General features: G+C 43.4%; 39 protein-coding genes (1 of these 39 cut by a window edge). 30 read left to right on the plus strand and 9 right to left on the minus strand.

Annotated elements, in window-relative coordinates; genetic code table 11:
- Window positions 1-1,361 carry the 5' portion of an aminotransferase-like domain-containing protein gene (locus ASD40_RS08515; protein WP_057302889.1) on the minus strand. Its footprint begins 64 nt before the window's first position, so only the first 1,361 of its 1,425 coding nucleotides appear in the window; the start codon lies at window positions 1,359-1,361; its stop codon lies beyond the left edge, outside the window.
- Window positions 1,362-1,477: 116 nt separating this feature from the next.
- Here ASD40_RS08515 and ASD40_RS08520 point away from each other — a divergent pair, with 116 nt between their 5' ends.
- Window positions 1,478-2,416 carry a DMT family transporter gene (locus tag ASD40_RS08520; RefSeq protein WP_057302890.1) on the plus strand — a complete coding sequence of 313 codons (939 nt, stop codon included), beginning with the start codon at window positions 1,478-1,480 and terminating at the stop codon, window positions 2,414-2,416.
- 493 nt (window positions 2,417-2,909) lie between these two features.
- Here the strand turns inward: ASD40_RS08520 and ASD40_RS08525 are convergent, their stop codons facing one another.
- Both ASD40_RS08525 and ASD40_RS08530 read right to left on the minus strand, forming a co-directional pair.
- Window positions 2,910-4,106 (minus strand): MFS transporter, encoded by a 1,197-nt coding sequence (locus ASD40_RS08525; RefSeq protein WP_268795882.1) that lies wholly within the window; start codon window positions 4,104-4,106, stop codon window positions 2,910-2,912.
- Window positions 4,103-4,552: a MarR family winged helix-turn-helix transcriptional regulator gene (locus ASD40_RS08530; protein ID WP_057302892.1), complete on the minus strand. Its 450-nt coding sequence runs from the start codon at window positions 4,550-4,552 to the stop codon at window positions 4,103-4,105. Before ASD40_RS08530 ends, ASD40_RS08525 begins: the two co-directional genes overlap by 4 nt.
- A 451-nt stretch (window positions 4,553-5,003) precedes the next feature.
- Here ASD40_RS08530 and ASD40_RS08535 point away from each other — a divergent pair, with 451 nt between their 5' ends.
- Window positions 5,004-5,510, plus strand: a complete 507-nt coding sequence (locus ASD40_RS08535) for a GrpB family protein (RefSeq protein ID WP_057302893.1) — start codon at window positions 5,004-5,006, stop codon at window positions 5,508-5,510.
- A gap of 109 nt (window positions 5,511-5,619) precedes the next feature.
- On the opposite strand, the gene ASD40_RS08540 is transcribed toward ASD40_RS08535, so the two are convergent.
- On the minus strand, window positions 5,620-6,009 hold the full coding sequence (locus ASD40_RS08540) for a group I truncated hemoglobin (RefSeq protein ID WP_057302894.1): 390 nt from the start codon (window positions 6,007-6,009) through the stop codon (window positions 5,620-5,622).
- 117 nt (window positions 6,010-6,126) lie between these two features.
- Here ASD40_RS08540 and ASD40_RS08545 point away from each other — a divergent pair, with 117 nt between their 5' ends.
- Window positions 6,127-6,807, plus strand: a complete 681-nt coding sequence (locus tag ASD40_RS08545; protein WP_057302895.1) for a response regulator transcription factor — start codon at window positions 6,127-6,129, stop codon at window positions 6,805-6,807.
- 202 nt (window positions 6,808-7,009) lie between these two features.
- Here the strand turns inward: ASD40_RS08545 and ASD40_RS08550 are convergent, their stop codons facing one another.
- Window positions 7,010-7,408 (minus strand): hypothetical protein, encoded by a 399-nt coding sequence (locus ASD40_RS08550; protein WP_057302896.1) that lies wholly within the window; start codon window positions 7,406-7,408, stop codon window positions 7,010-7,012.
- A 202-nt stretch (window positions 7,409-7,610) separates the two neighbouring features.
- Here ASD40_RS08550 and ASD40_RS08555 point away from each other — a divergent pair, with 202 nt between their 5' ends.
- The 4 genes from ASD40_RS08555 to metE all read left to right on the plus strand — a co-directional run bounded on the left by ASD40_RS08555 (window position 7,611) and on the right by metE (window position 13,489).
- Window positions 7,611-8,963: a sensor histidine kinase gene (locus tag ASD40_RS08555; protein ID WP_057302897.1), complete on the plus strand. Its 1,353-nt coding sequence runs from the start codon at window positions 7,611-7,613 to the stop codon at window positions 8,961-8,963.
- 149 nt (window positions 8,964-9,112) lie between these two features.
- Window positions 9,113-10,036, plus strand: coding sequence for a hypothetical protein (locus tag ASD40_RS08560; protein WP_057302898.1), 924 nt, complete (start codon window positions 9,113-9,115; stop codon window positions 10,034-10,036).
- A gap of 137 nt (window positions 10,037-10,173) precedes the next feature.
- Complete coding sequence (locus ASD40_RS08565) at window positions 10,174-11,076, plus strand: LysR family transcriptional regulator (RefSeq protein WP_057302899.1); 903 nt, start codon at window positions 10,174-10,176, stop codon at window positions 11,074-11,076.
- Window positions 11,077-11,185: 109 nt separating this feature from the next.
- Entirely contained in the window at window positions 11,186-13,489 is a 2,304-nt protein-coding gene (gene metE, locus ASD40_RS08570; RefSeq protein WP_057302900.1) for a 5-methyltetrahydropteroyltriglutamate--homocysteine S-methyltransferase, read from the plus strand.
- Window positions 13,490-13,617: 128 nt separating this feature from the next.
- On the opposite strand, the gene ASD40_RS08575 is transcribed toward metE, so the two are convergent.
- Entirely contained in the window at window positions 13,618-15,633 is a 2,016-nt protein-coding gene (locus tag ASD40_RS08575) for a GxGYxYP domain-containing protein (RefSeq protein ID WP_057302929.1), read from the minus strand.
- 477 nt (window positions 15,634-16,110) lie between these two features.
- Here ASD40_RS08575 and ASD40_RS08580 point away from each other — a divergent pair, with 477 nt between their 5' ends.
- The 7 genes from ASD40_RS08580 (at window position 16,111) to ASD40_RS36300 (ending at window position 23,368) form a co-directional block, all read left to right on the plus strand.
- Entirely contained in the window at window positions 16,111-17,232 is a 1,122-nt protein-coding gene (locus ASD40_RS08580) for an amidohydrolase family protein (protein WP_057302901.1), read from the plus strand.
- Between the two features lie 55 nt (window positions 17,233-17,287).
- Window positions 17,288-17,986 carry an aspartate/glutamate racemase family protein gene (locus ASD40_RS08585; protein WP_057302902.1) on the plus strand — a complete coding sequence of 233 codons (699 nt, stop codon included), beginning with the start codon at window positions 17,288-17,290 and terminating at the stop codon, window positions 17,984-17,986.
- Between the two features lie 28 nt (window positions 17,987-18,014).
- Window positions 18,015-18,977, plus strand: coding sequence for an NAD(P)H-dependent glycerol-3-phosphate dehydrogenase (locus ASD40_RS08590; RefSeq protein ID WP_057302903.1), 963 nt, complete (start codon window positions 18,015-18,017; stop codon window positions 18,975-18,977).
- Window positions 18,978-19,097: 120 nt separating this feature from the next.
- Entirely contained in the window at window positions 19,098-20,927 is a 1,830-nt protein-coding gene (locus tag ASD40_RS08595) for a sensor histidine kinase (RefSeq protein WP_057302904.1), read from the plus strand.
- The gene (locus tag ASD40_RS08600) at window positions 20,902-22,050 is read left to right on the plus strand and encodes a response regulator (protein WP_057302905.1); all 1,149 of its coding nucleotides are present in this window, start codon (window positions 20,902-20,904) and stop codon (window positions 22,048-22,050) included. The genes ASD40_RS08595 and ASD40_RS08600 overlap by 26 nt, the downstream gene beginning before the upstream one ends.
- A 74-nt stretch (window positions 22,051-22,124) precedes the next feature.
- Entirely contained in the window at window positions 22,125-22,967 is an 843-nt protein-coding gene (locus ASD40_RS08605; protein WP_057302906.1) for an RMD1 family protein, read from the plus strand.
- A 293-nt stretch (window positions 22,968-23,260) separates the two neighbouring features.
- Window positions 23,261-23,368 (plus strand): YjcZ family sporulation protein, encoded by a 108-nt coding sequence (locus ASD40_RS36300; protein WP_082562131.1) that lies wholly within the window; start codon window positions 23,261-23,263, stop codon window positions 23,366-23,368.
- A gap of 178 nt (window positions 23,369-23,546) precedes the next feature.
- Here ASD40_RS36300 and hflX read toward each other — a convergent pair whose 3' ends face one another.
- Together hflX and ASD40_RS08615 are read right to left on the minus strand one after the other, a co-directional pair.
- Complete coding sequence (gene hflX / locus ASD40_RS08610) at window positions 23,547-24,812, minus strand: GTPase HflX (RefSeq protein WP_057302907.1); 1,266 nt, start codon at window positions 24,810-24,812, stop codon at window positions 23,547-23,549.
- A gap of 411 nt (window positions 24,813-25,223) precedes the next feature.
- Window positions 25,224-26,123, minus strand: a complete 900-nt coding sequence (locus ASD40_RS08615) for a LysR family transcriptional regulator (protein ID WP_057302908.1) — start codon at window positions 26,121-26,123, stop codon at window positions 25,224-25,226.
- 195 nt (window positions 26,124-26,318) lie between these two features.
- On the opposite strand from ASD40_RS08615, the gene ASD40_RS08620 reads away from it, so the two are divergent.
- The 5 genes from ASD40_RS08620 (at window position 26,319) to ASD40_RS08645 (ending at window position 30,365) form a co-directional block, all read left to right on the plus strand.
- Window positions 26,319-26,792, plus strand: a complete 474-nt coding sequence (locus ASD40_RS08620; RefSeq protein ID WP_057302909.1) for a DinB family protein — start codon at window positions 26,319-26,321, stop codon at window positions 26,790-26,792.
- A 784-nt stretch (window positions 26,793-27,576) separates the two neighbouring features.
- Window positions 27,577-27,921, plus strand: a complete 345-nt coding sequence (locus tag ASD40_RS08630; RefSeq protein WP_057302911.1) for a YojF family protein — start codon at window positions 27,577-27,579, stop codon at window positions 27,919-27,921.
- Between the two features lie 23 nt (window positions 27,922-27,944).
- Entirely contained in the window at window positions 27,945-28,601 is a 657-nt protein-coding gene (gene bshB2, locus ASD40_RS08635; RefSeq protein ID WP_057302912.1) for a bacillithiol biosynthesis deacetylase BshB2, read from the plus strand.
- Between the two features lie 172 nt (window positions 28,602-28,773).
- Window positions 28,774-29,124, plus strand: a complete 351-nt coding sequence (locus ASD40_RS08640) for a YciI family protein (protein WP_057302913.1) — start codon at window positions 28,774-28,776, stop codon at window positions 29,122-29,124.
- Between the two features lie 5 nt (window positions 29,125-29,129).
- Entirely contained in the window at window positions 29,130-30,365 is a 1,236-nt protein-coding gene (locus tag ASD40_RS08645) for an RNA polymerase sigma factor (protein WP_057302914.1), read from the plus strand.
- 215 nt (window positions 30,366-30,580) lie between these two features.
- Here the strand turns inward: ASD40_RS08645 and ASD40_RS36305 are convergent, their stop codons facing one another.
- A complete protein-coding gene (locus tag ASD40_RS36305) occupies window positions 30,581-30,736 on the minus strand; it encodes a PLDc N-terminal domain-containing protein (RefSeq protein ID WP_321166582.1) in 156 nt (51 codons plus the stop codon).
- A 247-nt stretch (window positions 30,737-30,983) separates the two neighbouring features.
- Here ASD40_RS36305 and ASD40_RS08650 point away from each other — a divergent pair, with 247 nt between their 5' ends.
- The 11 genes from ASD40_RS08650 to ASD40_RS08700 all read left to right on the plus strand — a co-directional run bounded on the left by ASD40_RS08650 (window position 30,984) and on the right by ASD40_RS08700 (window position 40,241).
- Complete coding sequence (locus ASD40_RS08650) at window positions 30,984-31,406, plus strand: MarR family winged helix-turn-helix transcriptional regulator (protein WP_057302930.1); 423 nt, start codon at window positions 30,984-30,986, stop codon at window positions 31,404-31,406.
- 54 nt (window positions 31,407-31,460) lie between these two features.
- The gene (locus ASD40_RS08655) at window positions 31,461-32,369 is read left to right on the plus strand and encodes an alpha/beta hydrolase (RefSeq protein ID WP_057302915.1); all 909 of its coding nucleotides are present in this window, start codon (window positions 31,461-31,463) and stop codon (window positions 32,367-32,369) included.
- Window positions 32,370-32,424: 55 nt separating this feature from the next.
- On the plus strand, window positions 32,425-32,721 hold the full coding sequence (locus ASD40_RS08660; protein ID WP_057302916.1) for a hypothetical protein: 297 nt from the start codon (window positions 32,425-32,427) through the stop codon (window positions 32,719-32,721).
- A 19-nt stretch (window positions 32,722-32,740) separates the two neighbouring features.
- Window positions 32,741-33,199: a hypothetical protein gene (locus ASD40_RS08665; protein WP_057302917.1), complete on the plus strand. Its 459-nt coding sequence runs from the start codon at window positions 32,741-32,743 to the stop codon at window positions 33,197-33,199.
- 176 nt (window positions 33,200-33,375) lie between these two features.
- Window positions 33,376-33,909, plus strand: coding sequence for a DinB family protein (locus tag ASD40_RS08670; protein WP_057302918.1), 534 nt, complete (start codon window positions 33,376-33,378; stop codon window positions 33,907-33,909).
- A gap of 80 nt (window positions 33,910-33,989) precedes the next feature.
- Entirely contained in the window at window positions 33,990-34,565 is a 576-nt protein-coding gene (locus ASD40_RS08675) for an AAA family ATPase (RefSeq protein ID WP_057302919.1), read from the plus strand.
- 384 nt (window positions 34,566-34,949) lie between these two features.
- Window positions 34,950-35,822: an alpha/beta fold hydrolase gene (locus ASD40_RS08680; RefSeq protein ID WP_057302920.1), complete on the plus strand. Its 873-nt coding sequence runs from the start codon at window positions 34,950-34,952 to the stop codon at window positions 35,820-35,822.
- A gap of 23 nt (window positions 35,823-35,845) precedes the next feature.
- A complete protein-coding gene (locus tag ASD40_RS08685; protein WP_057302921.1) occupies window positions 35,846-36,328 on the plus strand; it encodes an anthrone oxygenase family protein in 483 nt (160 codons plus the stop codon).
- A gap of 202 nt (window positions 36,329-36,530) precedes the next feature.
- Complete coding sequence (locus ASD40_RS08690) at window positions 36,531-37,286, plus strand: Nif3-like dinuclear metal center hexameric protein (RefSeq protein ID WP_057302922.1); 756 nt, start codon at window positions 36,531-36,533, stop codon at window positions 37,284-37,286.
- 65 nt (window positions 37,287-37,351) lie between these two features.
- Window positions 37,352-37,687, plus strand: a complete 336-nt coding sequence (locus ASD40_RS08695) for an NUDIX domain-containing protein (RefSeq protein ID WP_327205281.1) — start codon at window positions 37,352-37,354, stop codon at window positions 37,685-37,687.
- Between the two features lie 211 nt (window positions 37,688-37,898).
- Window positions 37,899-40,241 (plus strand): glycoside hydrolase family 95 protein, encoded by a 2,343-nt coding sequence (locus tag ASD40_RS08700; RefSeq protein ID WP_057302924.1) that lies wholly within the window; start codon window positions 37,899-37,901, stop codon window positions 40,239-40,241.
- Window positions 40,242-40,404: the final 163 nt, after the last annotated feature.

Genomic DNA, 40,404 nt, shown 5'->3' on the forward strand with positions numbered 1-40,404 from the left:
AATGAATAGCTTAAACGGATCCAAGATTTCATCTCTCTAAGAGGATCAAAGATGATACCCGGAACAAAAGAGACCGATTGCCGGACGCTTTCTTTCAAAAGCTCTTCTACAGGAAGTGCTTCGGGAAGCTTAAGCCACAAATTGAAGCCTCCTTTTGGACTGACCCAACTCCATCCGGTAGTGGATAATTCCTCCTCCACAATTTCTTTTCTGATTTGAAGGGCGATGCGCAGCTTCTCCAAATGTTGCCTAATCCGTTCTGACTCGAAGTAGTGTAGAAAAATTTTCTGGTTAACCAAAGGAGTTCCGTTATCAGCCAACGATTTTGCGGTAATGAGTGGTTTTATAACGGACGGACGACCGATGACGACGCAAATGCGTAGTCCTGGTGCCACATATTTACTGAAGCTGCGGAGATATACAACCCAACCATCTGTATCGTAAGAAAAAATAGGCTGAGGAGGCGGCTGGTCAAAATACATCTCGTGAATGGCATCATCTTCTATTAGTAAACAGCGATATCGTTCAGCTAGCTCGACAAGCTGCTTACGTTGGTCTGAAGGAACCGTATACCCTGTGGGATTATGAAAAGTAGGATTCATATAAAAAATACGGGGTCTATGCTGTTTCATTAGCATTTCGACTTTCTCCAAATCGTAGCCTTTGGGGGAAATGTCGACAGGAATAAACCGTGCACCCTGTTGGCGGAAAATATCAAGCGCGGCACTATATGTTGGCCTTTCTACCAAGATAAAATCCATCGGTCTGATGTATACCCGAGAAATTAAATCAATTGCCTGCTGCCCTCCGGTCGTTATCAATAGATCGCTTACTGTCAGTTGAATACTGTGATGGCGTTTCATGTACTGGCAAAGGAATTCACGCAGTTCTTCATCCCCTTGTACACTGGAGTAGGTTCCCATTAATTTCGGATAGATGTCGAAAACTTTCTTAACATATTCAGATAGATAAAGATTCGGCAGTAAATTGGGATCGATCAATGATTGGGAAAATTGATAAACAACGGGTACCTGTTGAATTTCGGATAAGGAGTTTTTCAAATGGCCGGAAGAGGTGATAGGGCTTCTATCCGTATACTCGGAAATAACATGTTCCGTGAAGTCAGGACTTACATAATATCCCGATTTCTCCTTTACATAGACCTTATCGTTTTGTTTCAGCAACTGATACGCTCGAAACACTGTTAGCCGGTGTACCCGGAGCTCTTGGGCGAGCAGCCTAATCGAAGGCAGCTTGTCATGTGCCTTTAACTCTCCACGCTCGATCCTGGTGATGATATAATCGTACGTTTGTCTAAAAAGTAGTTTGGTATCATTCGTCAATGAGTGTATATTCTTCATACCTAGTTCACTCCTTTATTCACTTATTATATATCAAGCTTTCGCAATCTGTTCTGCTATCTTGCATCTGTTCTGTTACCTTCCTTGTATAATACATATCAAGAGGGGGAACATCCATGATTATTTTCAATTATTTGCTCGTATGTCTCATTTTTGGAACAACTTTTTTAGCGATTAAGGTAGGTGTCGATGCTTCAACGCCGCCTTTCTTCTCCGCGGGAATTAGGTTCTTCCTTGCAGGTTTGATATTGTTCTTTTGGATGGTATGGAAGAAAAAGGCCAACTTATCGTTGTTAATTCACAAAGAAATGCTGCTAACAGGAATAGGTTTGACTTTCGGCACATTCTCTACATTGTACTGGGCTGAGCAATATGTCTCATCCGGCTTCGCTGCCGTTTTATCGGCTACGGCTCCAATGATGATGCTTGTGCTGCAAACACTTGTCCTGCGGCAGAAGACATCGGCACGATCTGTATTCGGCTGCATACTAGGATTCGTAGGAATTGTATTGTTATTGCTTCCACACCTTACAATAACCGCTAATATAAGGTGGATAATCGGTTGCGTCGCGATTTTGGTGGGGCAGATCTTCTATTCCTCGGGTGCCTTATATTCCAAAAGGGTCATTCAACGATTCCCACAAGCATCGCCCATTGCGCTTAACGCGGCTCAGATGATTTATGGAGGCCTGCTGCTTGTTATTCTGTCTTTATTCACGGAACACGTGGACATGAAGAGTATGCTGACAACAAAGGCGATCGGATCACTTCTATACTTAATCGTTATCGGCTCGATGGTAGGACATAGTCTTTTCTATTGGCTCGTCGCCAAAACGAATCCTGTCTTTCCGACTACATGGCTCTATATTTCGCCGACGATTGCTCTCACTTTCGGAGTGCTATTTTATGGCGAAACGATCACTTGGGTATCGGGAATAGGGGTGATAACCATTATTACTGGAACAGTTTTTGCCAATCTGGACAGCTTGAAACAATTGATCAATAAGAGAAGAATAGACTCAATACCCGTTAGACAGGCTAAAGTATTAGACTGAAGAGACCGTCGATTCATTCATCCAGTCTTACTCTGCATTGAGGTGCTAAAATCGGTATCAATCGTCATTTATGCTCATTGCTGGATGATTGAATCCATATTCACATTTGAATGATGTTGTATAAAGTGTAACAATTACTGCTTAAATCTTGCTTCTCAACCTTAGTTGTTGCACAATGTACAACAATTTTGGAGCTATACAGGCCATTTCGCAACAGATGGGCTCGAAATGTTGTACAATCTGCAGCTTTGAGTTGAAAAATAACCACTGGGCATGTGAATTGTTGTAATAAATACAACATTGATAACCGCTATAGCCCAACTACCAAATGTTGAATCTGGTTAATGCAATGAAAAGAGCAGGTGCAAAATGCATTCTGTTCTTTTTTATTATAGGAAAGGGCTAAGTTCTTGTCCTCTGACACAAGAAAAAAACCACCCTATTTGGTGGTTAACGAATAAAAAAAGTGACTAGATAAATTTACTTAGATTATCTATTTAATTGTGGTAGGGCTTGGCTTAAGGGGAGAAGCTATTTTTCGATGATAAAGCCCGTAATACAGAATGGCAGAGCACGCGACAACCATGCCAGCTATGAAGTACATCGTATGGTAATTCGTTCTCGAAGCGACAGCGCCAAGTACATAGGAGCCAATCCCATATCCAGAGTCGAAAAGTAAGAAATACGTGCCTGTCGCAAGCCCTCTGCGGTGAGTCGGCGCGGCTTGAATAGCGATGGTCTGAAAGCTGGGAAGCATCGCCCCGAATCCAAGGCCCAGCATACCACCTGCAATTAAAAATAGGACAGGGGATGACGCTATGCTTAGGGTTATCATCCCTGATGTGAAAAGGATGACTCCAGGATATACTAATAAATGAGGACCTGAACGATCAAACCATTTACCTGTAAAGGGTCTGGATAAAACAATCATCAATGCGAAGACCATGAAGAAGTAACTCGCATACGTATCCAACCCGATGGATTTAGCGTATACCGAAAGAAACGTGGTAATAGCTCCATAAGAAAAGGCCAACACACTGCCTGCCAAAGAAATTGGCAAAGCCCGCGGCTCAATGAACTTTCTCCAACGAGACTCGGATTGTATGCCCACTTTAGTAATAGCTTTAGGAATACGAATGGTCACTCCCAACAAGAAAGCAAGAAGCGCGAACACAATGCACACTCCAAATAGAAGACTATTATTGTGAGTCTGCATAATGGTTAGCCCCAGAAATGGACCCACAACCATAGCTAAGCTCATGAAAAGGCTGAAATACCCAATTCCTTCACCTTTGCGGCGATCAGGAACAAGCTCGATGGCAACTGCACCTGCAGCCGTTGTCGCCATCCCGAAACCTATGCCATGAAGAAACCTTAAGCCTAGCAAAAAAGTATATTGATGAACGAGTGGATAAAGAGCCGTACAAATCATAAAAAGCGCCAATGAAAAAAGCACAATCTTTTTCCGGTTCCATTCATCCATCCACTTACCGGTTAAAGGCCGTAAAATGACAGTTGAAATAATAAAGACGGTCATGACCAGACCAATCTGCTGTTGTCCACCATGCAATGTATCAGTAACGAAGATTGGCAGCGTGACGGCAAGGATGTAAAAAGTCATAAATAAAAAAAAGCTGCTGAAACAGACAGCAACAAAATTACGATTCCACAATTTCTGATTCGTATTCACTGTAAATCCTCCACTTCCTTCATGCATGCATTGGCTTGGTGGGTCAATTGGATGAGCATTCCCCGCAATATTGATGTTTGTTCCTCCGTAAAACCGTTAAGAACCAAGGAGATTACCTTCTGCTCGATCGGTGTCAGAACATCATTCAAAGCCTTGCCTTGTTCCGTGATAAAGGTAAGAAACGATCTTCGATCCGTCTCATTGGCCCGTCGTTCCACAAAGCCTTTGCGCTCCAATTGATCGAGGATTCGAGTAATGTTGGTTTGATCCTTTTCAGCTCGGACCGCTAGTAACTTCTGTGTTATGCCGTCTTCATCAGCTAAACGATTGAGTACAGTCCATTGCTCTGTTGTCATATCATAGGCCTGAAAATGGCTGTTCAATAACTGTGTCAAACGTCTGCCGGCATGGTTCAAAATAAATCCAAATGAGTTATCCAATCCCAAAATCATTCACCTCACAAAATTAGTTGCTATGGCAATTATATTCCTAGCAAATAAATTCGTCAACCATATGAGTCTCTAGGGGTATAACATCTTCGAAATCGGACATAATATTTGCGACGGTGATTCAGCGAGGTGTTGTGTCGCATATTATGCAGCTAACTACCAGGGAAGTTGTTATTGAATCTATATAGAAGCGAGGAGATGTGCCGCAGATTCATTAATGTAGTCATGTACTGCAGGAATGTGATGAGGTAGAGACCCAGCTAAGTAAGGTTCAAGGCAAAAGTACCATCAATCTATCACCGTCGAAAAAGACCCTGAAAGGGGTCTTTTTTATTTTGAAATAATTAAATTGGTTACTGGGATTAGTTTTCAAAATTTGGTGTTAACGGCAGGAATACGCAAAAAATACTGCGAATTATTCTGTAAGTAAGCTGTGAGGAGGATTTCTATGGGCGCCAGTGTAGTAGTTGTAGAATACGATCCTAGTTGGGTTCAGTTGTTTGAAGAGTTACGAGACTTCGTACTTCCGGTTTTAAGCGACCTCGAAGTCAGGATAGAACATGTCGGAAGTACTTCCGTCCCAGGGTTAGCAGCAAAACCAATTGTTGATATTGACGTGGCAATTACTACGCAAGATGATATCCATAAAGCAATACAAAGGCTCGCCACTCTTGGGTACGTACATGAAGGTGATTTAGGAGCTACTGGGCGAGAGGCTTTTATTCCTCCCGATGGCATAACTTGGCATCACCTTTACGTATGTACTGTTGAAAACGACGAATTTAAGCGTCATATCCTTTTTCGAGATTATTTAAGAAGTCATCCAGATGATGCTAAAATGTACGGCGACTTGAAGATGGAACTTGCACTTCGATTCCACAATGATCGTTTGGCATACTCAAATGCCAAGAGTGATTTCGTGAAAGGGATTTTGAAACATGCTGGATGGAAATAACAAGATCTTACGACTTAGAGGGAGAACTGAGATGGGTTCAAAAGTCCCTATCCCCATTGGAAAATATTTGCTAAAATTGAACAAGAGAAAATCTCACGATGACATGTCTTTAGCGGTCTTTAGGATCCTTGATCATTTGAGCTCTCAGAGGGAGCAGCAAGGTAAGTACTTGAACTATATCCCTTCCACTTACACTTAATTCGATCAGAGAATCTGTCAAATGGCCCAATACATCATCGAAATGCGCAGATGTAATGTTCAGGTGTTCATGTGATTGCGTCAAGCTTTTGCCTGTGTAGTAATTCGGGCCACCGGATGCAAAAGAGAGGAATATCGTTTGATGCTCCATCAGTTTTGTTAAGTCAACATTTTGGAAGTAATGTGACACTCTCGAATCATCTTTAATTTTGTCATAGAAAAGTTCTACTGCCGACTGAATACCATTTTTCCCTCCAAGACGGTCATACAATGATAGGTTCAGTTCGTTTCTGTTCTCCATAGCCTGCCCCCTCATTATAATTTCCTTATTTATCCATTGTAAGAAAATCTCCTACCTATAGGCAAGTGAAATTTCATCTCGATTCCAAGGAGTGTATGTTCAGAAAAGGGGAATACCATGCAGCCGATTCAAGTTTTCGTGTGCGACGATGATCCGTTATTTCGTGAACTAATCGTCGATTATTTATCACGTGAGCCCGACCTGTTTATATCCGGATCTGCCGCTTATAAGTACCAACTGTTAAAAGCTATTGAAGAGATACCTATCGATATATTGCTGCTAGATATCAATTTAACGGGAAATAATTATGATGGACTCGAAGCGGCCATTGAATTACAATCGACAGAACCTAACCTGAAGATAATCGTGCTCTCCTCACTGGATGAGGAGGAAGTCATGACTCATGCCATCGCATACGGACGCGTTAGCAATTATATTACTAAGGCACATTACCGAGATATCCCCGATGCCATTCGTGGCGTTGTAGCAGGCAAGGGAAACCTGCATCACTCTTCTGCCGGTAAATTAATGAGACGGGTGGCTTCTTCCTATGAAGAGGAGCTTAAAAGAAAATTAACTACGCTCCAAAAAGAGATTTTACGCTATCTTCAACAAGGCAAAAGCAGCAGTGAAATTGCGGAGCTCTTGTTCTACAACGAACAGTCCATCAATAACGAGCTATGCAAGATTACCAAAATAATCAAAGGTAAGTTCCCCTATTTGGAGTGGCTTCGAATCAAAAAGCACAACCGCCAACAACTCTTGGAGATGTCGATTCAGCTGCGGTTGTTGGAATAAAGAAATAAACCGGACGCTGGAAACGTCCGATTTATTTCTTTAAATAAAGCCTGGTGGATCTGGTTGCGGATTGAAGGCAAGTAAGGCAGACGGGTGGGATGTGATTCCCGGGGGATCGGGCTGTGGATTAAATGATGGCGAAAGCATGACCCCTGCAGCAGCAACTAGTAAAGTACACAGAAAAGTTATTTTTTTCATCGGGTTAACCTACAGGCTGAACGATGACTGTATAATAGCCCCATGAGCCGGTACTATTCGTAATTGTCACAGTTACCGTTGTTTTGGCTCCGTCAGAGCTGAACAAGATTTTGGATCCGAAATTTGTAATTTGTGCATGGACGAATTGGCTCAACGGGCCCGTGATTTCAATGGATTGCACATCATATTTAAAGCTTGCTGGCAAATACTGTTCAACTGGACCTGAAGCGCCTGGGTGCAAATACACCGTTCCCAAGTTATGCAACTGACGGATCACCGTAGTTTGCGGAGTTGTGGACAAGAACTCATTTGACGAAGAAGTTTGGGCACTCGCCGCCACTGGTAAAGCCAAGATCGCAGAAGCTACAGCACCTAGTAAACCTAATTTGATTGTCTTTCTCATTATAAAAACGCCTCCTGTTTTTTCCCTCATGGGGGTTATTTGCTACAAAATCATCATAAGCCATTTTCAAAGAGGGAAATATACTCGGAAATCAGAGTATAAAGGGAGTCTGGAATTCACGATCCCTTAGCGAACAAGTTGGTCTTGTGGAAAGCTGTTTGTGCCGGAATCGTCAATTAGGTAGTTGACAGGTGGGAATACAATGATCTTTTCAGCCATTATTGATCTTTTACTTGCCGTTTTACTTTATTTTTATGGACGAAAACAGGAAGCGACGAAGTGGTTGGTATTATTTTTGATTTTCGCAGGTTTGGGCAGCCTTTCCGAAGTCGTTGTTGAACCTGCATGGCGCAGCCTTTTTTTCTTTATACTCCAAGTTTGTACTCCATACGGTTTCCTCATGTTCTCGATCGTATATTCCGTAACAACGACTCGTCGAGTCAAAAATACGCTCGCTTGCGCGCTTGTTCTTCCAATTATCATTACACTCCTAATTACTCCGATGAAGGAAAGTATTCAGTTAGATTTTGTCATTTTGTTCTACTGGACAGTTCCTTATTACCTGGTAGGATGTTTATTGGTTATTTATTCATATAGCAAGGAAACAAATTTGGTTAGAAAAAGAAATCGTCTAATTACAGTCTTTTTTGTTGTTCCTCCTATTATCGTTATTGTTGTGTTAAATCATATGGAAAGAGCGAATCAAACATTTGACGGGTATCGGTTCATCAGTATGTTTGTATGGTTGGCTTTTGTTGTTTTTATTGTATCTGCGATCCGATTCGGGGTACTTGGTGTAAGAATTAAATTTGAAAAGCAATTACATGATCAAACGATCATCGGGATAGTTTCAGGTGCGGCCATGCTTAATCATGCGATGAAAAACCACATTACCAACATTGATATGCTGGCGGGCCGAATGAAAGAAAACTTACAATACCGACCGGATGAACAAACGGAGCAAGACATTGCGAATATTCAGGCAGAGACGAGACAAATGATGTACATGGTAAATCGGATTAAGAAGCAAATCGAAGATATAGATATTGTAGAAGGTACTATCAACTTGTCCGATATTGTGGATCGGGCGATTCAATCAAATCGCTATTTGCTCGACGATAAAGGGATTAAGCTTATTACAAATTATCCACCTACTTACAACTTGATGTGCGATAAGCTGCATATGCAGGAAGTATTCGCTAACTTGATTCGCAATGCGATCGATGCTGTGGATTCGGAAAACGGAATGATTGAAATAAGAATTCATGAGAGCAGAAAAGATATTTTGATAGAGTTCTCCAACAATGGAAAGGGAATGGATAAGGAGACTGCTGCCCAACTGTTTGAGCCGTTCTTTACTACTAAACTTCAGGAGAATAATTTCGGGCTGGGTCTGACTTATTGTTATCTGATCCTGCAGAAGCATGGAGGAAGTATTGAAGTAGTGAGCGAACAGACCGGCGTGACTTTCACCATTCAATTGCCGAAAAGTCGCAAAATATTACGAAGCAACAGTTTAGATCAAGGTCAAAGAGATCAAAAACATTCTTTATAAAAGTCCGAAGTGGAGTAACCACTAGGACTTTTTTTGTTTAATCCGTCTCTTATATGAGCTGTCAATCATCACTATTTCAAGTATATTTCCACAAGTGGTATTCGATTACGATAAGGATCGAACCAACCAATTGAGGGAGGAATACATGAATGAATGTGAATGGAAAGTTACACGAAATTACGAATATACCACTATTTATCTCCAGCTACTCAGCGAATCCCGCACATCCGAATCCAGCATCGTTCAAACCTATGGCAGAGGCCCAGGTATTTCTGGGAACCGACTTTCCCGCGGGCTTTACAAACAGTTTTATACCGGGATTTTCCTTTCAATCAAAAACCGATGCAACCGGCGCATTCACCATATTCGTACCGGATGGATTTCCTACTACGATCAAGGCATTCTTGCTGGCAACACATACGATCATGAAAGTGCTCCCGCCATTGAATGTCCCTATTTTCGCGCCAGTGTACCGATCAGAAACTTTCCAATTCAGCCAAATCAATTCCAAAGTACAGGATATTTATGTTATTCGAACGGATGGAACGACGCAACAAAGCTTCTCGCAGGCACAGATTAACGAAATGACTACCCACATACAGCAACAAATGCATCTGGATAGCCTTTCCGCCTTTATAAATGACGGGTCAATCGGCATCGTAGGTCATGATCAAGGAGCAACACTCAAAGCAGACTTATTTCTAAGTCCGTTTACAGGTCCAGATCTGAATAGCTTTATTAGCGAAAAAGTCGAAAATATCGATATCGATTTGCCTGGGCCTGATTTTATCGTCGGACTCTTTGTAAGCAAGGATGAAATAGCGAAGCAATTCCGGCAAGGTATTCATAATATGATGCCTTCGTTGAACAAACAAATTATAGACAGAGTTCAAAAGGATTTCGGCATGTTGATCACTCAACTTGAAAAGAATACAAACAGCAAAGTGACTCTGACGTTCGAAAAATTGCGGTTTCCTGTAGTAGAAACAAGAATCATTGGTCCTTTCACCATAAAAACACGTGCTATTGTACCGGATCTATTCGTAGGCCTATCTCGAAAACTGTTCAGTTAGAATTTTATTAGGGCTGACGTTCAAAACCCAGCAAAAAAGCGTACACTTGTTGGGTGTTCGCTTTTTTGCTGGGTTTATTGTTAAATATATTGATATACTTAAGACTAGTAAAGAACAACTTAAAGGGGAGTATTTCGTTGACTCTACAACAATTAAAGTACGTTATTGAGGTTGCAAATCGGGGTTCCATTAACGAAGCCGCCAAGCGGTTGTTTATTTCTCAGCCTAGTCTTTCAAATGCGATTAAGGATCTGGAAGAAGAAATGCAGCTTGCAATTTTCGAAAGATCTAATAAGGGGATCTCACTTTCTAAGGAGGGAATTGAATTCTTAAGCTACGCGCGACAAGTAGTCGAGCAGGCGGAATTATTGGAAAGCCGCTACCTCAATGCGAAGCCTTCCCCGCAGCATTTTTCGGTTTCCACTCAGCATTACGCTTTCGCGGTGAATGCATTTGTTAGTCTGGTCCAGGAGTATGGCCAAGATGAATATGAGTTAGTTTTGAGAGAGACCAAAACCTATGAAATTATCGAAGATGTCAAAAATTTACGCAGCGAGATCGGTATTTTATATCTGAATGAATTTAATGGGAATGTCATCAACAAGTTGCTCAAAACCGCAAATTTGCAATTCAACAGTTTATTAACGGCTAAGCCGCATATTTTCATCAGTATTAAAAACCCGTTGGCTAAGCAATCCATCGTAACCATTGACCAGCTTCAGAATTATCCGTATCTGTCCTTTGATCAAGGGGAGTATAATTCCTTTCATTTTTCAGAAGAGATTCTCAGCACGATGTCACATAAGAAAAGCATACGAGTTAATGACAGGGCGACGCTATTCAATTTATTGATCGGATTGAACGGATATACCATATCGACAGGGGTGTTAAGCGCTGATTTGAATGGAAATGAAATTATTCCCGTACCATTGGATTGTGAGGAAACGATCAATGTCGGTTGGATTTCCCATAGAAATGCTTCGCTATCCAAGCTAGGAGCGGCATATATACAAGCACTTATGCAGGCAATATCCCAATAATAAATTTGATATAGTCATTAGCTATGACTAGATATAGTTTATTCCAGTTACACTATAACTACTAATCCGTGATATCTTTCTTGTAACAAATTGTAGAGGGGTTTTACAGATGGTGAAAAGCAGTGTGTTGGGATATCCGCGTATTGGTGCGGATCGAGAATGGAAGAAAGCGCTCGAGGCTTTCTGGTCAGGCAAGCTCGAAGAATCGGAGTTTCACCGTCAGCTGCAAGAGATCCGTTTGAATCATTTGCGTAAGCAGCAGGAGAAGGGCATCGACTTCATCGCAGTCAACGATTTCAGCTATTACGATCATATTCTTGATACATCCACGATGCTCGGTATTATTCCGAAACGTTTTCCGTATGAGGGCGGCACGGTACCCTTATCTGTTTATTACGGAATTGCCCGTGGGACGAAGGATGCAACCGCTAGCGAAATGACCAAGTGGTTTAATACCAACTATCATTATATTGTACCAGAACTGGGTGAAACAACGCCGGTGCTTACCGAAAATAGACCTCTTAAGGCTTATCGGGAGGCTAAGGAAAAGCTCGGTATCGAGGGCAAGCCGGTAATCGTTGGACCACTGACATTCTTGAAGCTGTCCAAAGGATACCGTATTTCGGAGACCGACGACTGGCTGGGACGGTTGCTTCCACGCTATGTGCAGATACTTCAAGAGCTTGCGAGTGAAGGGGTTCAATGGGTACAGATCGACGAACCGATTCTCGTAACGAAGTTAAGCGCAGATGATTTGCAGCGATTAAAGACAATTTATGAGACGTTTGCCGCTTCAGTGCCGAACCTGAACATCATGCTGCAAACCTACTTTGAATCGGTAGAGCACTACAGTGATATCGTTGCGCTGCCCGTCAAAGGAATAGGGTTGGATTTCGTGCACGGATACTCAGGCAATATATCGTCGATTAAAACGCTAGGTTTCCCGGCGGACAAGGTTTTAGGAGCAGGGGTTATTGATGGACGTGGCATCTGGAAGGCGCCACTGCGTGAGAAACTGGCACTCGTAGAAGAACTCTCTGAAATCGTAACGGCTGAGCGGCTCATCGTGCAGACGTCGTGCAGTTTGCTTCATGTCCCTGTATCGGTAAATAATGAGACGAAGCTCGGAGCTGAACTGAAGGATGCTCTCGCATTTGCAGAGGAGAAGCTGGACGAACTAGTACTTCTGGCGAAGGCAGTCTCTCGAGACGGGGCTGTTACCACAGGCGAACTGGCAGAACGAGACCGTGCTCTTCAGGCACTCAAGCTGTCAGATGAGCGCAACCGAAGCGACATTCAGCATGCTGTCGCCGCCATCAGTGCTCAACGTCCAGAGCGCAGTCGATCTTTTGCTGAGCGTCATATTGCTCAACAGAAGAAGTGGCAATTGCCGATTTTCCCGACGACGACAATTGGCAGCTTTCCGCAATCCCCAGAGGTGCGTAAGGCCCGTCAACTGTGGCGCAAGGGTGAATGGAACAACGAGCAGTATGCTAACTTCATCCGAGAACAGATCGATATCTGGATCAAGCTCCAGGAGGAAATCGGATTGGATGTACTCGTGCATGGCGAATTTGAGCGAACCGACATGGTCGAGTTCTTTGGTGAGAAGCTCGCGGGCTTTGCGTTCACGCAGAACGGATGGGTGCAGTCATACGGTTCTCGCTGCGTTAAACCGCCAATTATTTTTGGGGACGTTGCGTTCAAGGGGCCAATGACTGTCGAAGAAACAAAGTTTGCACAGACACAGACCAAACGCCCCGTAAAAGGAATGCTGACTGGCCCGATTACAATCATGAATTGGTCCTTCGTTCGCGAGGACATCACGCGTGAACAAATTGCCTACCAATTGGCCTATGCACTTAGACAAGAGGTGGAAGCCCTTGAGCAGGCGGGCATTGGTATGATTCAGGTCGACGAGCCTGCGGTTCGCGAAGGGCTGCCGCTCAAGGGGGATGACCAAGCGAAGTACTTGGCATGGGCGGTCAGAGCTTTTCGCATGGCTACCTGCACGGTACAGGATACAACTCAAATTCACACCCATATGTGCTATTGCGAGTTCCATGACATGATCCATTCGATCGAAGCGATGGATGCCGATGTGATTTCAATCGAGACATCACGCAGTCATGGTGAACTGATTCATAGCTTCGAATTGAACACATACAAACTGGGCATAGGTTTAGGCGTATACGATATCCACAGTCCTCGTATTCCGCGTGTGGAGGAAATGACCAGTATGATCGAACGCGCCTTACATGTGCTGGATCCGAAGTTATTCTGGATTAATCCGGACTGCGGACTTAAAACTCGTGGAGTCGAAGAAACTGTCGCTTCCTTGCGCAATATGGTTGAAGCGACGCAGATCGCCCGTGCGAAGCAGTCCCAAAAGCTTATATCCAATAATCGGTAAACCCAATATTCCTGTAAGGAGTAAGATTTGGATTTCGGACTTCGTTAAAAGGAATGCATAGGTCGTAAAAAAAGAATCGGAAAGCGGCAGTTTAAAACTGCTCGCTATCCGATTCTTTTGGCATGGATTTACTCTTTTTTGGACAATCCATAGGCTTCGCGAATAAGCGTGAAATACTGATCGGCGTTTACGATCTTATATTCCTCACCAAGTGATTCAGCGATGGCCTGAATATCATGTGGTCTCATCCCCCATGCGTTAACCCCGACGGAAAGGAATAACGGCGATTTACCATCCCAGCCTTTCTTGGCCTCGGCTAGAATATTGATTCCATCCTGAGCCGTTCCAATTCCTGGCATCATCGATACCGGAAGCGTATCATTCATGATTTCGATGCCGAATTTATCTCCTACAAGCAGAATGCCGGGAACTTTATAATTTTGCTCGTATGCGGCCGCTTCGGATGAGCTTATTGGTATGTCTTTGGTGACATCCCGGTTAATCACCATCGGAATGGTCATACCGGTCTGTTTGAGATATCGGTAGTTATCCCTCAGGAAATCCGGGAGGGTTTCTTCCGGCCATGGATGTGGGTTGAAATAACCAGCACCGGACGGTCCGGCGATCAGCAGGTCATTCTCTGTCGCCGTTTTCCGGTAATAATTAAGAACCATTGGAGCGGCATCGTAGAGTAATGGACTGGAAGTCCAGTTAATGGGTACTTTGCCGCGCGCAGGATCTTCCCATAGTATCTCGCGCATATGGTTCAAATCGTATTGCAAATTGTCACCCTCACCGAAAGTGAAAGTCACATAGATTTTGTTTTCCAGTTCGAGCGGATTAGGCTTGATCTTAGGGGCCGCTTCCACCTTTGTTCCCGAGAAGACGGTCATATTGTGGAACCAATCAGCTGCCAATACAAAGACGCTATGCCTGGAGAGTAGGTCGACGGAGGCGGCTTCGCCTTCGAAGTCATTGCTGAACCAGCCCAGATAAGGTGTCCCTGGCTCGACATCGGACAGAATTTTTTCTAAGAGTGCTCGCTGATCCGGCACATCCGTCGAAAGCCAGAAAACCATTGCTTTGTTAGCAACCGCATAGTCGCGCAAATATCCGTAAGGCTCTTTCTGCTCTGAAGAGAGAGGGCGAGTGTTGCCGACCGAAACTTTATATTGATTCCACATCTCTACAGAGATCGTCAACTGTTTCGTGTCTGCAGTAGGTTTAAATTCATACATGAAGTAACTTCCATTATCAGCGAAGCGGTGATCTGCACCCGGTAAATGCTTGGAATTTTGCCTGTCATATAAGTACAATTCTTCTTCAGGTGTACCGGCGTCAAATTGAGCGATGACCTTCCCATCTGCCTTTACGGTGATGGCATGAACGGCCGGTCCCCAACCGTCCTGCGTGAAGGAGTCGTCGAAACGAACGTAAACCGCTTCATTCCCTAAAAACGATGAAAGGTCGTATTCATACGTTCCCCGGTTACTGGCATCACGTATTTGCCTTTTCTCTTCTGCAATCGTTACGAAGGATTCGGGTAGACCCGGTGGGAGAGAGATCGATGTGTCCGGACTTAGCCCAATCAACATCCGGTGGGTCGTCTGATTCCATAAGTGCTCGTACTGCCAGGTATATGCGTCAATTTTATTTTTGAATTTGCCCCGGAAATCTTCGATCACGTTCAATTTGTAGGGAGCTGCAGTTAGTTTGCCTGCCAGATCAGGGCTGACGACAACGGCATTCTTCAGTCCCGCCAATGTGGTCGCGACGTTGATGGAATCCGGAGTTTTCGGATCGTAGATGATGATTCCATTTACTTCATTTTTATACAAATCGAAGACATCCATGCTGTTATCGTGGAGCTTATGCGGTATGGTCATTTCGTTATACCAGGGGTCCACCTTGTTCTGAATCAGATAGATACGCGGGCGCTCTCGATTCACAATGCCCTGAAGAGTAGTCATCAGCAGTTTTATGTCTCCAGGTGCATTAGAGACATTGACAACGTCCAAATGCTTGGGTTGATTAAACGTTGGAAGCGCTTGATTTTTCGGCCATTTAATCCCATCAGCAGTCACACCATCAGCCTGAGCCGCAGAAATGCTGAAAGGCAGCATTGTCACACATAGTAATACCATGCATAAAATTCTTAATTTCCCTATCAATCTGCTCACCTCATTTAGAAATTTTTGAAAAAACAAAGCTGTCTTTGTTTCGACGTAACCTCCTTCATCGAAGAGTAGCGTGCATCGTAATGTCATAGCATATCTGTGTAGATATATTTAACATGTTGTATATAATACTTCAAGTGTTTCGATAAACAATCTTATAAAGTTACAAAATAATATTGTCTTCTACACGATTAAAACCATAGTTATGACATATTTTGCGGTTGAAGGTGTCTGCTCAATGGCCGTGAGTAATCTTTATTTGATATATCATATAATACAGTTCAATGTTTTTTCTGAAGAAGGATAAAGTAACAGGAAGAATTATCGTTTCGGCCATGTTAAAATCACAATGGAAAATAAAGGATACCCAGTTGAGTTCCCCGAATTAATATTATTTGGTTTTACGAAGGTCATACATTTCAAGAAGGAAAGTTGGTCATACGAATGAAAAACCGGACTATTATTACATTAATAGTGACAGTGAGTACAGCCATAGGGATATGGCTAGTTTCTGTTTTGGGGCTATTCCCTTTTGATCAAGAGAAGGATTCCGCCGTTACAAAAGATTTACCCAACCCAAGCTCACCAGTAATTATTAATGAAACACAGATTAAGAAGGGGACTGAGAAAACGGTTATAGAGTTAGTTAAGCAATATCGCAATTTAAAAGTCATCGATTCCCACAATCATGATGCATCTGATTCAAAGTATATAAATATGCTGGAAGTTTGGAAGCGTAATGCCGTCAATCAAGTTGTTCTCTTTGGGGATGTATCAGAGCCAAGCGCAGTAATGACCGACCAGATGTCTTGGATGGCTTACAAAGATAACCCTGACGTAATTATTCCTTACTTTTCAGGCTTCGATATGCATGATAAATCGAGTCTCGATGTAGTGACACATAACCTGGAACAAGGATATTTTGGTTTAGGTGAAATTGCAGCTGCTTCTTTGTATTCACCTGTGGTATCAAAAGTGGCTTGGAAGGGTGAAAGCCCAATGGACGGCTATTTACCTGACATATACGACATATGTGCAAAATACAAAGTCCCCATTCTGTTGCATATTGACCCGCCAAACGGAATGGTTATAGATAAGTTAGAAGAGGCGCTCGACAAACATCCAAACACAATCATCATATTCGCACACGCTAACGCGTTTAACTCACCGGAAAATATCAGAAAACTACTCGAAAAGCACCCAAATTTGTACGCGGATTTTTATGCGGGTTTCACCGCTCTCAATCCTGCTAGTACCAATAAATTGGAGGAGTTCGTACCTGTGATGAAGCAGTTTCCTGATCAGTTTATGTTGAGTACGGACTCTGGATTTGATATTGGTGAAGAGGCTGCAATTGGTGCGATGTACCAGTTATTAGATAAGCTTGACGACCCTGATTTGGCACGAAAAATTGCACATGATAACCTAGACGCCATTATTCGTAACCAACCAGCTACAGAGACTCAGATTGCGGAAATCCGTAAGAAATCCAAAGAAACCGGCCAAAGTTATGAATGGAGTTATCTCTCGAAGGTAGAGGCCGGACAAATTCTTTGGAATAAATAAAGATATCGATTTTCTGTTATTATGTAATAAATAGTTATTTCCGAGGTGATTATCTATGAAAACAATAGGGCTAATAGGTGGAATGAGTTGGGAGTCGTCCTTGCTTTATTACCAAATCATTAATCAGCGTGTAAGGGAAAAATTAGGCGGACATCATTCCGCAAAAAGTCTTATGTATTCGGTGGATTTTCATGAGATCAAGACTCTTCAACATGAAGGGAAATGGGATGAAGCCACGAAGATCATGATTGATTCCGCACAAAAACTCGAATCTGGTGGTTCGGATTTCATTGTTATATGCACGAATACGATGCACAAGATGGCAAAAGAAGTAGAAGAATCGGTCTCAATACCATTACTACATATAGCTGATGCAACGGCAATTGAAATTGTTAAATGTGGCATTAAAAAAGTCGCTTTGCTCGGTACTGCTTTTACAATGGAACAAGATTTTTACAAGGGTAGATTGATTGAGAAATTTGGTCTTGATGTTATCGTTCCAAATGAAGAAGCAAGGAAGATTGTACATGATATTATCTATCAGGAACTTTGTCTTGGAATTATTAAAGAAAATTCTAAACAATCCTACTTAGAGATAATTAATAGTCTCGTCCAAGATGGGGTAGAGGCCGTTATCCTTGGCTGCACAGAAATCACCTTATTAATATCTCAACTGGATTGCAGGGTTCCTATATTCGATACAACGAAAATCCATGCTGAATATGCAGTTGATTTTGCTTTGAAAGATAAATAGACAGTACGTAAAGGAGCTGATCTACTTAATGAAGGTTACTGTTTTAGGTTGTGGAAGATGGGGATCTTTTTTGGCTTGGTATGCAAATAAAATAGGACATGATGTCATTTTATGGGGAAGAGAAGAATCGAAAAATTATCAAAGATTAGTTCATCGTAGAACAAATGAATATTTACAATTACCTCAAAACATACATTTAACAGATAGAATTACTGAAGCAATTGAGTTTGCCGAAATTATATTTATCGCTATTAGTGCCCAAGAACTTAGAGGTTTTGCAAGGCAATTAGCTACCATGGAAATTACAAACAAGATCTTTGTTTTATGTATGAAAGGACTTGAAATGGAGTCCGGAGAGAGACTCTCACAAATTTTTATGGAAGAAATTCAATCACCTGTAAATGTAGCCATTTGGGTTGGACCTGGTCATGTTCAAGATTTTGTTAAGGACATTCCAAACTGTATGGTTATTGATTCAGATCACATGAACGTAACGAAACTACTTGTAGGCAGCTTTGGAAGTGAGATTATAAGATTTTATTATGGGCAAGATTTGTTAGGTAATGAAATAGGTGCTGCAGCAAAAAATGTCATTGGAATCGCAGCAGGGATGTTGGATGGATTAGGTTATACAAGTTTGAAGGGAGCCTTAATGGCTAGAGGAACAAAAGAAATTGCGAGATTAGTCAAGGCAATGGGAGGAAACGAATTAACCATTTATGGTTTAGGCCATCTTGGTGATTACGAAGCAACGGTGTTCTCTAATCATAGTCATAATCGACGTTTTGGTGAGGCATTCGTAAAAAAGGAACCATTCGGGAAATTAGCTGAAGGTGTAGCTACCGTAAAAGCTTTATTGCAATTGTCTACTAAATATGACGTGGAGCTACCCATCTGTCAGGCTGTTCATTCCGTACTCTCTGATGATAATGATCCAAAAGAGCAACTAATAAGATTATTTATGAGGCCCGTGAAATTTGAAGGTATGTAATTAACAAGCATAATTATAAAGACACAAATTAGAGAAGATGATATCCTTATTAAGGTAGACTTTTGTCGAATTGGCCCGAATGGCGGTTCGAAAGTCAATTGATATAAGGGAGATGAAGCCGTGGACACAAGACAATGGATGTCGGTAACGCTTTTTCTCGCAACGGCGCTGATGGTGTTCGTCTCTTACTTGTCTTACCGGAAACGCCATCTGCCTGTTGCCAAAACGATGGTTCTGATCATGCTGGCAGCGGCTTGTTATTCGCTTGGCTACGCGTTTGAGGTGTTGAGCCGTAGCCTGAGCGATGTGAAGCTGTCGCTTCAAATCGAGTACTTGGGCATTCCCTTCGTTACTACACTCTGGCTCTTTCAGGTCATCCAATTTACCGGGACGGCGTCTCGCTACCGCAAGCGTCTTGCGCTAGTGCTATTCATTATCCCCATAGCGGTATTTTTTCTCCATTTGACCAACGATTGGCATCACCTGATCTATGAGCGTTATGTTCTGAATGAAAGCAATTCGGTTCCTTTGTATACGACTGTTAAGGGACCTTGGTATAAGGTGCACACCGTCTATAATTATTCCGTACTTCTGTGCGGAATGTTGCTGTTTATCCCCATGTATTGGCGGGCATTACCAATCGTGCGAAAGCAAATCGTCGTCCTTCTTTTGGGGGCAGTCGCGCCTATGGTGTTCAATTTATTCTTTTGGTCCGGGATGGACGTTGATTTGACGCCGTTTGGATTCGCCGTATCGGGTATCGCCTACGTGTTGGGGATTTTACGGTTTAATTTACTTCGCTTGACGCCTCTTGCGATGGCTAAAGTGTTCGAAACGATCCGGGATGGGGTCGTCTTGTTCGATTATGAGGACCAAATTGTAAGTTACAATAGAGCAGCCGAAAAGGTCCTTCCTGAACTCGGTTTGCCGAAACGATACCCCGCCAATATGGGGGTGGTTTTGTCGGAAAGTCCAGAACTTCTTGAACGTATTCGTGCCGCTAGTGACGGGGACGAACGCTTCCCGTTTCACAGATTCCAAGCGAATCGCAACAAGCATTATAACTGTAGTTTGTCTCTGATTTATGATTCAGGTGATGTCCTGATTGGCAAGATCCTAATGTTTAACGATATTACGGAGATGAAAGAGAGCGAGGCACGGCTGCGTGAGAACGCTCGGCAGTTATCTGAGCTAAATGCGTTCAAGGACAAGCTTTTCACCGTCGTGGCGCACGATATTCGCGATCCGATCGCACTTCTCGTGAGCTTGACCGAGCTGCTGGGCGATGAACTGACTGCCGCCGACTTTGAGCATGCCGAATTGGTAAGGGAACTTAAAGGACAAGTGCAAAGCACGTTTCAACTCGTAGAAAATTTATTGGATTGGTATCGCAGCCAGAAAGGGAAAGTCGTGTTTCGTCCGACGAGCTGGAATTTGCAGCAGGTCATCAGGCAGGCTTTATTGCTTTCAGGCACGAAGGCTAGTATGAAGCAAATTCGGATGACAGAGCAGATCAACGAGAAACTAACGGTTAGAGCCGATAAAGAGATGTTAGATCTAATACTGCGCAACTTGCTTTCGAACGCGATCAAGTTTACTGGAATTGGCGGGGCGATTGATATTGGGGCTGTTCTGGAAGGTGATATGATCATCGTGTATGTACGTGATAATGGTGCAGGAATCGACGATCAGACCTCGGAACTGCTGCGACTAGAGGAGCCGTTCTTAAAGGTCATGGTTAACGGGGACGATTCGGAGGATATGAGATTCGGACTGGCGCTGATCCGCGAATTCGTTCGTATCCATGGTGGCAGCCTTTGGTTCGAGAGCGAGCCAGGGGTCGGGACGACCTTCTCATTCACGTTGCCCGGATCGGCTGGTGTACGGGAAGAGTCTGATGACGGGGGAATGGAGGAAGAATTTTATGAAAGTGATTTTGGTGGACGATGAGCCAACGATGCATCTGATTCTGCGTAAAATGCTGGTTAAGCTACCAGGGGTTCACGTGGTTGGCGCTTTTACGGATACGAAGTCCGCAGCCTCTTTTCTAAGTGAGAACACCGACATCGGACTTGCTTTCGTTGATATCTCCATGCCGGGAGGGAGTGGAATGGAGTTCGCCGCCAAGATGGAAGCCTCGGCTTCTCGGATGCAAATCGTCTTCGTCACGTCTCACAAAGAATTTGCCTTGAAAGCTTACGAACTATCTGTGGTGGATTACCTAGTCAAGCCCGTTGCGCAGGAACGGCTTCAGCGGACGGTAAATCGTGCATTGGCGAGCCAGCAGGGCATTCATTCGTCGTCGCTGTCTGCTCCAGCTTCCGAAAATTCAGGCAGAATCGTCCTAACATTGTTAGGTGATGTCGTCGTGAGCAACGATGCAGGTCGTGTCAAGTGGATCTCCAGGAAATGTGCGGAGCTGTTCGCGTACTTGCTGTTTTATCATGGCAAACGAATTCCACGTTCCAGGTTGGTTATGGACATCTTCGGAGGGATGCACCAAACCAATGCGGAGAATTATTTGAATACGACCGTCTATCAATTGCGCAAGTCTTTGGAGCCGCTTGGCATGCGCGAGGTCGTACAATCGGAGAACGATGGCTATGCGCTTGAATTGAAGGATTTCGTCATTGATTATGTGGAATTCGAAAAGCAAGTGGGGGAGATGCATTCCATTGATGTGGGAAATGTGGAGAGAGCACTGCGCATCGAACGGCTGTATACGGGCGATCTATTCGGGGACAAGGCGTATGTGTGGGCCATTCACGAAACGGTGCGTTATGCGGAATTGTACACCTCGTTCATAAAGCGGCTTGCCGAAGTGCTTATTTTGTTGCGGGATACGACCTCCTCATCGAAGTTGCTTCTCAAGCTGAACGGGCGTAATCCGTTGGACGAATCCGTTATACGCCATCTTATGACAATACACGAGATGACCGGGGACAAAAAAGGTTTGACGGCTCTGTATACCGACTATGTTCGGCTTCTCAGCAGGGAACTTGGCATACGTCCGTCTGAGGAACTGATACATTTATATGACATGTTGATAAGCCGATTAACTAACAAAAAATAATTATTTGGATTGAAGCCCTCTTTTTCTGTCAAGACTAGTTAGCATGACTTTTATAAAGCAGATGAGTGGTGAAAATGAAAGATATTACTTTTAAGGCTATGGCCGTCACAAATGAAATTGATCTGAACAAAATCGCCATCCACTGCGGTATACCCAAAAAATACACATGGGAACAGCCGTTAATCCTAAGAAGCGATATCCTTAAATCGATCCTTAAAAAAGATATTCACGCCTTTCAACAAGTGCTAGTCTTTTCTTTTGGCAGTGTAGTTTTTGTAAATCACACACACAAGGATGAGATCACAAGCTTTTTGAAATTCATTCAATCCTTCGAACCAGATATTGAGCTCCAGCCTGCTGACAGATACACGGACGATTACAGCCTTCACATCGAAGAAATCGAAAGCATGGAGTTAACTGACAAGTATGTAGTGGTAGCTGAGTATGAATCTTTTTACCCTGAATTAATCTCCACTGTCCTTGCCAAGTCGGTCGCTCTTGAGAAGATAGAGGAACAGCTTGGGAAAATTCATGATGGCCTCGAAATTATGATTGAGAGACTTGAAAAAGGGAATCTTCGTGTTGGCAACAAAGAATTGGCAAGAACGACCGCAAAAATCGTACGTCACGAGTATAACACTCTAGCCTACATCATGATTTTGGATAAACCTGATCTGACTTGGACAAATAGTACGGCTAGCCAATTTTACGATGGAATGATGGTTTTTTTTGAATTGAACGATCGATTTAAAATACTGAAAAGTAAAACGGATATTTTATATCATATCTTGGAAGGTTTTTCAAATATCAGTCATTCCATCCGGGGGCTATTTGTCGAATGGATCGTAGTGATTCTCATTGTTATTGAGGTGGTATTAACCATATTACAAATTATAGGTTGGATTCCTTCACATTAGAAACGATAAAAGATAACATCGACTTAACAAAAAAGCACAATGAACCAGGAGAATATAGCTCCTGATCCAATGTGTTTTTTTGTTGCACTGCTCCAACTTCATTAATGTAATGCTAAACGATGCGAAAATACTATGAGTAGAATAGGACAAGATTCATGAATGATTGTTAGCGATGCCCTCAGAAAATGATTTTCCTCGGCGGTTTCCTCCCAATGACAAACGTCCATGCAAGAAATATGTACCGTACATATGATTATACCGTAGTGAAATATCACCGAAGGGAATGAGTAAACATGGGAGCAGTAGGTTGTGGTGAAGGTTATGGGTATGGCCGTAACGTCGCATTTATCTTGGTTCTTTTTATTCTTTTGGTCATCATCACATCAGCTTTTGTAATTTAATATTCCTTAATCCAAAACAAATAATATCGAGAAAAATAAAGACGGCCCTATCGCGAATAGATGCGAATGCGGGCCGTTTTTTTTCATTGTTCCATGAAAGAAACCAACATCCTTAATGAAGAATTAACTCCTTGGCTAAAAAGGATCTGGACTTTTTTCGGAAGATTGGAACCATAAATCAAAGCTGGAGGAAGTCATCTCGATACTGTTCAAAATCGGATACTCGACACTCCAACTTAAGACGGGTACCATTCGGTTCATAGTTCGTTGAGTGAACATGGGCATGCTCATTGAAATAGGCTACTAATCGGCCATGCTCATAAGGAATCACAATTTCACATTGCATGTAATTCTGGAAAATGCGTTCGCGAATCAGTTGAGTGAGCTCCTCGATGCCCCGCTTCTGCAGGGCTGAGAGGTAGACGTTATCATCTTTTAACAAAGGGTAAGCATGCTCAGTCAAGTCGGTTTTGTTATAAGCAAAAATCATTGGAATTTGATCCGCTCCAAGTTCCTTCAACGTGTCATTTGTAACGTCAATGTGCTGTTTGTATTCCGGGTTTGCAAAGTCTACGACGTGAATCAGCAAATCGGCTTCAGCGACTTCTTCCAACGTAGATCGGAAAGCTTTAACCAAATGGTGGGGAAGCTGGCTTACGAATCCTACCGTGTCAGTTAACAAGAATGATTTACGGTCTGGCAAGTTGACGCTTCGAACGGATGTCTCCAACGTAGCGAACAACATGTCTTTGACAAAGACCTGCTTATGCGCGTGCGGATTATACCACTCGATCATGGCGTTCATTAAGCTTGATTTGCCCGCGTTCGTATAGCCGACCAGACAAATAACAGGGACCTCGTTCTTACGGCGCAGCTTTCGTTGAGTTTGACGACGGGCTACGAGTTTCTCCAGTTCGGATTGCAAAGCCGTGATTCGGTCTTCGATTTTACGGCGGTCGAGCTCAAGCTTGGTCTCACCAGATCCTCGGTTTTTAAGTCCAGCTCCGCCTCCTTGACGACCTAACGATTCTCGAAGTCCTACAAGTCTGGGAAGCATGTATTGGAGCCTCGCAACCTCAACTTGCAGCTGGGCTTCCCTGGTTTGTGCGCGTTCCGCAAAAATGTCTAAAATTAGGATCGTCCTGTCAATGACTTTGCATGCAAGAGATGCTTCCAGGTTTCGAATCTGAGAAGGGGATAGCTCGTCGTTACAAATGACGACGGATGCGTTCCGTTCCGTAATTAGCTGCGATAATTCTTGGATTTTACCCGTTCCGATGTAATGGGAGGGAATCACACGAGTGACTTTCTGGCTTAGTTCACCAACCACCTCAATGCGGCATGCTGCAGCCAGGTTGTTCAGCTCCTCCATCGAGTATGAAAAATCAGGGTGGTTCAAAATATGGACCCCGACGATAATCGCTTTCTCTTTCAGTTGTTCCATTGTTCATCATCCTTTCAAGTTAAGAAGTAAAAAAGAAACAACACAAGCAAGCTGCTTGTGTTGTCGGTAGTTGAGGACAATGACTTTCGTAGCGGACGAAAGAAAACAATCCGCGATTTGGTCGATAAGGATGTTTCACCTTACTTCAAGCCGCGTTGTTTGATCACCGATAGAAGTATCAATTCAGGGTTATAAATGGACAAACTTATCCTGAGTCCTCTGTACACAGACAGAATCTTGAGCGCTATTCAATTAGCCGCGCAAAGACCTAACTCGGATAAAATGTATCACACGTAACCCCTCCGTTTCCTTAAAGTACTTTAAGAGTATCACAGGGAAGAGCTTCCTTGCCTCTCAAAGAATAATTATAATCATTTTTTACTATGCAACAAATGTACGGATATGGTGAGGTTACTGCTTCGAACGATTGATAACGTTCTCGGTATAGGCTCTCAGAGTTTTGATGAACGTTCGCATAGCGTATCCGACATACCTGTCGCTGCGGTAGATCAGACAAATGTCTTGAGAAGGCGTAGGATTTCTCAGCTGAATAACCTGGATGTCTTTATTGTGAAGATTATCCAGCAGCAATCGAGGCAGAACACAAACGCCAACTCCGTTCTGCACCATCTGAAGGAGGGATGATAACGTTGTCGTCACCATATGCGGCTGTAGAACAAATCCCTTGTCCATGCAGAAGCGGTCGATCAGCTTGCGACATTGATGGTCGGGTGGGAACATGACCATCTTCATGGTATCCAGCCTATTCAAGGGTAGGAAGCTTTCCGAGGCAAGGGGATCATTCGTGCTTACCGCCAATGAGAACTCCTCGTGAAATAGAGGAATTGACGTGAGGCGTTCATCTATAACAGGTCCGATGGTTACGCCAACATCGATGCTTCGGTCCAGCACTTGTTCTGTTATTTTCGTGGTTTCCAGAAGGGACAGCGAGATGGTGGGATAGGTCTGATGGAAGTTCAGCAGCAAGGCATTAAACATGAGATCCGCGTCGCCGGGCAAGACACCGATGGATAGCGATCCACCATGCATTTGCTTCAGGTCAGTAATGGCATCAATCGCTTGCTGCAGATGCCCGAACACGGCAGCGCCATGTTCATGAAGAATCGCTCCGGCTTCTGTGAGGACGATTGTTTTTCCCACGCGATCGAACAGTAAAACCCCTAATTCTTCTTCCAATCTTCTTATCTGCTGGCTAATGTTAGGAGCACTAACTCCCATCTTCTCCGCTGCTCTCGTAAAGTGGAGATCTTCACAAATCGCCATAAAATACTGTAGTTGTTTTAACTCCATACTCACACCTGCTTTCAAATGAATCGCTGAATGCATGTTCAATAAATATTGTCACTTCATCTTCTCTATCTGTCAATTCATAATCGTTAACTTATACTTAACGTTCCGATAATCCGCACTGCATTGATGGAATATGCCACGGAATCTATACTAGGAACATAACAAGAGCTTCTTATTACAAAGGAGGAAAACAATATGTCAGAAATGATTATCGACACAGCAAAAACAGTGCGTCAAGTGGTGCTGTACAAGGTGCAGGCCATCCCAGAGGAACTGTTCGACATTCAAGTTGATTCCTATAATAATACGATTCGCTGGAACATTGGACACATGATTTATTGGATGGATACCTACATGACGCTTGGCTTCTCGAAAGACCCGGCTATTCCCACAAGCTATGCATCCTTCTTCAATTCCGGGACAGCTCCGGCAAACTGGGCCGAAACGCCTCCGTCAAAGGAAGAGCTAATCCAACAGCTGTCAGGTCAGCTTAACTCCCTATCCGAGTTAGCTCCCGAGAGTCTGGAGGTACCGCTGGAAGCACCGCTGCAGTTGGGGCCGCTTACTTTTAATCGGGCGGGAGAGTTGCTCAACTTTGGAATGGTCCATGAGGGGATGCATCTTGCAACCTGCGATTGCTTACTTAAGGTCATTCAAGGTAAGCATTAAAACGAGATTCGAAGAATAACTTGAACGAAACAAGCCGGAGCATGGTTGGTCATGCTTCGGCTTTTTGCTGTGTAATACAGCTCATCAAAGATGGTGAAACGTGGTCACTGCAGAACGGAGACGGCTCACAATTGCTTTGACCGAATCCTGGTATATGATCGAACATGATTATTTACCATAATTGCAATCTGATTGCAGGACCAATACTCGCCCCGACGCTTTGGTTACGACCCGTGCTGTGGGTCTCTTTTTAGTTCTTACGCTATTCATGTTAAAATTGAACAGTAACATTGTAAAAAAACGGTATTTTTGAGAAGATACGAGTATCGATAAATGAGGCATTTCAAAATTTGCAACGGCGTAATTACATTTAGAAGGAGGTCTTTCATTGAAACGGAATTTTTCCCTCTTAGGTGTGGTTGCGTCCGTAGGATGCATACTTCTGTGTGTAATGTTTTTGTTTTGGAACCCGTATTCAAGGATCCAAGCGGGTATGGATACGGTTTTAATCTTACTTATAATGTTGATATTTCCTGCATTTTTAGGCATCATAACCTCATTTTTGAGAAATCGAATCTTAATGTACATTGTATTTGCTTGGTCGCTGCCTTATTGTCTTTATTTATCTGTCGCGTCAATTCCAAGTATTTGGAATCTTTTTAGTGTAGTCCTTATTTTATACCTCGTTTCCGCCATAAAGATGAGCCATCAATACCCAAAGCTAAACTGAGGGGCGAAGAACTAATGTTGAACAGTAAATTTTTTCGAATTTGGAGGCACTGAAATGCAGCTTATTAATCCATCGGACGTACAGCATCGAATCGAGAGCTTAAAAGATCAGGAATTGTATATCCATCTAGAAATGACAACAGGCGCCTATGCGGCCCATCTTGACAGTACTAAGCATCCGGCGGCTAATTTCATAACCAATGCTTTGATCCGTTTCACCCATGGGTCGATTGCCGGGAATGGCCCTTATCGGGTCGGGCTGAAAATGCAGCAAGGGTGGGTATACTCCGAAGGGCTGACTCACATTGATCAAAATGAAACGGAGAGGTTGATCCTGGCAGGTCATGACAGTCAGGGCAAGCTGATTGTATCGTTGCAATTAAGCCGGGAGCCCTTCTAGAGGATGAGGAGATGAAGACATTTATGAAACAACATATTCTTGTAGTACTGCCGCATCCGGATGATGAGGCATTTGGCGTTTCTGGTACACTGGCCATGCATGTGCAGCAAGGTGATCGAGTTACATATGCTTGTTTAACACTAGGCGAAATGGGCCGAAACATGGGGATACCGCCTTTTGCCAATCGCGTCACACTGCCGCAAATACGCAAGCAGGAATTGGAAGAATCTTGCCGAGCGATCGGGATCCAAGATCTTAGATTGCTTGGTTTTCATGATAAGATGATTGAATTCGAGGAACAAGAGCTGCTGGACGCCGTAATCGATGAACTCATACAAGAGCTTCGTCCCTCGCTGATCATTACTTTCTTTCCTGGTTATAGCGTTCATCCTGATCATGATGCGTGCGGAGCTGCTGTGATTCGAACGGTTGGAAAGCTTCCAAAAGACGAAAGGCCCCCCGTTCATTGCATAGCTTTTTCCAAAAATCATGAACAAGCTATAGGTAAGCCTACCGTAATTAATGATGTCAGAAGCTTTTTGAAGCAAAAGATGGCCTCCATAAAAGCACATCGCACCCAATTCAAAGCCGCCGAGTTACTAGGTAACAAAGAACCTAACTCAAAAGAGCTACAGGAGCGTTTCGGAACAGAGCGCTTTTGGATTTATCCATTTGAGTGATAAAGTCTTTTCTGCAGACACTTGCAATTTAGGTTTTATCCTGACCGTGAGTTGCTTCATCTGTCATCAAAATAATATTTTCACATGATGTAGAAATCCATCGATCTGGCACGTCATTATTATGAAGACGTCGTGAAACAACCCATTATGGACGTTGAGAGGAGCAATAACCATGAATTACACACTGTTAATGTATGAAACGACAGAGGATTTCGCCAAACGAACCGACCCGATTCACAAGGAGGCGTATGTTGCAAGCTGGGCTCATTATGTCACAGCCTTACGCGATTCCGGCATTGTTGTAAGCAGTGCGGGTCTCCAGTCCCCAGGGACGGGGGCCACGCTCAGCCGTAAGGGCGGCGAATTGCTGGTTCAGGATGGCCCGAGCGTTGAAACGAAAGAACAAATCGGCGGTTTGATTATTATTGACGTGCCGGATTTGGACACTGCATTGGAATGGGCGGCACGCTGTCCCGGCAGCTCGGTTGATGTTCGCCCCAACTTACAGCCGATCACGAGATGAGCGTCATGCAAGCTCGCCAAATAATCGAACAGACGGCCCGTGATTCCTACGGCCGTCTGGTTGCATTTCTGGCTGTTCGTTGGCGAGATCTGGCCGCAGCGGAGGATGCGCTTGCAGACGCTTTTCTGGCCGCGCTGGAAAAATGGCCTGCGACCGGAGTGCCGGACAAACCCGAGGCATGGCTGCTTACTGCAGCGCGGCGTCGGATGATCGACGGCACGCGGCATGCCCGCGTACAAGCTGGTGCGGAGCAAGCTTTGGTCACGATGGCAGAAGATACGCAGCAGTTGGCCGGAACCGAGACATCTTTCCCGGACGAACGGCTCAAGATGCTGTTTATTTGTGCCCATCCCGGAATCGACCCTGCTGTGCGCACGCCGCTTATGCTCCAGTCCGTACTTGGCCTTGATGCGGCCCGTATTGCTTCGGCTTTTGTCGTTAAACCTGCTACGATGGGGCAGCGCCTTACCCGGGCTAAAGCGAAACTGAAGAGTGATGACATCAGATTCGACTTACCCGGTAAGGATGAATGGCCGGAGCGCCTTAATGCCGTTCTTGAAGCCGTCTATGCAGCCTATGGAAGCGGCTGGGATGGCATAAACGGCGAAGATCCTCGTCGTAATGGTCTGGCCGAAGAAGCGATTTTCATGGGAAAGCTGATCGTGCGATTCATGCCGGGGGAACCGGAAGCGCTGGGATTGCTGGCTTTTATGTTGCACTGCGAAGCGCGCCGCCATTCGCGGCGCGATGAGGCAGCCGGCTATGTGCCAATATCCGAACAGGATCTTTCACGTTGGTCAATCGGGATGATCGAGGAAGCGGAACATCACCTTCGCACTGCCGCTCAAGGGAACCGCATCGGGCGGTTCCAGCTTGAAGCGGCGATTCAATCCGTGCATGCTCAACGTGCCTGGACTAACCGTACGGAATGGGAAGAGATTGCGCTGCTGTACGAGGGACTTGTGAGCATCGCTCCAACGATCGGCGCAATCGTCGGCCGCGCGGCAGCTGTTGCCGAAGCGCGCGGCGCCGATACCGGGATGGCGCTGTTGGATGAAATACCGACAGAAGCGGTTAAGAGCTATCAGCCTTATTGGGCGCTGAGCGCCCATTTGTTCAAAAGGATGAAGAGGTTCGAGGAGGCCCGTGCCGCATATAGCCGGGCCATCGGACTGTGCATGGATCCCTCCATTCGAGCGTTTCTAGAGAAGCAACTCGTGAATATTAGTTGTTTCTATTGAATGACTTGTTCAGGTAAAACCCTGACCTCGACCTGATCAGAGATTTTGTACACATGTACTGCTAGGCACAGATCTATCGGGGAACGTTTGTTCAATAAAACAGCAGCAGTCTAGGACTTTTTTTTCTAGTCCATGGCTGCTGCTGTTTCGTTTTTTGAGTCAGTCTAATACTTTATTTTCACAGAACAGCAAGGATTCGATGATTTGATCTGGCATTAATCATTACGAATAATTAGATAAACAATCAGTCCTATGATTGGGAAAAATAACATAGCTAATAGAATAATTATTGCAAATTCAGTGCTTTTACCTCTCCTTATGCTATCTCTATATGCCCATACGCATAAAACTATGTGCACTAAAAATAACACAAAGGATATTAAAAAAAATAATAAAATAATACCGGAGCTAAATGCAACCAAGTTTGATCACCTCTTTTAATTATTAATTTGCACGAAATCACAATGGGAAAGTTTCAGGTATTTCTCTACTTATTATAATAATGTTTACATCATCAATAAATATAGCCCCAAAATGGCGATGGATCTCATCTGCATCCACCGCGGGAAGCATACAAAGTACATTGACATTGGTTTGATATCAAACTATAATGTGATTATGCAAAATAGAGATGCTATTTCATTAATTTCCAAAATTAGAGAGAAAGTTAACAGGTTTATTGTAGCAGAGATGGTGAAGTATGGGATAGACGGTATTGGCACTTCGCATGGCGATATCATCTATCAACTATTTAAGAAGCCCAGACTCACTATGGCGGACATTTCTAAAGGGATTAATAAAGATAAATCTACAGTCACAGCACTTGTTGACAAGTTGGTCCGGCTTGGATATGTGACAAAGGAAAGGGACAGAGAGGACACGAGGGTAGTTTATGTTGCTTTAACGCATAAGGGGAGTGAACTGAAACCGATCTTTGAATCAATATCTAAAGAAATGTTAGACGTGTTTTACTTAAACATCTCTGAAAAAGAAAAAGAAGATCTGCTAAACGTTTTAAAAAAGATCTATAGCAACTTTTAAATTTTTTTCAATAAATAGTTTGATATCAAATTAAATGTTGAGGAGGAAATAATCGTGACAGATTTTACGAAAGAATTGCCCGATCATACGGAGAAATACATTGGGGAAAACGATTTATTTTTAGAGATATTTGAGGGGGAAAACCTTCCCAAAGCAACTAATAAAAGGCCCCCTCTGCTTTTTGTACACGGGGCCTATACAGGAAGTTGGATGTGGAGCAAATACATTCCTCACTTTATCAGTGAAGGGTGGAAATGCTATGTCATGAACTTGAGAAGTCACTACAAAAGCAGGCTGCAGGATATGACTAAGATAACTTTCGAGGATTATTTGGAGGATATTAAAGAGGTTATCGCTGAGTGTAGTGATTCGCCGATTCTTATCGGATTTAGCATGGGAGGGATCTTGAGCCAGAAGTTGGCTGAAACCGTTGAGATCGCAGGGTTGGTGTTGATCGACTCAGTCATAAGCAGAGAAGTTCATGAAGTAGTACCATACAAAGAATTAGTCCAGATGCCACCTGGTATCATATTGCCTGCCCCAACACGTGAAGAGCTTTCAAGCATAGATGAATCGGCAGATGACATAGAATTTCAAAGAAAGTATCTGTCAATGGAGTCATCAAAGGCATTTAGCGCTTTTTCTTTTTCAATCGAAGCAAAAGGAATATCAATAGACAGTAGTTCAATTTCTTGCCCGTGTTTGGTTATCAAAGCAGTAAACTGTGATGATGACGACCGACGGGGGAGAGCGACAGCAGAGCATATCCGTGCTGCATATAAAGGGCTTTGGAACACCACTCATACAGGCGTGCTCGTAGGGCAGAGATATATGGAAACAGTAGATACAATCATGGACTGGTTAGCATACCGGATTCTATCCCAGGAAAACGATCGATCTGCCAAGAAACCATCACCTTGCAGGAAGTCAGATGCTGGCAATCCGCCCAACATCACCCCCTGAAAACGACAGAATTCGACGAATAGTTATAAAAGCTATGCATAAGGAGTGAATCAAGATGGCGAATAATTACAAACGCTTCATTCAAAATCAATTCGAAAAAGCGAAGTCTACCGCTTCCGAATTCATTTCTTCAAGAAGTGAAGAACAAGAAGAAGGCACTATAGAACTAAATCCGCAATATTATGCCCAGCTGAAAGCAATCGCCGATATGCAGCATACGACCGTGCAAGGGATCGTCAATGAAATCATTGTCCACTACCTGGCAAACGCCCCATACGAAACAACCCCCATCTCAGTGGATCAAAAGGAAGATAACCCGCTTCTGTATTTGGATGGTATTTGTAAACTATAGGACTAAGGAGTGCTGACATATGGATAACCACTTGAACATTCAGGATGCCATTTTTCTGGATGAAACAGCTTTAGCCGCTTTAATGAACCCTGAAGATCCTCGCTATGCGAAAGCCCGTTCCCTGTTTCTGGATTTGCATGATCTTGAACGTAATTACATAACAACCAACTCCATTATATTTGACATTCATGAATGGCTTCGCAATGAATACAGCTATCAGCAGGCGGAATATTTTCTGAATGCAATTGATAAAGCAGAGAGTAAAGGCAAGCTGGCGCTCATTTCCAGCGGCCCCGAATTAGAGGGGGAATCGCGAAGACTGCTTATTGACAGGCCCGAGCTCCGTTTCTCGCTCAGCGAAGCATTCACTGCTGTGACCATGTCCTATTATCAGGTAAAACGCATCTTTACTTTCAACCGCAATTTCATTATGCTTGCCAATTTGGATAAGGATATCCGAATCATTCCATCCAATTAAAAGCCTTTAAACAAATACAGCCTGCCCTCTTGAGAGGCCGGCTGTATTTGTTTCGTTGCAATGCCGTAAATTGCTTTTTCCAAGTGTAATTAAAGGGAAACAATCTGAGTTAAGCGAATTATTTAAAAAGTGATTGGTACATTTTAATAATATAAATTGCAGAGGGGGGAATACTCGTGCTAGAACTGACAAAGAACGTACTCGAAGACATGAACAAGCAGCTCGATCGAATCATAATGAGCTTAAACCAACTTGATGATGATTTAATTTGGAAAAAAATGAAGGATTCCATGAACAGCATTGGTAACCTTTGCTTACATTTAGCAGGAAACGAGTATCAGAATTTTATAAGTGCAATCGGAAACAAACCGTTCATTCGGGAACGCACTCGAGAATTTAATTCTGAAGGTGGCATATCGAAGGATGAATTGAGTGGTCTTCTTTTGAAGACAAGGTCCGAATCGGTAAGTATATTATCGGCTTTGTCCGAGGAGGATTTAAAAAGGGAAGTCATAATCCGATATGACTTGGAGGATTGGAATAGAATGCTTCGGGTTAACGCTTCAGAAGATGAAACCTATGAAGTGAGAGTAATCAGCCAGCTTCTTGTTCAGGTTGCGGCACACTACGGATATCATGCAGGACAAATTGTGCTACTCTCCAAATTAATGAAAGATAGGAATGAACACATAACAAGACAGTATCATTAAACATTCATCATTAAGCAAAGTGAAGCGGTCTGTTCTTTGTTTAAAACAGCATTCTTTCGAGAGGGATGTGAGAGATTATTTTGGTAAAACCACTGTTGATTATTGTGAACGGGCTTCCTGGAACCGGAAAGACAACCTTAGCAAAACGGCTTGCTGCAGAAATGCGTTTCCCATTGTTCTCTAGAGACGGTATATATGAGACGCTATTCGATGCTCTAGATTGTCAAAACAACGGGTGTCCCCCTTTGATAGGACCTTCAACGTTTACCCTCCTCTATGCCTATGCAAACTCATTATTAAAAGTTGGCCAATCATTGGTGATTGAGGGTTTTTTTGGTCGACCTGAACTAAGAAGTGCTGAGTTTCTCCAACTGAAACTTACAAGCGATTTTCAGCCATTTCAAATATTGTGTAAGACAGATGGGGAGGTTCTCTTGGATCGTTTCCTTAAACGCATGAGTACCGTAGAACGACATATCGGTCATCATGATCAGGAATGGATTGAAGAAGAACAAAACAAAGAGCGGCTTTTACAAGGACATCTTACGCCCCTTTCTCTCGGTGGTACGGTTGTTGAAATCGACACTACCACTCCTTACAGTTTTGACTATGATGAACTACTTAAGCAAGTCCGAGCTGTTCAATTCAACATGTAATACATGTTTTTACCAATGTTTGACAGATAACAAAACCCTGTGCTAAGATACAAATAATTCATTTTGGACGGAGGGTTGCGTGTGGCAAACTAATTTTTCGATCTATCTTTGCACAGTAAGAAGAGTAAATCTTATTGGCTATATTGTGTGCATAGTAATCGAAGAATGGTCTGCCTTCCACGGCACCCAATTTAATGATGATCGCTTACGTTTCAACTTGATGATCGACTTAGGTAAAGTTACATGTGTATGTGTTTTGACATGTATTTGCGTTAGTCGATGAGGTATTCGTAACGCGATCACTCCATTCTTTTATCGATTACTTGAACACAGGCAGCCGGCCTGTGTTTTTTTATTTTTATAATAGTAAGGAGAGATCTTGCAATGAGCGAACAGTTGTTTAAAGTTAACGGAATCGAACTTTGCGCAGAAAGCTTCGGCAACCCGGAACACCCGGCTATATTACTGATCATGGGAGCTCAAGCGTCCATGGTTTGGTGGGAAGAAGACTTCTGTAAACGCCTAGCCGCCAAAGGACACTTTATCATTCGTTACGATAATCGTGATGTCGGTCGGTCCGTCACCTACGAACCCGGCAATCCTGAATACACCTTTGAAGATATGACTGACGATGCTATCCATATCCTCGATCATTTTGGAATCGACCAAGCCCATATTATAGGTATTTCTATGGGCGGCATGCTGACTCAAATCCTGGCTTTGAGACATCCTGAAAGAGTATTGACCGTTTCGCTAATCTCTACATCGAATTTCGCCCCAGACCTCCCACCGATGAAAGATAAGGTGATGGAATATTTCTCTAATGCGGCGGCGATAGATTGGACGAATGATGCGGTGGTCATTGCTTTTACGGTTGGCAAATGGAAAGTTCTCGCAGGCTCGAAGCATCCGTTTGATGAGAAAAGAATATATGATTTAGCTGCTGAAGAAGTCAAAAGAAGTCGTAATATGGCGAGCATGAATAATCACGGCATGGTGACGGGGGGAGAATCCTATTTGGTACGAACAGGCGATATCGACGTCCCCGCTCTGGTTATTCACGGTACGGAGGATCCGATTATATCTTATGAACATGGAGTCGCTCTTGCCTGCGCTATTCCCAAAGCGGTTTTACTCTCCTTAGAGGGGACAGGTCATGAGCTTCACCATGAAGACTGGGATACCATCATTGACGCGATTTCCAATCACACCCGATATCTTATCGTACCCGCTAACGAAGGAAGAATGTTGCCGTAACAGGCAGTTGGAGGTGAATAACCATGAATAGCCTGCTCTATTATTTAACCTTTGCGTCCGCAATGGGGTCCGGTTTGCTTGCTGGCATATTTTTCACTTTCTCGGCATTCGTAATGACCTCGCTCGCTCGCCTTCCGGCGGAGCAAGGCATAACTGCCATGCAGTCCATCAATACGACTATCCTACAATCGTTATTTATCTTGGTCTTCATGGGCACAACCTTTCTAAGCATCATCCTGGGAATAGCCTCATCCATCAAATTAGGTACGGTTGGAGCAGCATATGTACTTACAGGCAGTCTGCTCATCCTCGTCGGCACATTTCTGGTGACAGTCGTATTTAACGTACCGCTAAACGATACCTTAGCCTCTGTGACTTCAGGGAGTTCCGAGGGTACCCGGGTGTGGAGAGAATATCTTGCCGGTTGGATGCCCTGGAATCATGTGCGGACGATAACTTCAATCGCTGCTCTGGCTTGTTTTATCATCGCTCTTCGCAAGTGGTAGGCACTATGTTGAATTCGTCAGCCTAAATTACACGTCCGTCATTGGAGAGGGATTCAACTTATGAGAAACAATAGTTCAGGAGCTGCTTTGAAGCAGCTCCTTTTTGATTTCATTGAAGTTACGGGCAGGATTGCGTAGCGGCAAAAGTAAAGTTGTGGTATGTATAGAATTAATATATAAATGAACTGGTGGTGTAATTGAGATGCACTGTGATCAATTTATTGAAGCTACTCACTCACTCTTCGGTGACTTATTGACATCATTTGATGAAGGAGAAGAATATGCGTTTTACAATTTTGGTCCTCAGATGATATACCGTATTGGTTTTTCAACGAATATTACACCAGATATCGTACGTCAAGCTGCTGCAAACAAGATCGATCTAATCGTTACGCATCATGATGCTTGGGATTTCGTATTCGGGATGAAGGAAGAATGCCATAATCTACTGAAGCAATTTCAAATCAGTCATTATTTCGTTCATCTACCACTTGATTATGCTGATTTTGGTACATGTAATTCACTTTTTCAAGCATTAAAGGTTAACCAAATTATTCAAACTTCTTATCATAATGAAGGTAGGAGTATGCCCGGAGTAGGTATATTCAAAGAGCCATTAACGTTTGAAGCGTTGAATGAACGAGTAACAAACGTATTAAAAGAAAGTGTTAAGTCATGGAAGAATTCTGAAAAACGAATAAGCAAAGTAGGCATTATTACAGGAGCTGGAAACTCAACTAACAATATCCTCGACGCGTTAAAATTGGGATGCGATGCCTACTTAACAGGTGAAAAAACATTGTATTCGGTACAATATGCTCAATATGTCGGAATGAATATGATAGTCGGAAGTCATACGTTTACTGAAATATTTGGGGTAAGATCTTTGGTTGAACAGATCAGAATAAAGTTTAATCATCTCGAAATCATCGAGCTGTCTGAAGAGCATTTTGAATAATCAAAGCAAGCACTTTTTTGATACCAATATTAGAACGATTCCATCTAAATTAAATTATTTTGTAGATTGAACTAGATGAATCTGTGTTTGATGCAATGAAGCGTGAGGTCAAAGAAGAAACAGGGCTTGATGTTTTTCAGGCAACACTAATTGCTATTTATTCTTCTCCAACAACACAAACATTCACCGACCGTTGGGGGAATGAGCATCATGTGATTGAATATTTATTTCGGGTGGATATGTGGTCGGGTACTCTTGAAAAAGAGACAGATGAAAGTGTAGATGCTGAATTTTACCCATTGGATAATTTACCGGAAGCTTCAAGTGTGCTTTTTGCAAAACATCATCAAAGAGTATTTAAAGACTATAAAAAGTTCGATGGAAAATTAATATTGGAATAGTTGTCAGTGCTGTGACAATAAAAAATGAGAGCAAAAATATCCTCAAAACGGAAATATGTACGTATAATTCCGAAGTGTATCTATTAGAAAATTGAATCCTATAGTATAAATATAGAAAGCGCTATCAGAGGAGGGGCAACTAGAGCATTTAGCAGAAGGAGAATCCCATTAAATTTTCTATATTTATCCAATAATAAGAGGAGGTAGAAAAATGAAAATTCAATATTTCTCTGCAGCTGAAAAGTGGACAGAGGCGCTGCCCATTGGTAATGGCCGACTCGGTGCCATGACATTTGGCGGGGTGATGAACGAACATTTGCAATTCAATGAAGACACGTTGTGGTCCGGCTCCCCAAAGGACGGCAACAATCCCAGAGCCAAAGAAGTACTTCCAGAAGTCCGCCGTCTTCTCATGGATGGTAAATTCATAGAAGCAGAAAAACTGAGTAAGGAAATGTTAGGTCCTTACACACAATCCTATATGCCACTTGGTGACTTGCACCTTAAGTTTGATCACGGAGATCTTTATCAATCATATCACAGGAGCCTATCTCTTCAAGAAGGAATATCGCGTGTGGAGTATCGGATTGGCGATGTTACATACAGCAGGGAAATATTTGCTTCCCATCCGGACCAAGTCATTGTGCTTCGTTTGCAAGCAAGCAAAACGGGTATGTTGAATCTGCATGCTAGGCTGGATAGTCAGCTCCATTACCGTACGGATACAATAGGAAATGATCTTGTGCTTAAGGGAACTGCGCCTGAACATGTGGATCCGAATTACTATGCTACCGATAATCCGGTTGTATTCGGTGACCCTATAACTGCAGAAGCAATACGTTTTGAAGCTCATCTTGGGGCAGTTCTGGATGACGGTAAGCTGCAAGTCGATCATGACGGCATGCATATTCTTGGAGCTACGGGAGTCACTCTCTATTTCGTGGCAGAGACAAGCTTTAACGGTTATAACAAATCCCCCGGCAAGCAGGGGAAGAATCCTGAGCCTCTTGTTACCCGAGCGCTAGAGTTGGTGAAGGCGCAATCGTATGATTCACTGCGACGCAAACACATTGAGGATCATCAAGCTCTATTTAATCGAGTAGAGCTTAGCTTGGGTGAAACCATAGCGCCAGCCGATTTATCGACGGAGGAGCGGATATCCGAATATGGGGCCAAGGATCCCGGTCTGGTAGAGCTCTTATTTCATTATGGCCGTTATCTGATGATTGCAAGCTCTCGTCCAGGCACACAGCCGGCTAATTTGCAGGGCATCTGGAATAAAGAAATACGACCGCCGTGGAGCAGCAACTATACGCTTAACATCAATGCACAAATGAATTATTGGATGGTAGAAACCTGCAATCTTGCGGAATGCCATGAGCCTTTTCTCAGTTTTATTGGAAGATTATCGCAGAATGGAAAGAAAACGGCGGATGTACATTATGGGGCTCGTGGCTGGACGGCACATCATAATACGGATATTTGGTGCCAAGCCTCACCTGTCGGTGATTATGGTCAAGGTGATCCTGTTTGGGCTTTATGGCTGATGGGGGGACCGTGGACAACACAGCATTTATGGGAGCACTATGCATTTGGCAAAGATGACACTTTCCTGCGCAATTATGCTTATCCTATAATGAAAGAAGCAGCGCTTTTTTGCCTGGATTGGTTGGTAGATGACGGGTCTGGCCGATTGATTACCATGCCATCTACTTCTCCGGAACACAAATTTGTGACCGCAGAAGGAAAAGCCGGCGTTAGCGTAGCAGCCACCATGGATCTGTCAATCATTTGGGATTTGTTTACGAATTGTATGGAAGCATCAGAAATTTTGCAAATGGATGCTGACTTCCGCCAAGAATTGGACGATGCGCGAAGTCGATTATTTCCGATGCAAATCGGCAAATATGGCCAGCTTCAGGAGTGGTCCCAGGATTTCGAGGACGAAGATAAGCATCACAGGCACATCTCCCATTTATTCGGCGTTTATCCTGGCCGTCAGTTGACACAGCATACAACACCGGAGCTATACACGGCAGCGCAGCAATCCCTGAATAGGCGCGGAGATGAGGGGACGGGATGGAGCCTCGGCTGGAAAGTGGGATTATGGGCTCGATTTGGAGATGGAAACCGGGCACTAGGCCTTCTTGCCAATCTGCTAAGGCTCGTTAAAGATGATACGGAAAATTACCAAACTGGGGGTATTTATGCGAATCTGTTTGATGCTCACCCCCCGTTTCAAATTGATGGCAATTTTGCCGCAGCATCAGGAATAGCTGAACTACTGCTGCAATCCCATCAAGGGTACCTTCACTTGCTTCCCGCTCTACCTGATGCTTGGCCGACAGGCTTCGTTAAAGGCTTAAGGGCACGCGGAGGATTCGAGGTGAACATAAGTTGGAATAAGGGCGAAATTGTTCAAGCAGAGATTTATTCTCATTCTGGAGGGCTTTGCAGCGTTCAGATCGATGCTTTGATTAGGAGTGAATTTCTAACTGTGATAGGAAAACGATATACGATTTCATTGAATCCGTTGACCATTAAAGAACATTGAATGTTTCCTGTGTGCAATAACCATGGATAAAAGGGCCACAAGGATTGGAAAAAGACACCTCATTCTGAGAGCACTGCAAAACGAATACAGAATCTGTAAAAATAGACCCAGTGGCGCATAGGCACTGGGTTTGTTGTATACTGGAAGAAAAGGAAAAGTGGAG

This window comes from Paenibacillus sp. Root444D2 (assembly GCF_001426375.1).
Lineage (GTDB): Bacteria > Bacillota > Bacilli > Paenibacillales > NBRC-103111 > Paenibacillus_E.

Excerpts from the sequence above, each read along its gene's own strand:
- ASD40_RS08555 (WP_057302897.1), top strand. The coding sequence starts at position 7,611 with ATGATCTTTTCAGCCATTATTGATCTTTTACTTGCCGTTTTACTTTAT.
- ASD40_RS36300 (WP_082562131.1), top strand. The coding sequence starts at position 23,261 with ATGGGAGCAGTAGGTTGTGGTGAAGGTTATGGGTATGGCCGTAACGTC.
- ASD40_RS08660 (WP_057302916.1), top strand. The coding sequence starts at position 32,425 with ATGGCGAATAATTACAAACGCTTCATTCAAAATCAATTCGAAAAAGCG.
- ASD40_RS08535 (WP_057302893.1), top strand. The coding sequence starts at position 5,004 with ATGGGCGCCAGTGTAGTAGTTGTAGAATACGATCCTAGTTGGGTTCAG.
- ASD40_RS08620 (WP_057302909.1), top strand. The coding sequence starts at position 26,319 with ATGTCAGAAATGATTATCGACACAGCAAAAACAGTGCGTCAAGTGGTG.
- ASD40_RS08685 (WP_057302921.1), top strand. The coding sequence starts at position 35,846 with ATGAATAGCCTGCTCTATTATTTAACCTTTGCGTCCGCAATGGGGTCC.
- ASD40_RS08585 (WP_057302902.1), top strand. The coding sequence starts at position 17,288 with ATGAAAACAATAGGGCTAATAGGTGGAATGAGTTGGGAGTCGTCCTTG.
- ASD40_RS08600 (WP_057302905.1), top strand. The coding sequence starts at position 20,902 with ATGAAAGTGATTTTGGTGGACGATGAGCCAACGATGCATCTGATTCTG.
- hflX (WP_057302907.1), bottom strand. The coding sequence starts at position 24,812 with ATGGAACAACTGAAAGAGAAAGCGATTATCGTCGGGGTCCATATTTTG.
- bshB2 (WP_057302912.1), top strand. The coding sequence starts at position 27,945 with ATGAAACAACATATTCTTGTAGTACTGCCGCATCCGGATGATGAGGCA.
- ASD40_RS08650 (WP_057302930.1), top strand. The coding sequence starts at position 30,984 with ATGCAAAATAGAGATGCTATTTCATTAATTTCCAAAATTAGAGAGAAA.
- metE (WP_057302900.1), top strand. The coding sequence starts at position 11,186 with ATGGTGAAAAGCAGTGTGTTGGGATATCCGCGTATTGGTGCGGATCGA.
- ASD40_RS08630 (WP_057302911.1), top strand. The coding sequence starts at position 27,577 with ATGCAGCTTATTAATCCATCGGACGTACAGCATCGAATCGAGAGCTTA.
- ASD40_RS08545 (WP_057302895.1), top strand. The coding sequence starts at position 6,127 with ATGCAGCCGATTCAAGTTTTCGTGTGCGACGATGATCCGTTATTTCGT.
- ASD40_RS08700 (WP_057302924.1), top strand. The coding sequence starts at position 37,899 with ATGAAAATTCAATATTTCTCTGCAGCTGAAAAGTGGACAGAGGCGCTG.
- ASD40_RS08575 (WP_057302929.1), bottom strand. The coding sequence starts at position 15,633 with ATGGTATTACTATGTGTGACAATGCTGCCTTTCAGCATTTCTGCGGCT.
- ASD40_RS08540 (WP_057302894.1), bottom strand. The coding sequence starts at position 6,009 with ATGGAGAACAGAAACGAACTGAACCTATCATTGTATGACCGTCTTGGA.
- ASD40_RS08520 (WP_057302890.1), top strand. The coding sequence starts at position 1,478 with ATGATTATTTTCAATTATTTGCTCGTATGTCTCATTTTTGGAACAACT.
- ASD40_RS08640 (WP_057302913.1), top strand. The coding sequence starts at position 28,774 with ATGAATTACACACTGTTAATGTATGAAACGACAGAGGATTTCGCCAAA.
- ASD40_RS08580 (WP_057302901.1), top strand. The coding sequence starts at position 16,111 with ATGAAAAACCGGACTATTATTACATTAATAGTGACAGTGAGTACAGCC.
- ASD40_RS08615 (WP_057302908.1), bottom strand. The coding sequence starts at position 26,123 with ATGGAGTTAAAACAACTACAGTATTTTATGGCGATTTGTGAAGATCTC.
- ASD40_RS08550 (WP_057302896.1), bottom strand. The coding sequence starts at position 7,408 with ATGAGAAAGACAATCAAATTAGGTTTACTAGGTGCTGTAGCTTCTGCG.
- ASD40_RS08690 (WP_057302922.1), top strand. The coding sequence starts at position 36,531 with ATGCACTGTGATCAATTTATTGAAGCTACTCACTCACTCTTCGGTGAC.
- ASD40_RS08605 (WP_057302906.1), top strand. The coding sequence starts at position 22,125 with ATGAAAGATATTACTTTTAAGGCTATGGCCGTCACAAATGAAATTGAT.
- ASD40_RS08645 (WP_057302914.1), top strand. The coding sequence starts at position 29,130 with ATGCAAGCTCGCCAAATAATCGAACAGACGGCCCGTGATTCCTACGGC.
- ASD40_RS08560 (WP_057302898.1), top strand. The coding sequence starts at position 9,113 with ATGAATGTGAATGGAAAGTTACACGAAATTACGAATATACCACTATTT.
- ASD40_RS08590 (WP_057302903.1), top strand. The coding sequence starts at position 18,015 with ATGAAGGTTACTGTTTTAGGTTGTGGAAGATGGGGATCTTTTTTGGCT.
- ASD40_RS08680 (WP_057302920.1), top strand. The coding sequence starts at position 34,950 with ATGAGCGAACAGTTGTTTAAAGTTAACGGAATCGAACTTTGCGCAGAA.
- ASD40_RS08665 (WP_057302917.1), top strand. The coding sequence starts at position 32,741 with ATGGATAACCACTTGAACATTCAGGATGCCATTTTTCTGGATGAAACA.